The 57,671-nt window shown below is 59.2% G+C and carries 49 protein-coding genes and 1 pseudogene (2 of these 50 cut by a window edge); 30 read left to right on the top strand and 20 right to left on the bottom strand.

Annotated features, from left to right (window positions below):
• A protein-coding gene (gene flgM, locus PSH64_RS22850) for a flagellar biosynthesis anti-sigma factor FlgM (protein WP_105346318.1) crosses the window boundary here: on the bottom strand, positions 1–89 show its beginning. It extends 238 nt beyond the left edge of the window; the window shows 89 of its 327 coding nt (coding positions 1–89); it begins with the start codon at positions 87–89; the stop codon falls past the left edge of the window.
• 167 nt (positions 90–256) lie between these two features.
• Positions 257–1,018 carry a flagellar basal body P-ring formation chaperone FlgA gene (gene flgA / locus PSH64_RS22845; RefSeq protein ID WP_305478775.1) on the bottom strand — a complete coding sequence of 254 codons (762 nt, stop codon included), beginning with the start codon at positions 1,016–1,018 and terminating at the stop codon, positions 257–259.
• Positions 1,019–1,099: 81 nt separating this feature from the next.
• Between flgA and PSH64_RS22840 the strand changes: the two genes are divergently transcribed.
• From PSH64_RS22840 to PSH64_RS22800, 9 genes are all read left to right on the top strand, one after another.
• Positions 1,100–2,032: a chemotaxis protein CheV gene (locus PSH64_RS22840; protein ID WP_305478773.1), complete on the top strand. Its 933-nt coding sequence runs from the start codon at positions 1,100–1,102 to the stop codon at positions 2,030–2,032.
• Positions 2,033–2,078: 46 nt separating this feature from the next.
• Positions 2,079–2,906 carry a protein-glutamate O-methyltransferase CheR gene (gene cheR, locus PSH64_RS22835; RefSeq protein ID WP_030131810.1) on the top strand — a complete coding sequence of 276 codons (828 nt, stop codon included), beginning with the start codon at positions 2,079–2,081 and terminating at the stop codon, positions 2,904–2,906.
• A gap of 365 nt (positions 2,907–3,271) precedes the next feature.
• On the top strand, positions 3,272–3,679 hold the full coding sequence (gene flgB / locus PSH64_RS22830) for a flagellar basal body rod protein FlgB (protein ID WP_007937506.1): 408 nt from the start codon (positions 3,272–3,274) through the stop codon (positions 3,677–3,679).
• Between the two features lie 3 nt (positions 3,680–3,682).
• On the top strand, positions 3,683–4,126 hold the full coding sequence (flgC, locus tag PSH64_RS22825; RefSeq protein ID WP_007937507.1) for a flagellar basal body rod protein FlgC: 444 nt from the start codon (positions 3,683–3,685) through the stop codon (positions 4,124–4,126).
• A gap of 16 nt (positions 4,127–4,142) precedes the next feature.
• Positions 4,143–4,868 (top strand): flagellar hook assembly protein FlgD, encoded by a 726-nt coding sequence (flgD, locus tag PSH64_RS22820; protein ID WP_105346308.1) that lies wholly within the window; start codon positions 4,143–4,145, stop codon positions 4,866–4,868.
• A gap of 31 nt (positions 4,869–4,899) precedes the next feature.
• Positions 4,900–6,213, top strand: coding sequence for a flagellar hook protein FlgE (gene flgE, locus PSH64_RS22815; RefSeq protein WP_305478768.1), 1,314 nt, complete (start codon positions 4,900–4,902; stop codon positions 6,211–6,213).
• A 231-nt stretch (positions 6,214–6,444) separates the two neighbouring features.
• Positions 6,445–8,184 carry a type I secretion system permease/ATPase gene (locus PSH64_RS22810; RefSeq protein ID WP_305478766.1) on the top strand — a complete coding sequence of 580 codons (1,740 nt, stop codon included), beginning with the start codon at positions 6,445–6,447 and terminating at the stop codon, positions 8,182–8,184.
• Positions 8,184–9,494 (top strand): HlyD family type I secretion periplasmic adaptor subunit, encoded by a 1,311-nt coding sequence (locus PSH64_RS22805; RefSeq protein WP_305478764.1) that lies wholly within the window; start codon positions 8,184–8,186, stop codon positions 9,492–9,494. Before PSH64_RS22810 ends, PSH64_RS22805 begins: the two co-directional genes overlap by 1 nt.
• 57 nt (positions 9,495–9,551) lie before the next feature.
• Entirely contained in the window at positions 9,552–13,172 is a 3,621-nt protein-coding gene (locus PSH64_RS22800; protein ID WP_305478762.1) for a calcium-binding protein, read from the top strand.
• Between the two features lie 288 nt (positions 13,173–13,460).
• Here PSH64_RS22800 and PSH64_RS22795 read toward each other — a convergent pair whose 3' ends face one another.
• A complete protein-coding gene (locus PSH64_RS22795; RefSeq protein WP_105346294.1) occupies positions 13,461–16,355 on the bottom strand; it encodes a ribonucleoside-diphosphate reductase subunit alpha in 2,895 nt (964 codons plus the stop codon).
• A 738-nt stretch (positions 16,356–17,093) separates the two neighbouring features.
• Here PSH64_RS22795 and PSH64_RS22790 point away from each other — a divergent pair.
• Positions 17,094–17,807, top strand: a complete 714-nt coding sequence (locus PSH64_RS22790) for a response regulator (protein WP_105346291.1) — start codon at positions 17,094–17,096, stop codon at positions 17,805–17,807.
• Entirely contained in the window at positions 17,804–19,414 is a 1,611-nt protein-coding gene (locus tag PSH64_RS22785; protein WP_105346289.1) for an ATP-binding protein, read from the top strand. The genes PSH64_RS22790 and PSH64_RS22785 overlap by 4 nt, the downstream gene beginning before the upstream one ends.
• A 126-nt stretch (positions 19,415–19,540) precedes the next feature.
• On the opposite strand, the gene PSH64_RS22780 is transcribed toward PSH64_RS22785, so the two are convergent.
• Together PSH64_RS22780 and PSH64_RS22775 are read right to left on the bottom strand one after the other, a co-directional pair.
• On the bottom strand, positions 19,541–20,266 hold the full coding sequence (locus tag PSH64_RS22780; protein WP_219847845.1) for a 4'-phosphopantetheinyl transferase: 726 nt from the start codon (positions 20,264–20,266) through the stop codon (positions 19,541–19,543).
• 87 nt (positions 20,267–20,353) lie between these two features.
• Positions 20,354–21,145, bottom strand: coding sequence for a dienelactone hydrolase family protein (locus tag PSH64_RS22775; protein WP_305478758.1), 792 nt, complete (start codon positions 21,143–21,145; stop codon positions 20,354–20,356).
• A gap of 147 nt (positions 21,146–21,292) precedes the next feature.
• Between PSH64_RS22775 and PSH64_RS22770 the strand changes: the two genes are divergently transcribed.
• The 7 genes and pseudogenes from PSH64_RS22770 (at position 21,293) to PSH64_RS22740 (ending at position 29,771) form a co-directional block, all read left to right on the top strand.
• Entirely contained in the window at positions 21,293–21,895 is a 603-nt protein-coding gene (locus PSH64_RS22770) for a hypothetical protein (RefSeq protein WP_105346280.1), read from the top strand.
• Between the two features lie 238 nt (positions 21,896–22,133).
• Positions 22,134–22,811, top strand: coding sequence for a response regulator transcription factor (locus PSH64_RS22765; protein ID WP_018926312.1), 678 nt, complete (start codon positions 22,134–22,136; stop codon positions 22,809–22,811).
• Positions 22,808–24,154, top strand: a complete 1,347-nt coding sequence (locus tag PSH64_RS22760) for an ATP-binding protein (RefSeq protein WP_305478755.1) — start codon at positions 22,808–22,810, stop codon at positions 24,152–24,154. Before PSH64_RS22765 ends, PSH64_RS22760 begins: the two co-directional genes overlap by 4 nt.
• A 499-nt stretch (positions 24,155–24,653) precedes the next feature.
• The gene (locus PSH64_RS22755) at positions 24,654–25,013 is read left to right on the top strand and encodes a DUF6124 family protein (RefSeq protein WP_305478753.1); all 360 of its coding nucleotides are present in this window, start codon (positions 24,654–24,656) and stop codon (positions 25,011–25,013) included.
• A 257-nt stretch (positions 25,014–25,270) separates the two neighbouring features.
• Positions 25,271–26,866, top strand: coding sequence for a hypothetical protein (locus PSH64_RS22750; protein WP_305478751.1), 1,596 nt, complete (start codon positions 25,271–25,273; stop codon positions 26,864–26,866).
• Positions 26,867–27,054: 188 nt separating this feature from the next.
• The gene (locus PSH64_RS22745; protein ID WP_305478749.1) at positions 27,055–29,313 is read left to right on the top strand and encodes a hypothetical protein; all 2,259 of its coding nucleotides are present in this window, start codon (positions 27,055–27,057) and stop codon (positions 29,311–29,313) included.
• A 180-nt stretch (positions 29,314–29,493) separates the two neighbouring features.
• Positions 29,494–29,771: pseudogene (locus PSH64_RS22740) on the top strand (hypothetical protein).
• Positions 29,772–29,817: 46 nt separating this feature from the next.
• Here the strand turns inward: PSH64_RS22740 and PSH64_RS22735 are convergent.
• On the bottom strand, positions 29,818–30,816 hold the full coding sequence (locus PSH64_RS22735; RefSeq protein ID WP_305478747.1) for an AraC family transcriptional regulator: 999 nt from the start codon (positions 30,814–30,816) through the stop codon (positions 29,818–29,820).
• Between the two features lie 338 nt (positions 30,817–31,154).
• Between PSH64_RS22735 and PSH64_RS22730 the strand changes: the two genes are divergently transcribed.
• Positions 31,155–32,489 (top strand): dicarboxylate/amino acid:cation symporter, encoded by a 1,335-nt coding sequence (locus PSH64_RS22730; protein ID WP_007937531.1) that lies wholly within the window; start codon positions 31,155–31,157, stop codon positions 32,487–32,489.
• 143 nt (positions 32,490–32,632) lie between these two features.
• Positions 32,633–33,814, top strand: a complete 1,182-nt coding sequence (locus PSH64_RS22725; protein ID WP_305478744.1) for a CaiB/BaiF CoA-transferase family protein — start codon at positions 32,633–32,635, stop codon at positions 33,812–33,814.
• A gap of 120 nt (positions 33,815–33,934) precedes the next feature.
• Here PSH64_RS22725 and PSH64_RS22720 read toward each other — a convergent pair whose 3' ends face one another.
• Together PSH64_RS22720 and PSH64_RS22715 are read right to left on the bottom strand one after the other, a co-directional pair.
• Positions 33,935–34,429: a SprT family zinc-dependent metalloprotease gene (locus PSH64_RS22720; RefSeq protein WP_095051660.1), complete on the bottom strand. Its 495-nt coding sequence runs from the start codon at positions 34,427–34,429 to the stop codon at positions 33,935–33,937.
• Between the two features lie 148 nt (positions 34,430–34,577).
• Positions 34,578–35,180 carry a Yip1 family protein gene (locus PSH64_RS22715; RefSeq protein WP_105342793.1) on the bottom strand — a complete coding sequence of 201 codons (603 nt, stop codon included), beginning with the start codon at positions 35,178–35,180 and terminating at the stop codon, positions 34,578–34,580.
• A gap of 432 nt (positions 35,181–35,612) precedes the next feature.
• Between PSH64_RS22715 and ttcA the strand changes: the two genes are divergently transcribed.
• On the top strand, positions 35,613–36,437 hold the full coding sequence (gene ttcA, locus PSH64_RS22710) for a tRNA 2-thiocytidine(32) synthetase TtcA (protein WP_007937538.1): 825 nt from the start codon (positions 35,613–35,615) through the stop codon (positions 36,435–36,437).
• A 127-nt stretch (positions 36,438–36,564) separates the two neighbouring features.
• On the top strand, positions 36,565–37,239 hold the full coding sequence (locus PSH64_RS22705) for a DNA-3-methyladenine glycosylase I (RefSeq protein WP_105342795.1): 675 nt from the start codon (positions 36,565–36,567) through the stop codon (positions 37,237–37,239).
• 84 nt (positions 37,240–37,323) lie between these two features.
• Here PSH64_RS22705 and PSH64_RS22700 read toward each other — a convergent pair whose 3' ends face one another.
• From PSH64_RS22700 to arsC, 3 genes are read right to left on the bottom strand one after another with little or no spacing between them, the layout of a single operon-like run.
• Positions 37,324–37,749 (bottom strand): DUF2069 domain-containing protein, encoded by a 426-nt coding sequence (locus tag PSH64_RS22700; protein ID WP_105342797.1) that lies wholly within the window; start codon positions 37,747–37,749, stop codon positions 37,324–37,326.
• 1 nt (position 37,750) lies between these two features.
• On the bottom strand, positions 37,751–38,347 hold the full coding sequence (gene wrbA / locus PSH64_RS22695; RefSeq protein WP_105342800.1) for an NAD(P)H:quinone oxidoreductase: 597 nt from the start codon (positions 38,345–38,347) through the stop codon (positions 37,751–37,753).
• On the bottom strand, positions 38,344–38,697 hold the full coding sequence (gene arsC / locus PSH64_RS22690; RefSeq protein WP_305478739.1) for an arsenate reductase (glutaredoxin): 354 nt from the start codon (positions 38,695–38,697) through the stop codon (positions 38,344–38,346). The genes wrbA and arsC overlap by 4 nt, the downstream gene beginning before the upstream one ends.
• A gap of 114 nt (positions 38,698–38,811) precedes the next feature.
• Between arsC and PSH64_RS22685 the strand changes: the two genes are divergently transcribed.
• Positions 38,812–39,279 (top strand): TlpA disulfide reductase family protein, encoded by a 468-nt coding sequence (locus tag PSH64_RS22685; RefSeq protein WP_105342804.1) that lies wholly within the window; start codon positions 38,812–38,814, stop codon positions 39,277–39,279.
• A gap of 177 nt (positions 39,280–39,456) precedes the next feature.
• Here PSH64_RS22685 and PSH64_RS22680 read toward each other — a convergent pair whose 3' ends face one another.
• Positions 39,457–39,861 carry an META domain-containing protein gene (locus PSH64_RS22680; protein WP_105342806.1) on the bottom strand — a complete coding sequence of 135 codons (405 nt, stop codon included), beginning with the start codon at positions 39,859–39,861 and terminating at the stop codon, positions 39,457–39,459.
• Entirely contained in the window at positions 39,861–40,295 is a 435-nt protein-coding gene (locus tag PSH64_RS22675; RefSeq protein ID WP_105342809.1) for a hypothetical protein, read from the bottom strand. Before PSH64_RS22675 ends, PSH64_RS22680 begins: the two co-directional genes overlap by 1 nt.
• A 134-nt stretch (positions 40,296–40,429) precedes the next feature.
• Between PSH64_RS22675 and PSH64_RS22670 the strand changes: the two genes are divergently transcribed.
• Entirely contained in the window at positions 40,430–40,825 is a 396-nt protein-coding gene (locus PSH64_RS22670; RefSeq protein ID WP_105342811.1) for a hypothetical protein, read from the top strand.
• Positions 40,826–40,830: 5 nt separating this feature from the next.
• Here the strand turns inward: PSH64_RS22670 and PSH64_RS22665 are convergent, their stop codons facing one another.
• Together PSH64_RS22665 and PSH64_RS22660 are read right to left on the bottom strand one after the other, a co-directional pair.
• Positions 40,831–41,820 (bottom strand): 2-hydroxyacid dehydrogenase, encoded by a 990-nt coding sequence (locus PSH64_RS22665; RefSeq protein WP_105342813.1) that lies wholly within the window; start codon positions 41,818–41,820, stop codon positions 40,831–40,833.
• Between the two features lie 77 nt (positions 41,821–41,897).
• Positions 41,898–44,648 (bottom strand): response regulator, encoded by a 2,751-nt coding sequence (locus PSH64_RS22660; RefSeq protein ID WP_305478735.1) that lies wholly within the window; start codon positions 44,646–44,648, stop codon positions 41,898–41,900.
• A gap of 371 nt (positions 44,649–45,019) precedes the next feature.
• Here PSH64_RS22660 and PSH64_RS22655 point away from each other — a divergent pair, with 371 nt between their 5' ends.
• From PSH64_RS22655 to PSH64_RS22630, 6 genes are all read left to right on the top strand, one after another.
• Complete coding sequence (locus PSH64_RS22655) at positions 45,020–46,042, top strand: YhcG family protein (RefSeq protein ID WP_305478733.1); 1,023 nt, start codon at positions 45,020–45,022, stop codon at positions 46,040–46,042.
• Between the two features lie 104 nt (positions 46,043–46,146).
• Positions 46,147–47,049, top strand: a complete 903-nt coding sequence (gene cysM / locus PSH64_RS22650) for a cysteine synthase CysM (protein ID WP_018926292.1) — start codon at positions 46,147–46,149, stop codon at positions 47,047–47,049.
• Positions 47,049–48,401 (top strand): 23S rRNA (uracil(1939)-C(5))-methyltransferase RlmD, encoded by a 1,353-nt coding sequence (rlmD, locus tag PSH64_RS22645; protein ID WP_305478731.1) that lies wholly within the window; start codon positions 47,049–47,051, stop codon positions 48,399–48,401. Before cysM ends, rlmD begins: the two co-directional genes overlap by 1 nt.
• A gap of 127 nt (positions 48,402–48,528) precedes the next feature.
• Positions 48,529–50,772: a GTP diphosphokinase gene (gene relA / locus PSH64_RS22640; RefSeq protein ID WP_105342822.1), complete on the top strand. Its 2,244-nt coding sequence runs from the start codon at positions 48,529–48,531 to the stop codon at positions 50,770–50,772.
• Between the two features lie 144 nt (positions 50,773–50,916).
• A complete protein-coding gene (gene mazG, locus PSH64_RS22635) occupies positions 50,917–51,750 on the top strand; it encodes a nucleoside triphosphate pyrophosphohydrolase (protein ID WP_105342825.1) in 834 nt (277 codons plus the stop codon).
• Positions 51,751–51,775: 25 nt separating this feature from the next.
• Positions 51,776–52,318 (top strand): DUF2058 domain-containing protein, encoded by a 543-nt coding sequence (locus PSH64_RS22630; protein WP_018926288.1) that lies wholly within the window; start codon positions 51,776–51,778, stop codon positions 52,316–52,318.
• Between the two features lie 66 nt (positions 52,319–52,384).
• Here the strand turns inward: PSH64_RS22630 and PSH64_RS22625 are convergent, their stop codons facing one another.
• The 5 genes from PSH64_RS22625 to PSH64_RS22605 all read right to left on the bottom strand — a co-directional run.
• On the bottom strand, positions 52,385–52,573 hold the full coding sequence (locus PSH64_RS22625) for a hypothetical protein (protein ID WP_018926287.1): 189 nt from the start codon (positions 52,571–52,573) through the stop codon (positions 52,385–52,387).
• A 321-nt stretch (positions 52,574–52,894) separates the two neighbouring features.
• The gene (gene fabB, locus PSH64_RS22620) at positions 52,895–54,115 is read right to left on the bottom strand and encodes a beta-ketoacyl-ACP synthase I (protein ID WP_105342827.1); all 1,221 of its coding nucleotides are present in this window, start codon (positions 54,113–54,115) and stop codon (positions 52,895–52,897) included.
• Between the two features lie 11 nt (positions 54,116–54,126).
• Positions 54,127–54,642 (bottom strand): 3-hydroxyacyl-[acyl-carrier-protein] dehydratase FabA, encoded by a 516-nt coding sequence (gene fabA / locus PSH64_RS22615; protein ID WP_018926285.1) that lies wholly within the window; start codon positions 54,640–54,642, stop codon positions 54,127–54,129.
• Between the two features lie 248 nt (positions 54,643–54,890).
• On the bottom strand, positions 54,891–56,792 hold the full coding sequence (locus tag PSH64_RS22610; protein ID WP_305478729.1) for an ATP-binding protein: 1,902 nt from the start codon (positions 56,790–56,792) through the stop codon (positions 54,891–54,893).
• Positions 56,789–57,671, bottom strand: the 3' portion of a protein-coding gene (locus tag PSH64_RS22605) for an ABC transporter substrate-binding protein (RefSeq protein ID WP_305478727.1). Its footprint extends 50 nt past the window's final position; the window shows 883 of its 933 coding nt (coding positions 51–933); the start codon falls outside the window, past its right edge — the gene reads right to left on this strand; it ends in the stop codon at positions 56,789–56,791. Before PSH64_RS22605 ends, PSH64_RS22610 begins: the two co-directional genes overlap by 4 nt.

Below are 57,671 nucleotides of genomic sequence, written 5' to 3'. Positions count from 1 at the left end.
CCGGCTTCGGCGGTTTCCTTCGCAGCGCTGGTACGTGTACTGCCCGTAAGTGACGAGGAGCTGTTTAAACGACTGAAATCGATGACCATGACAAAAAACCTCTGGGTATTTGGACGCTTGCCATGTTTTCGGCTATTTCCCAAAAAACTTTAGGCCCATTTATCAATGAGCTTGCATGCGCCAGCGCATGTCCTGCATGCGGCACAGTTTAGGCAACCGCCAGACGGCGCGCCATCACTTCACAAACACAGAGCCCTTACATGGCTACTTCCACCTGGCCGGGCGCGGTGACTTGCGCCTTGATGACCCGCTGGGAGTTAAGGTTTTTGACGCGAATCTGTTCGCTCAGGCCACCGTTGGACAACGCTTCACCCGGCATGCGCACACTGAGCGTACCACTGCGGGCGGTAATCACCACCTGGTCGCCCTTGCGAACCACTTCCGCCTGTTCGAGATGCACCAGCGTAATGATCTGATCGGCGACCATTGGTCGGGTAAGTTTTTGCCCGATCGCCTGATCGACAGAAGTCAGAAAACCCTGGTTTATCAGGCTGACATCGCGCTCGCGCAGGGTTACGTCCTGAGGTTCGATAATCCCTGTGCGCTTGAGCGGACGAGTGGTCGTCACGATGTCGCGAAACAGCTTCACTTGAGCGGGCACGAAGACGGTCCAGGGTGCGGCGCCCTCGCAGCGAACCTTGACCGTGACCCGGCCCAGAGGCCTTGCCGGGCTCTCGAGGGTGGCAGTCAATTCCTTGTCGCACATAGGCATGCGCAGGCGCGGATCGAGCTGATTGACCTGGATTTCGTAGCGACCTTGCGTTTGACTGCTGGCCAGATAGTCCTCTACGGTGAATTCAAGAAAGCCCTGGGTGACGCCGATAAGCATGTCAGGCAAGGTAACCGTATCAGCAAGGGCAGGGCTGCCAGCGTTGAACAGGCAAACGGCCGACATCGCACAGAGCAATCTGCGGCAGGTTGATGTCAGGCGTCGGAAAAATGTCGGTTCTGTGTTCATAAGAGTTAAAAAGCAAGCGCCGTGCCGTTTCGTGATGAATGTGCGTCGCAACACACTTAGCGTTGGTGTAGGAGTCTTGGCATGGCTGGTGTAATGGATTCGGTGAACCAGCGCACGCAACTGGTAGGGCAGAATCGCCTTGAGCTGTTGTTGTTCCGTCTCGACGGCCAGCAGCTGTATGGGATCAACGTGTTCAAGGTTCGTGAGGTGCTGCAATGCCCCAAGCTGACTCTGATGCCCAAGTCCAGTCCTGTCGTGTGCGGCGTGGCGAATATTCGGGGGGCAACCATTCCGATTCTGGATCTGGCGATGGCGACCGGTTCCGGTCGGTTGCTGGACCAGAGCAATCCCTTCGTGATCATCACGGAGTACAACACCAAGACCCAGGGTTTCCTGGTTCGGTCGGTGGAGCGCATCGTCAACATGAACTGGGAGGAGATTCATCCGCCACCCAAGGGCACGGGGCGCGATCACTACCTGACGGCTGTGACTCGGGTCGACAACCAGTTAGTCGAAATCATCGACGTCGAGAAGGTGCTGGCGGAAGTGGCGCCGACGCCGGAAGCGATTTCGGTGGGCGTGGTGGATGTCGAGACTCAGCACAAGGCATTGTCCTTGCGGGTGCTGACGGTCGATGACTCGTCGGTGGCGCGCAAGCAGGTGACCCGTTGCCTGCAGACGGTCGGTGTCGAAGTGGTGGCGTTGAACGACGGTCGGCAAGCGCTGGATTACCTGCGCAAACTGGCCGACGAGGGCAAGAAGCCGGAGGAAGAGTTCCTGATGATGATCTCCGACATCGAGATGCCGGAGATGGACGGGTACACCCTGACGGCCGAGATCCGCGCCGATCCGCGCATGCAAAAGCTCCATATCATCCTGCATACTTCGTTGTCGGGAGTGTTCAATCAGGCGATGGTCAAGAAGGTCGGTGCCGATGACTTCCTGGCCAAGTTCCGTCCTGATGACCTGGCATCCCGGGTAGTCGACCGGATCAAAGCAGCAGATAACAGCTAGAGGCCTTCTGCCCCTGGCGGTCAACACGATTTAAGAGGCGGTATCTTTGTCTACGGGTAATTTGGATTTCGAACAGTTCCGGGTATTCCTGGAAAAAGCCTGTGGCATTTTGCTCGGTGAAAACAAGCAATATCTGGTCTCGAGCCGTCTCAACAAACTGATGGAACAGCAGGGCATCAAATCGCTGGGCGAGCTGGTTCAGCGCATCCAGACCCAGCCGCGCAGCGGTTTGCGCGAGATGGTGGTGGATGCCATGACCACCAACGAAACCCTGTGGTTTCGTGACACCTATCCGTTTGAAGTCTTGAAGAACAAGGTATTGCCGGAAGCGATCAAGGCCAGCCCCGGCCAGCGCCTGCGGATCTGGTCGGCGGCGTGTTCGTCGGGTCAGGAGCCGTATTCGCTGTCGATGTCCATCGATGAGTTCGAACGGGTCAACATGGGCCAGTTGAAGATGGGCGTGCAGATTGTTGCCACCGACCTGTCCGGCACCATGCTGACCAACTGCAAGACCGGCGAGTACGACAGCCTGGCCATCGGCCGCGGTCTGTCGCCCGAGCGCCTGCAGCGGTACTTCGACCCCAAGGGGCCGGGGCGCTGGGCGATCAAGGCACCGATCAAGAGTCGGGTGGAATTTCGCTCGTTCAACCTGCTGGACAGCTACGCGAGCCTGGGCAAGTTCGACATCGTGTTCTGCCGCAACGTGCTGATCTACTTCTCCGCCGAGGTGAAGAAAGACATCCTGTTGCGTATCCACAGCACGCTCAAGCCGGGCGGTTATCTGTTCCTTGGCGCGTCCGAAGCGCTGAACGGTTTGCCGGATCATTACCAGATGGTCCAGTGCAGCCCGGGGATCATTTACAAGGCGAAGTGATTCAAAAGCGGCAGGCATAAAAAAACGGGAGTCCTTAGGGGGCTCCCGTTTTTTTATGCCTGATGATTTCCCTGTACCTACAACAATCCAATGTGGGAGCGGGCTTGCTCGCGAATGCGGTATGCCAGTCAAAGCAAATGTCGACTGACACGACGCCTTCGCGAGCAAGCCCGCTCCCACATTGGATAGTCGTTGCCAGTTACAAGCGGCAGAAAAGCGGCAGGCGGCGGAAATCGGTTGCCGCTTTTCTGGCATTGCCGTCTTGCCATCGCCGGCAAAGCCCCGGTTTACGGGCTTTTTTGAATTGGCACGCCGCTTGCTATGTTCACGTTACGAAAAATCAGGTCACCCGAAGGTTTCCCGACATGAGCATCAGCTTCGATAAAGCGCTCGGTATCCACGAACAAGCCCTGGGCTTCCGCGCTCAGCGTGCCGAAGTCCTGGCCAACAACATCGCCAACGCCGACACCCCGAACTACAAGGCTCGGGATCTGGACTTCTCGAAAGTGCTCGCCGAGCAGAACGAGAAAACCAAAAACGGCAAGTTCGCCTTGAGCATGACCAACAGCCGTCACATCGAAGCTGAGGGTTTGGGCAATGGCGACGAGTCGCTGATGTATCGCACGCCGATGCAACCGTCGATCGACCAGAACACCGTGGACGCCCAACTGGAACAGTCGAACTACGCGGAAAACGCGGTCAACTTCCAGGCCAGCTTCACCCTGCTCAACAGTAAATTCAAAGGGCTGGTGTCAGCCCTGCGCGGAGAGTAATCCATGTCTCTATCCAGTGTTTTCAACATTGCCGGTAGCGGCATGAGTGCCCAGACCACTCGCTTGAACACCGTGGCCTCGAACATCGCCAACGCCGAAACCGTCTCGTCGAGCATCGACCAGACCTATCGCGCCCGTCATCCGGTGTTCGCCACCATGTTCCAGGGCGGCCAGAGCGGCGGCAGCGATTCGCTGTTCCAGAACCAGGACGCAGCCGGTCAAGGCGTGCAAGTGCTGGGCGTGGTCGAAGACCAGAGCAACCTTGAAGCGCGCTACGAGCCGAATCATCCGGCTGCCGATGCCAAGGGCTACGTCTACTACCCGAACGTCAACGTCGTCGAAGAGATGGCCGACATGATTTCCGCGAGCCGTTCGTTCCAGACCAACGCCGAAATGATGAACACCGCCAAAACCATGATGCAGAAGGTCCTGACCCTCGGTCAGTGATAAGGGGCGACTTTCGATGAGTGTTACCGATACCACCAGCGGCGTAAGCATCAAGGATGTCCTGGCCAACTCTTCGGTCAAGACCAGCACGACCTCCAGTGACGGTCTTGCCGCGGCCACCAGCAGCGCCACCGGCAGCAAGGCGCTGGGCAAGGATGCGTTTCTGCAACTGCTGGTCACCCAACTGAAAAACCAGAACCCGCTCGATCCTCAGGACAACAGCGCGTTCGTGGCTCAGTTGGCGCAGTTCAGTAGCCTGGAAGGCATCACCACGCTGAACCAGACTGTCAGCGGTATTGCCGGCAACTACAACTCGTCGCAAGCCTTGCAGGCTTCTTCGCTGGTGGGCCGTTCGGTCATCGCGCAGACCGACAAAGCGGTGGTCGACACCTCCAAGAGCCTCAACGGTACCGTGGTGGTGCCGACATCGGTTTCCGCAGCCACCGTCAAGATCACCAACTCGGCAGGCACGGTCATCCGCACCCTTGACCTGGGCAGCCAAAGCGCCGGCAACACCAGTTTCATCTGGGACGGCAAGGACAGTTCGGGCGCGGTGGCACCGGCGGGTACTTACACCTTCGGCGCAACGACCACCATCGATGGCACGAACACCTCACTGATTACTTACCTGCCGGCAACGGTCAACAGCGTGACCATCAGCCAGACCGGCGGTGAGTTGATGTTGAACCTGGCAGGCCTGGGCAGCGTTGCCCTGTCCAAAGTGCAAACCATTGGTATATAGAGCCGACTAACACGGCACAAAGGAGTGGAATATGTCTTTCAATATCGGCCTTAGCGGTCTCTATGCAGCCAACAAACAACTGGACGTGACCGGCAACAACATCGCCAACGTCGCGACCACCGGTTTCAAATCGTCCCGTGCAGAATTCGAAGACGTGTACTCGGCCACTCGCCTGGGTACCGGCAGCAAAACCATCGGCAACGGCGTACGCCTGGCCAACGTTTCCCAGCAGTTCAGCCAGGGCGACGTGAACAACACCGGCAACGTGCTGGACATGGGCATCCAGGGTAACGGCTTCTTCATCCTCAGCGACAACGGTTCCCTGAGCTACACCCGTGCCGGTGCGTTCAAGACCGACGCTCAAAACTTTGTGGTTGATAACAACGGCAACCGACTGCAGGGTTATGGCGTCGATGCCAACGGCAAGATCATCAACGGTGTGTTGACTGACTTGAAGATCGATACCTCGAGCTTGAAGCCGAATCCGACTACCAAGGTTGATCAGACGATGAACCTGAACTCGGCGGAAACCACGCCGACCGTGGCCCCGTTCAGCCCGACCGATACCAACAGCTATAACAAGACCATCTCCACCAAGGTCTACGACAGCCAGGGTAACGAGCACACCATGGACCAGTACTACGTGAAAACGGGTACCAACGCGTGGCGTGTCTATACCTACATGGACGGTCGCTCCCCGGCCAACCCTGCAACCACGCCTCCAGTGGCGATCACTGCTGACATCACTTTCAACTCCGACGGCAGCATCAACACGCTGACAGCCGGCGCTGGCTGGACCAAAACCGGCAACACGCTGACCATGACTGGTTGGGTGCCAGGAGCTGTGATCAATGCCGCCGCCATTCCGCCGACCTGGGGCCCGAACGGTTCCGTCGCTGCCACTGGCGGTATCGCGTTCAACATGGCGCTGACCACCTCTTACAACTCGCCAACCGCCCGTACTGCCCAATACCAGGACGGCTACGCCACCGGCCAGATCTCCAGCCTGACCATCGACGCCAGCGGCGTCATGACCGCCAACTTCAGCAACCAGCAAACCAAGGCCATCGGCCAGGTGGCGGTGGCGAGCTTCGCCAACGAGCAAGGCTTGCAGCCAATTGGCGGTACCCGCTGGAAAGAAACCTTCGCCTCCGGTGTAGCCGGTGTCGATGCACCGAAGACCGGTACCCTGGGTTCAGTCGTGTCCAACTCGCTCGAAGAGTCCAACGTCAACCTGACCAACGAACTGGTTGATTTGATCAAGGCGCAGAGCAACTACCAGGCGAACGCGAAGACCATCTCCACCCAGAGCACCATCATGCAGACCATCATTCAGATGACCTGATGTGATTCGATAGCTCTAAAAAACCGATGCCGCAAGGCGTCGGTTTTTTTATGCCCGATAGAAAAGCGGTCGAGCAGGTTTCTACCGTTCGTCGGGTCTGTCTGGTGCGGAACTTGCACTCTCGGCGAGCGCGGGTCGATACGCGTCAAGTTTCTTTCGGCCTGCGTCATAAAGCCAGAACACGCGTTCGGCGACATGGAAGCCATGCAAAACCCTAGGGATGGAACACCAGTGAAAAGTCATAAAGCCGTCAGTGCGCCTGTTGTGGCGCTGCAACTGAAATCGGTATTGCGTCAGGGTTTGATCGGCGCGGCAGTGTTTTCCGGCGTGATCAATATTCTGGCGCTGATCGGCCCGGTGTTCATGCTGGAAGTCTATGACCGGGTCATTCCCAGCCAAAGTATCCCGACGCTGGTCGCCCTGGGGCTGCTGGTGCTTGGTGTCTATGCGTTGTCCGGCCTGCTGGACATCGTGCGTTCACGGGTCATGGTCAGAATCGCTTCGTCCCTCGATCTGGCGTTGTCTTCCAGAGTCTTCAGCGTCATTTCCGGTGCCTCGTTGAAAACGCCGATTACCGGGGATGCCTTGAAACCCGCGCAGGAGCTGGATCAGATCCGTGGTTTCATCAGTGGGCCAGGACTGGTGGCCTTCTTCGATCTGCCATGGATGCCGGTCTATCTGGCCGTCTGCTTCTATATCCACCCGTCGTTCGGCTGGTTGACCACTGCGCTGGTGATTGTCCTGATCGCCTTGACGATCATGACCGACCGACAAACCCGAAAACTGACGCAAGCCTCGGCCGAGGCGTTGAACAAGCGCAATCATCACGGCCAACAGTCCCACCAGAACGCCGAAGCGCTGGCAGCCATGGGCATGGTCGACAATGCGTCGACCATTTGGCAAAACCACCACAGCACGTACACGACCTTGCAGAGACGCTCGGTGGACATTGGCAGTTTTTTTGGTGGTATCTCGAAAAACCTGCGTCTGGCCGTGCAGTCGGGATCGCTGGCCCTTGGTGCTTATCTGGTGATCAAAGGTGATCTGAGCGGCGGCACGATGGTCGCCGCTTCAATCATCGTCGCCCGTACGCTGGCGCCTGCCGAGCAAGTCATTGCCACCTGGCGCAGCTTGCTGGGCGCGCACATCGCCTGGAAGAAACTGCTGGAAGTCTTCAGTCTGTTTCCCGATCAGCAGAGCAAGACTGAACTGCCGGCGGCTCATCGTAATTTGCAGGTGGAAGGGATTTTCGCCGCGCCTCCTGGTGGCCAGCGGCTGACGCTGCAAAACGTCAATTTCACCGTGGCGGCTGGCACGGCTGTCGGCGTGGTGGGGCCGAGTGCCTCGGGCAAGTCTTCATTAGCCCGCGTTCTGGTGAATGCCTGGCGCCCCGCGCGCGGACATGTGCGGCTCGATGGCGCGCCCCTCGATCTGTTGACGGACCAGGCTCGAGGCAAGTTGATTGGTTACCTTCCACAAAGCGTGGGCCTGTTCACCGGCACTGTCGCCCAGAACATCGCACGGCTGGACCCATCGGCAGCGGACAGTGCGATTGTTGCCGCCGCCCAACTGGCGGGTGTTCACGAGTTGATTCTGCAATTACCCCAGGGCTACGAAACCCAGGTCGGTGAGGGTGGCGTCAATCTGTCCGCCGGCCAGCGGCAACGCGTTGCCCTGGCACGAGCGTTGTTCGGCGACCCATTTCTGGTGGTGCTCGACGAGCCCAATTCCAACCTCGATGCCGAAGGCGAGCATGCGCTGGCCAGGGCGATCCTGGCGGTCAAGGCACGAGGCGGCATTGTTGTGGTCATCGCCCATCGCACCAACATCCTGTCAGTGATCGATCAAGTGCTGATTCTGGAAAACGGCGCCCAGGTTGCCTTCGGGCCTAAAGAATCCGTGCTGAGAAAACCCGTGCCACCGGCCTCCCGGCCCACAACCAATGTCGTGGAAATGGGAGTGTCCAACTGATGCATAACGATCAAGAAAGTACCCTGAGCCATTCGTTGTCCCGCCACTTGCGCCTGGGTGTGATCTCGCTGGTGGTATTGCTCGGCGGCGGTCTGACCTGGGCGATCTGCACCAACCTGTCCGGTGCGGTGATTGCCACCGGCACCCTCGCAGTGGAAGGCAGCGTCAAAAAGATCCAGCACCCCACCGGCGGTGTAGTCGCCGAGTTACTGGTCAAGGAAGGCCAGCAGGTAGCGGCGGGAGATGTCTTGCTGCGCCTCGATGCCACCTTGCAAGCGGCCAGTCAGGCCATCGTGAGCAAGTCGTTGAATCAAGCGTGGACACGCCAGGCGCGCCTGGAAGCCGAACGCGACAATGTCAGTGAAGTGGCAGTGCCGAAAGAACTGCTCGCACGCATGAGTACCGATCAGGCGCGCGTGGTCATGGCCAGCGAACAGCAATTGTTCCTGGACCGGCGTGCGTCCCGCGAAGGCCAGAAGAAGCAATTGCGCGAACGGGTCCAGCAACTCAACGAAACCATCGTAGGCCACGACATCCAGCAGAAAACCAAGTCCGAAGAAATCGAGCTGATCGACAAGGAATATCAAGCGGTCAAAAAGCTCTTCGACAAAGGCCTGATGACTCTGGATCGGGTTAATGCCCTGGCCCGTGGCATCGCCCGGCTGCGCGGTGAACGCGGGCAGCTGATGGCCTCCATTGCAGAAGCGCGGGGCAAGATCGCCGAAACCGAGCTGCAGCGGCTTCAAGTCGATCAGACCTTTCGCAGCGAAGTCTCAGAGGAATTGCGCGACTTGCTCGCACGCCAGGGCGAGTTGATCGAGCGTGAAATCAGCGCCAATGATCAGCTCAAGCGAATCGACATCACCTCGCCCATTGCCGGGCGGGTACAGCAATTGGCCGTGCACACCGTGGGCGGGGTGATTTCCCCGGCTGAAGGCTTGATGCAGATCGTGCCGGCTGATGATGAGTTGTTGGTGGAGGCGAAGATCAGTGCGCAGGACATTGATCAGGTGTCTCTCGGTCAGGACGCCACGTTGCGCCTGAGTGCTTTCAATCGCAGCACCACTCCCGAGTTGAGCGGCACCGTGGTTCGCCTCTCGGCGGATCTAATACAGGACGAACGCACGGGTGTTGGCTTCTACCGCGCGGGCATCAGAATTCCTCAGAGCGAACTGACAAAGCTTCAAGGGCTGGCCCTGGTGCCGGGCATGCCGGTGGAGTCGATGATCAAGACAGGCTCCAGAAGCGTCATTTCTTATTTGCTCAAACCAATCAGTGATCATGCTCAGCGGGCATTCCGGGAAGGGTGATGCTCAGCTGAAGTGTTGTGTTGGCTACCGATTTATCAAAACGGCAAGGAAGAAAAAATGGCAGTGATCAATGGAACAGCGGGTACGGATACCCTGGTAGGTACTTCGGGGGCGGATGAGCTCTATGGGTTCGCAGGGAATGACTCGCTGAGCGGTGGGGATGGTAATGACCTGCTGGATGGGGGCGCGGGGGCGGATGTTTTGAATGGTGGCAATGGTGTTGATACCGTTTCGTACGCAAACGCGACATCTGGGGTCAATGTAAACCTACAGACAGGCAAGGGCACAGGTGGTGACGCAGAAGGCGATAGTTACTCCTTCGTTGAACGTGTGGTCGGTTCGGCCTTCAACGATAATCTGACATCCGGCGGCGCAACCCACGTACTGGAGGGCGGTGCGGGGAATGATGTGTACAACATCAACCTCTACGTTGGCGGCACGGTGGTGGAACAGGCCGGCGGCGGTGACGACGAAGTCCGTACCCAGCTCAACACGCAAGTGCTGGCCGATAACGTCGAGCGCCTGACCTTTGTCGGCACCGGCAACTTCACTGGTACCGGCAATGCTGGCGATAACATCATCACTGGCGGTGCGGGTAACGACATCCTGCGCGGTGGTGGCGGTGCCGACCAGTTCGTCGGTGGTGCCGGTACGGACACGGTGAGCTACAGCGACAGCAACAACCAGCCGGTGACCATCAACACCAAAACCGGGATCAATCTCGGTGCCGCAGCTGACGATACTTACGTGGGAATTGAAGTCCTGCAGGGCGGCTTTGGCAACGACACCTTTATCAGTGGTGCGGTGGCCAATACATTTGATGGCGGCAATGGCACCGACACGATCGATTATTCGACTTCCAGCACTGGCGTTAACGTCAACCTGCAGACAGGCAAGGGTACCGGCGGTGACGCAGAAGGGGATAGTTATTCCTTCATCGAGCGAGTGGTCGGTTCGGCCTTCAACGACAACCTGACCTCCGGCGGCGCAACCCACGTACTGGAGGGCGGTGCGGGGAATGATGTGTACAACATCAACCTCTACGTTGGCGGCACGGTGGTGGAACAGGCCGGCGGCGGTGACGACGAAGTCCGTACCCAGCTCAACACGCAAGTGCTGGCCGATAACGTCGAGCGCCTGACCTTTGTCGGCACCGGCAACTTCACTGGTACCGGCAATGCTGGCGATAACATCATCACTGGCGGTGCGGGTAACGACATCCTGCGCGGTGGTGGCGGTGCCGACCAGTTCGTCGGTGGTGCCGGTACGGACACGGTGAGCTACAGCGACAGCAACAACCAGCCGGTGACCATCAACACCAAAACCGGGATCAATCTCGGTGCCGCAGCTGACGATACTTACGTGGGAATTGAAGTCCTGCAGGGCGGCTTTGGCAACGACACCTTTATCAGTGGTGCGGTGGCCAATACATTTGATGGCGGCAATGGCACCGACACGATCGATTATTCGACTTCCAGCACTGGCGTTAACGTCAACCTGCAGACAGGCAAGGGTACCGGCGGTGACGCAGAAGGGGATAGTTACTCCTTCATCGAGCGAGTGGTCGGTTCGGCCTTCAACGACAACCTGACCTCCGGCGGCGCAACCCACGTACTGGAAGGCGGGGCGGGGAATGATGTGTACAACATCAACCTCTACGTTGGCGGCACGGTGGTGGAACAGGCCGGCGGCGGTGACGACGAAGTCCGTACCCAGCTCAACACGCAAGTGCTGGCCGATAACGTCGAGCGCCTGACCTTTGTCGGCACCGGCAACTTCACTGGTACCGGCAATGCTGGCGATAACATCATCACTGGCGGTGCGGGTAACGACATCCTGCGCGGTGGTGGCGGTGCCGACCAGTTCATCGGTGGTGCCGGTACGGACACGGTGAGCTACAGCGACAGCAACAACCAGCCGGTGACCATCAACACCAAAACCGGGATCAATCTCGGTGCCGCAGCTGACGATACTTACGTGGGAATTGAAGTCCTGCAGGGCGGCTTTGGCAACGACACCTTTATCAGTGGTGCGGTGGCCAATACATTTGATGGCGGCAATGGCACCGACACGATCGATTATTCGACTTCCAGCACTGGCGTTAACGTCAACCTGCAGACAGGCAAGGGTACCGGCGGTGACGCAGAAGGGGATAGTTATTCCTTCATCGAGCGAGTGGTCGGTTCGGCCTTCAACGACAACCTGACCTCCGGCGGCGCAACCCACGTACTGGAAGGCGGGGCGGGGAATGATGTGTACAACATCAACCTCTACGTTGGCGGCACGGTGGTGGAACAGGCCGGCGGCGGTGACGACGAAGTCCGTACCCAGCTCAACACGCAAGTGCTGGCCGATAACGTCGAGCGTCTGACCTTTGTCGGCACCGGCAACTTCACTGGGACCGGCAACGCCAGCGACAACATCATCACTGGCGGTGCGGGTAATGACACCCTGCGTGGTGGTGACGGTGCCGACCAGTTCATCGGTGGTGCCGGTACGGACACGGTGAGCTACAGCGACAGTGCTTCAGGTCTGACAATCAATCTCAAAACCGGTATTCATACCGGCATTGCTGCGGGTGATACCTACAATAGCATTGAGCAGATCAGCGGCTCGAACTTCTCTGACATCTTCATCGGCGGGGATGGTGCGGACCGAATCGATGGTGGTGCAGGCACCGACTTCTTGAGTTTTGCAAACGAAGGTTCCGGCGTCACCCTCGATTTGAGTGTGCCAGTGCTGACCGGAATTGCAGCAGGCGATGTTTACACCTCCATCGAAGCGTTCCTGGGCTCCAATTACGACGACACCTTTACCGGCAGCGCCGGCGCGGTCGAAAGTTTTGTGGGCGGCGGCGGTGCGGACGTCTTGACCGGCGTGGGTCGCGGTGATGCTGCCTGGTATGTGAACAGCTCCGATGCGGTCCAGGTCAACCTGCTGACCGGGACCGGAACTGGGGGCGACGCTCAGGGCGATGTGCTCAGCAACATCGATAACCTGGTCGGTTCTACCTTCAATGACACGCTGACCGGCAATGCCTACGCCAACATGCTGGAAGGTGGTGCCGGTAACGACACCCTTTATGGCGGTGATGGCAATGACATTCTGTACGGCGACAGCTTCACTGTAACGGGGGCGCTGGCGGTAACGTCCTCGAGTGCCGACCAGGCCGACACCATTTATGGCGGTAATGGCGATGATTACATCATCGGTCACAACCATGACGTCGGTTCGGTCTTCTACGGCGAAGCGGGGAATGACAACATCACCGTCCTGTCGGGCATTGCTGATGGGGGCGACGGGAACGACACGTTGATGGGGTTGAGCCGTGGTTATGAACTGCGTGGCGGTGCCGGTGCCGATAAGTTGTATCTGAGCGCTTCGGGTGACGGGTATGGCGGTGAGGGTAGCGATGCGTACTTCGTTTCCTCCAAAACCATGGTCGCAATTTTCGATGACGGTACCACCGGTGTGGACACCGTCACCCTGAAAAACATCCAGAGCCTCAGCGATGTCCGGGTGGTCAAGAACGACCTGGGTGCCTACATCTTCAATGCCGCCGACCTGTCCAGCGGCAATCTGGACTCCGGGGTGTTCCTGAAGGACTGGTATGCCGGGGCCAACACCATCGAGACGTTCATTACCAACAACGGAGACTCTTTCACCATACCGGTTTAACCCGGTGACAGCCTCCACCGGATGTCGATGGAGGCTGCGGTTGTAAAACACAAACGGCAAAACCTGCGCTTCAGGTTTTGCCGTTTTTTTTGCCGTGGATTTCTCCAGGCAGGGTAGATCAAAAGATCGCAGCCTTCGGCAGCTCCTACAGATGTATGCAATATCGGTATAGGAGCTGCCGAAGGCTGCGATCTTCTGACCTTAAAAGCAGGCAAAAGAAAACCCCCGACCAGCCAAAGGCTCATCGGGGGTTTCAGGTAAGCGCCTTTCAGCGCCTACCGGCTCAGCTTATTGGCAAGCTTCGCAATCCGGCTCGTCGATGGCGCAAGCCTTCGGCACTGGAGCTGGACCGGCTGGGGCTGCCAGGACCGAGTCGTCACCGTGGTTGCCGCCGCTGGAAACAGCGTTCAGCTTGCCGGTGTTGATGGTCGACTTCTCGGTGCTGGTCGCGGCCAGGGCACGGAGGTAGTAAGTGGTTTTCAGACCACGGTACCAGGCCATGCGGTAGGTCACGTCCAGCTTCTTGCCCGAAGCGCCGGCGATGTACAGGTTCAGCGACTGAGCCTGGTCGATCCACTTCTGACGACGGCTGGCGGCGTCGACGATCCACTTGGTGTCCACTTCGAAGGCAGTCGCGTAGAGCTCTTTGAGTTCTTGCGGGATGCGCTCGATCTGCTGCACCGAACCGTCGTAGTACTTCAGGTCGTTGATCATGACCGAGTCCCACAGACCGCGAGCCTTCAGGTCGCGAACCAGGTACGGGTTGATCACGGTGAATTCGCCCGACAGGTTCGATTTCACATAGAGGTTCTGGTAGGTTGGTTCGATCGACTGCGACACGCCGGTGATGTTGGCGATGGTTGCGGTCGGTGCGATGGCCATGATGTTGGAGTTACGAATGCCTTTCTGTACACGGGCGCGAACCGGTGCCCAGTCCAGGGATTCGTTCAGGTCAACGTCGATGTACTTCTGGCCACGCTGCTCGATCAGGATCTGTTGCGAATCCAGCGGCAGGATGCCTTTGGACCACAGCGAACCCTGGAACGTCTCGTACGCGCCGCGCTCGTCGGCCAGGTCGCAGGACGCCTGGATGGCGTAGTAGCTGACCGCTTCCATCGACTTGTCGGCGAACTCGACGGCCGCGTCGGAACCGTAAGGAATGTGCTGCAGGTACAGAGCGTCCTGGAAGCCCATGATGCCCAGGCCGACCGGACGGTGCTTGAAGTTGGAGTTCTTCGCTTGCGGCACCGAGTAGTAGTTGATGTCGATCACGTTATCGAGCATGCGCACGGCGGTGTTCACGGTGCGTTGCAGCTTGGCGGTGTCCAGCTTGCCGTCGACGATGTGGTTCGGCAGGTTGATCGAGCCCAGGTTGCAAACGGCGATCTCGTCCTTGTTGGTGTTCAAGGTAATCTCGGTGCACAGGTTCGAGCTGTGGACCACGCCCACGTGCTGCTGCGGGCTGCGCAGGTTGCACGGGTCTTTGAAGGTCAGCCATGGGTGGCCGGTTTCAAACAGCATGGACAGCATTTTGCGCCACAGGTCTTTGGCCTGGATGGTCTTGAACAGCTTGACCTTGCCCGGGTACTCGGTCAGGGCTTCGTAGTACTCGTAACGCTCTTCGAAGGCCTTGCCGGTCAGGTCGTGCAGGTCCGGTACTTCGGACGGCGAGAACAGGGTCCACTTGCCGTCATCGAAGACGCGCTTCATGAACAGGTCAGGGATCCAGTTGGCGGTGTTCATGTCGTGGGTACGACGACGGTCATCACCGGTGTTCTTGCGCAGTTCGATGAACTCTTCGATGTCCATGTGCCAGGTTTCCAGGTAGGCACACACAGCGCCTTTGCGCTTGCCACCCTGGTTGACGGCGACGGCGGTGTCGTTCACCACTTTCAGGAACGGCACGACGCCCTGGGATTTGCCGTTGGTGCCCTTGATGTACGAGCCCAGTGCACGAACCGGGGTCCAGTCGTTGCCCAGGCCGCCTGCGAATTTCGACAACATGGCGTTGTCGTGGATCGCGTGGTAGATGCCCGACAGGTCATCCGGCACGGTGGTCAGGTAGCAGCTCGACAGCTGTGGACGCAGGGTACCGGCGTTGAACAGGGTCGGGGTCGAGGACATGTAGTCGAAGGACGACAACAGGTTGTAGAACTCGATCGCACGGTCTTCTTTCTGCTTCTCTTCGATCGCCAGGCCCATGGCCACGCGCATGAAGAAAATCTGTGGCAGTTCGAAGCGGATACCGTCCTTGTGGATGAAGTAACGATCGTACAGGGTCTGCAGGCCCAGGTAGGTGAACTGCTGATCGCGCTCGTGGTTGATCGCCTTGCCGAGTTTTTCCAGGTCGAAGGACGCCAGAACCGGGTTCAGCAATTCGTATTCGATACCTTTGGCGATGTATGCCGGCAGTGCCTTGGCGTACAGGTCGACCATTTCGTGGTGGGTCGCGCTGTCGGCGACGCCCAGGAAGCCCAGGCCTTCGGCACGCAGGGTGTCCATCAGCAGGCGGGCGGTCACGAACGAGTAGTTCGGCTCACGCTCGACCAGCGTACGGGCGGTCATCACCAGGGCGGTGTTGACGTCGGTCAGGGCCACGCCGTCGTACAGGTTTTTCAGGGTTTCGCGCTGGATCAGGTCGCCATCGACTTCTTCCAGGCCTTCGCACGCTTCGGTGACGATGGTGTTCAGGCGACCCATGTCCAGAGGCGCGAGGCTGCCATCGGCGCGGGTGATGCGGATCGATGGGTGAGCGTTGACGGCTTCTTCGGCTGGAGCGCGTACGGCACGTTCCTTGGCGCGCGAGTCACGGTAGATCACGTAGTCGCGGGCTACTTTTTGCTCGCCGGCACGCATCAGGGCCAGTTCGACCTGGTCCTGGATTTCTTCGATGTGGATAGTGCCGCCCGAAGGCATGCGACGCTTGAAGGTCGCGGTGACTTGTTCGGTCAGGCGGGCAACGGTGTCGTGGATTCGCGACGAAGCGGCAGCGGTGCCGCCCTCAACTGCGAGAAACGCTTTGGTGATGGCGACGGTGATCTTGTCATCGGTGTAAGGGACGACAGTGCCGTTACGCTTGATCACGCGCAGTTGGCCAGGCGCGGTGGCGGACAGATCCGAATTCGAATCGGCGGCCTGCGGCAAGGTGCCTTGCGGGTTCTCGCGAGTTGTGTCGGTTTGCATGGGGGGTTGTCTCCACATTCTCTATGTTTGTTTGGGCACCATCACGGTGCCCACCGTTCTGTCCTGAAGCACTACAACCGGCGAGGGCCGGGCATACCAACTTCGGGACAGATCAGGAAGGGGGCTATTGGGCGCCGCTTCCATGCCGAAGTCTTTGGTGTCACGCCTTGGGCCTGAAACCGAATTCCGTTTTGAGTGGCAGTAAATGACTGCAACACCCGTACCGTTATCGCCGTTTCGGGCTTAAAAACAGTAGCCATCCGCACACGCGGTTTGGTCTTTCGAAAATACGTTTGGTTCAACCGGAAAGAGGCAATAAAAGCGCTTGAAATCGGTATCCGGTTTGTGTTTGGTTTTTGGCGTAAAACCCTACATGTAGGGTTTTTTTTGCGCCGAGGTACAAGATAATGCGTTTTGGAGGGTGTTGCAACGTACTACCTGTGGATAAACCTGTGCGTAAATTGTGTGTGAAAGAGGGAATAGGCGTGTAGGCCGCGACCTAGCTGGAGCCGACCATTTTTCACTGATTTTCAGCGACTGAAAACAGTCATCCGGATTTTTAAGGGCGCGAACCCTATCACAAAAAACCGTTGTGTCCGAACGCATTTACCGGCTTGTGTTCCAGACGTGTGGCGTTTATACAATCGGCCTATGCAGATGCATTCTTATCCTCCCCAATCATTACAAAAAGACGGGCGGATCCTTCCTTATTGATGGTGTTGGCAAGCAGAGGTCATCGTGGAGCAAGAAGCCTGGCAGGTATTGATTGTCGAAGACGACCAGCGTCTGGCCGAACTGACCCGCGATTACCTGGAAACCAATGGCCTGCGCGTATCGATCGAGGGCAATGGCGCCCTGGCCGCGGCACGCATCATCAAGGAGAAACCGGACCTGGTGATCCTCGACCTGATGCTCCCCGGCGAAGACGGCCTGAGCATCTGCCGCAAGGTCCGTGACAAATATGACGGGCCGATCCTGATGCTCACCGCGCGCAGCGACGATACCGATCAGATTCTTGGCCTGGACTTGGGCGCCGACGACTACGTCTGTAAACCGGTGCGTCCGCGTTTATTGCTGGCGCGCATCCAGGCTCTGCTGCGGCGCAGTGAAACCCCTGAAGTGCCCCCGGAAAAACAACGGCGGCTGCAGTTCGGCCCATTGGTGGTGGACAACGCGTTGCGCGAAGCCTGGCTGCATGACAAAGGCATCGAGTTGACCAGCGCCGAGTTCGATCTGCTCTGGCTGCTGGTGGCCAACGCCGGGCGAATCCTGTCCCGCGAAGAAATATTCACCGCGCTGCGCGGTATCGGTTACGACGGCCAGGACCGCTCCATCGACGTGCGCATCTCGCGCATCCGCCCCAAGATCGGCGATGACCCGGAGCATCCGCGGCTGATCAAGACCATCCGCAGCAAAGGCTATTTGTTCGTGCCGGAAGCCTGCACCCTGTGAACTCGATCTTCCTGCGTATTTATGGCGGCATGTGCGCGGCGCTGATTCTGGTGGCCGTGCTCGGCGTGCTGGCGTTGCACCTGCTTAACCAGGTGCGCAGCGAGCAGTACCGCGAGCGCCTGGCCCACGGCACGTTCTCGCTGATGGCCGATAACCTGCAACCGATGAACGAGACCGAGCGCCACCGGGCCTTGCTGGTGTGGGAGCGCTTGCTCGGGATTCCGCTGGCGCTGAAGACGTTCCCCCAGACCGACCTCGACCTGACCCAGCGCACCCGCGTGCTTCACGGCCAGGCCCTGGTGGAGCAGACCGGCCCGCATGCGGCGAAGGTTTATCGCCTGGTCAGCGACAAGGAGCAACTGGTGCTTACCGGTGAAGTCCAGCAAATCAGCGAGCAACTGGCCCGGGCGACCATTTACCTGTTGGCCGATGAACTGGTGCGCTACCCGGTGGCCGAGCAGCCCAAGCGCCTGGCGCAGTTAAAGGAAGAGAAGGGCTTCGGCTTCGATCTGCGGTTGGTCACGGTCGATGAGGCCGACATGGACGAAGATCAGAGCCGCCGCGTATCCGAAGGCGACACGGTGATGGCGCTGGGCAAGGGCGGCGATTCGATCCGGGTGTTTGCCGGCATGGTCGGTACGCCGTGGGTGCTGGAAATCGGCCCGCTGTATCAGATGAATCCTTACCCGCCGGAGTGGCTGGTGCTGATCGCGGCCCTTGGCTTGAGCCTGATCGGTTTGATTGTCTATCTGTTGGTGCGCCAACTCGAGCGCCGTTTGCGCGGGCTGGAAGCCGCCGCCACCCGCATCGCCAAGGGCAGCCTGGAAACCCGTGTGCCGGCCCGCGGCGCCGACTCGGTGGGACGCCTGGCCTTGGCGTTCAATGGCATGGCCGAGCATCTGCAGCAATTGTTGGCGATTCAGCGAGAACTGGTACGCGCCGTGTCCCATGAATTGCGCACACCGGTGGCGCGCCTGCGTTTTGGCCTGGAGATGATCGGCTCGGCCACCACGCCTGAGGCGCTGGAGAAATACCGTGAAGGGATGGACCACGACATCGAGGACCTCGATCGGCTGGTCGATGAGATGCTCACGTATGCGCGGCTGGAGCAGGGCTCGCCGGCGCTGAATTTCCAGCGCATCGATCTGGATGCGTTGGTCAATCAGGTGATCGAGGAACTGGCACCTCTGCGCGCCGAGGTCACGGTGCAGCGCGGCTTGTGCCTGTCCGCCGCCGATTGCGATGGTGCCTGGGTCGAGGCCGAGCCGCGTTACTTGCACCGGGCGTTGCAGAACCTGGTGAGCAACGCCATGCGCCACGCCCATTCACGGGTGACCGTCAGTTATCAGGTGGGGCAGCAGCGCTGTCGGGTGGATGTCGAGGATGACGGGCCGGGCGTGCCGGAAACGGCGTGGGAGAAAATCTTCACCCCGTTCCTGCGCCTCGACGACAGCCGCACCCGCGCTTCGGGCGGGCATGGGCTGGGATTGTCGATCGTGCGGCGGATCATCCATTGGCATGACGGCCGAGCGCTGATCAGCAAGAGCAAAAGCCTGGGCGGGGCGTGTTTCAGTTTGAGCTGGCCGAGGAATCAGGAGCGGCGTTGAGATCTGCGGTGAATGATCCACCGCTTTCGCGAGCAAGCCCGCTCCCACATTGGATTTGTGTACGACGCAATACCAATGTGGGAGCGGGCTTGCTCGCGAAGAGGCCCTGACAGCCACTGCAAACCCTCAGGCCTTGATACTGACCAGGCTCAACAACTGCCCATCCATCACTGCAAACTGCGCATCCAGCTCAGTGCCGCTGCGCCATTCGCTGGACAGGTCGGTCAGCAATCGCAACCGCACTTCACCGCCCTCGCTCCACTCCAGCACTTCGGCGTGTTCAAAATAGAAGCGCTGCTGGACGATCGGGTAGAGCGCCTTGAACAGGCTTTCCTTCACCGAAAACGTCAGCGTCACCAGCATTGCCAATTGATCGCGAGCCCCGGCGGCCATGCGCTGCAACTCAGGCCCGGTGAGAATTTCCCCGGCCAGGCGTTCGGCCCGTTCCGTTTCGAGCAGGTTTTCCAGGTCCATTCCCAGACCGCGCCAATGGGCCTTGTTCGCGACAATCGCCGCGGCCCGGCCAGTGCTGTGGGTGATCGAACCGGTGATATGCGCTGGCCACACCGGTGCGCGGTCTTCACCAATGGCTGGAATGAAGCTCAGCCCTTCCAGCTGTTGCAACGCGGCCCGAGCGCAAATCCGCCCGGCAAGAAACTCGGCCTGACGCTTGGCCACCGAACGCTGGATGCTTGCGGGCGGCTCGATGGCGCTGCGCTGGAAATCATCGCTGGCCAGTTGCCTGGTATCGAAGTGGGTGCCCAGCAGGACCGTATCGGGCAGCGCAAACGGCAGCGGCCAATGGGCGTCGAGCGGGGTACAGCAGGCGGGCAGGGCGGGGACGGGATTCATGACGGGCATTTTGCCGGGTTACCTTGAGGCTGGGTAGTGGCTGAGGGCTTGATCGTTCCCACGGGGACCGTGGGAACGATCACTGTGTCAGCCAAAGATCTTCTTGAAAAACGCCTGCATATCCGCCCACGACTTCTCGTCGGCAGCCTTGTTGTAACCAATGTCCGGCCCGCCATGGTCGCCATGGCTCAGACGGTCCGCATCAGGGTTGCTGAACCCATGCTTGGCGCCTTCGAGGCTGACGAATTTATAGTCGGCACCGGCCTTGTCCATTTCCGCCTTGAACGCCGTCACGTTTTCCGCCGTCACCATGCTGTCCAGCGCGCCATGCTCCACCAGAATCTTCGCCTTTACGCTGCCAGGCACCGCCGGGGTATCGGTCGCCAGCGCACCGTGGAAACTCACCACGCCTGCCAGTGGCAAGCCCTGACGTGCCGCATCCAGCACCACCTTGCCGCCGAAGCAATATCCGATGGCCGCCAGTTTGGCCGGATCGGTCTGCGGCTGTTTCTTCAGCAAATCGAGCCCGGCCTGAAACCGCGCGCTGGCCGCCGCACTGTTCTTCGACGCTGCTTGCATGAACGCCATGGCGTCCTTGGGGTGTTCGGTGTTTTTGCCGTCGCCATACATGTCGATGGCCAATGCGCTGTAGCCCAGACCGGCCAGATCGCGGGCGCGGCGCTTGGCGTAGTCGTTGAGCCCCCACCATTCATGCACCACCACCACACCCGGGCGTGGGCCTTTGATGGCGTCGTCGTAGGCGTAATAGCCGATCAGCTTGGTGCCGTCGGCACTCTGATAGGGAATTTCCTGGGTCTTGATGGCGGCCTGGCTGAGCCCGCTCAAGGCCAGCAATACAAGGGCGAGAAATACACGCATGGTTAATCTCCATATTAAAAAAACGTCAAAACAGCGTAGTCGATTTGATTCAGCTCAGGTTCAGCGTGCGTTCAGGGGCAGTACAGGGAGCGGTCAGTAACCTTGCCCCGTACCCAAAAAACACATAGCGCATGAGGAAACTCCCCAATGACTACTTTGAAAAAACTGCTGCTGGCTTTCACCGTGATGGGCGCCAGTGTTGCCGCCCATGCCGACACCACCAATTTCGCCGGCCTGACCTTTGGCCAGACCAGCGACAAAGTTAAAAAATCCAGTGCCCTGAACGACAACCTCAACCACCCGAACGCCGACGGTGTGATTGGCAAGGACAACACCTGGGGCGTGCGTCTGGGCCAGCAAGACAGCCAGGGTCGCTACTACGCCACTTACGACAACGTGTCGGGCTCGCATAATGGCATTAAACTGCGTCAGGAAAACCTGTTGGGCAGCTACGATTTGTTCTACCCGGTGGGTGGCAGCACCAAACTGTTCGGCGGCGCCACTGCGGGTTTGACCAAAATGACCCAGGAATCGCCAGGCTTCAGCCGCGACAGTGATATCGGTTACGCCATTGGCGGCCAGGTGGGTGTACTGCAGCAAGTTTCACAAAACACCTCGGTCGAGCTGGGTTACCGTTACCTGCGCAGCAACGCCAGTACCGAGATGAGCGAGCGCGGCGGCAGCAAACAGGGTTCGTTGGACTTGACCAGCAGCGCCCAGACGTACCTGTCTGCCAACTACGTTTTCTAAAAAAGCGTTTTGTGAGGGTATGTGCCAATGCCAGTCAGTTGAGCGAAATCCCTGTGGGAGCGGGCTTGCTCGCGAAGACGGCGTTACAGTCAATATTGATGTTGCCTGACACACCGCATTCGCGAGCAAGCCCGCTCCCACAGGTTCCGCTACCTGACTGATGACTGGTGTTCGCCCTGTTAGCCATTGAGGTGCAGTGTCGTGCCTTTAGAGATATTGATTTGCCCCGGAGAGCCTTATGAAATTGCTGGTCGTCGAAGATGAAGCGCTGTTGCGCCATCATCTGCAAACCCGTCTGACGGACAGTGGCCACGTGGTCGAGGCCGTGGCCAACGCCATCGATGCGTTGCATCAGGCCGAGCAGTTCAACCATGACCTGGCGGTGATCGACCTCGGTCTGCCGGGGATGGGCGGGCTCGACCTGATTCGTCAGCTGCGCTCCCAGGGCAAGACGTTTCCGATCCTGATCCTCACCGCGCGCGGCAACTGGCAAGACAAGGTCGAAGGCCTCGCCGCCGGTGCCGACGACTACGTGGTCAAGCCGTTCCAGTTCGAAGAGCTGGACGCCCGGCTCAATGCCTTGCTGCGTCGCTCCAGCGGTTTCACCCAGTCGACCATCGTCGCCGGTCCCTTGCTGCTGGACCTCAATCGCAAACAGGCGTCCCTCGATGACCAGCCACTGGCGCTGACCGCCTACGAATATCGGATCCTCGAATACCTGATGCGCCATCACCAGCAAGTGGTGGCCAAGGACCGCTTGATGGAGCAGCTCTACCCGGATGACGACGAGCGCGATCCAAATGTGATCGAAGTGCTGGTCGGCCGCTTGCGTCGCAAACTCGAAGGCCCGGCCGGGTTCAAGCCGATCGATACCGTGCGTGGCCTCGGCTACCTGTTCAATGAGCGCTGCACTTGATTCGTTCCCTTCGTGTCCGCTTGATGCTCGCCGCCACCACCCTGGCGGTGTTGTTCATGCTGGCGTTACTGCCGGCGATGCAGGGCGCGTTCAGCCTGGCGTTGCAGGACTCCATCGAGCAGCGCCTGGCGTCGGACGTCACCACGCTGATCTCCGCTGCCCGGGTGGATAACAACCGCTTGCAAATGCCGGCGCAGTTGCCCGATGAGCGTTTCAACCTCGCCGACAGCCGATTGCTCGGCTATATCTATGACCGCGAAGGTCACCTGGTATGGCGCTCGAAGGCCACCCAGGAAGAGAACATCAACTACAAGCCGCGTTACGACGGACGCGGCAACGAGTTCGCGAGGATTCGCGAGGCCAATGGTGAAGAGTTTTTCGTCTATGACGTCGAGGTCAAGCTGCTCGGCGGCAAAAGCGCGGCGTTCAGCATCGTCGCGCTGCAACCGGTGCGCGAATACGAAGCCACCCTCGAAGGCCTGCGGGAAAACCTCTACCTGGGCTTCGGTGCCGCATTGCTGGTGTTGCTCGTTTTGCTCTGGGTTGGCCTGACCTGGGGCTTGCAGGCGTTGAGCCGCCTGAGCCAGGAGCTGGACCAGATCGAAAGCGGCACCCGCGAAAGCCTCAGCGAACAACACCCGCGCGAACTGCTACGCCTGACCGGCTCGCTCAACCGTTTGCTGCACAGCGAACGCGAGCAGCGCAGCCGTTACCGCGACTCCCTCGACGACCTGGCCCACAGCCTGAAAACTCCGCTGGCGGTATTGCAAGGGGTCAGCGAAGACATGGCGCAAAAGCCGCAAGAACGCGATCAGGCCCGGGTGCTGCAAACCCAGATCGAACGCATGAGCCAGCAGATCAGCTATCAACTGCAACGGGCCAGCCTGCGCAAAAGTGGTCTGGTACGCCATCAGGTGCGCCTGCGGCCGGTGCTGCAAAGCCTCTGCGACACCCTGGACAAGGTCTACCGCGACAAGCGCGTGCGGGTCGCTTTCGATCTGCCGGATCAGTGTTACGTGCCAATCGAGCAGGGCGCCTTGCTGGAAATGATGGGCAACCTGCTGGAAAACGCCTATCGCCTGTGCCTCGGCGAAGTGCGCATCAGCGTGCGTGAAACTCTCAACGGGATTGAGTTGTGCGTGGAAGATGACGGGCCGGGTGTGCCACCGGATCAGCGGGCGCGGATTCTCGAACGCGGCGAGCGCCTGGATCGCCAGCATCCGGGGCAGGGGATTGGCCTGGCGGTGGTCAAGGACATCATCGAAAGCTACAGCGCCAAGCTGACGCTGGGGGATTCGCCGATGGGCGGGGCGGCGTTCCGGATTCATTTTCCGGTGGTTTGATCCTGGGTTTGAGGGTGACGATCGTTCCCACGCTCTGCGTGGGAATGCAGCCCGGGACGCTCCGCGTCCCACCCTCTAAAGCCGAACGCGGAGCGTCCGTTGAGGCATCCCCACGCAGAGCGTGGGAACGATCAAAGGCTTGGTGTCAGACCGCTAAACAAGCACTGTTTAAACGACATCTCCAGATACTCACTCAGGCTACACATCCTTGCGCCGCTGCCTACGACTACGCCAGAATCCGCCGGCTAGTGCGCCTTGAGGCCGGGCTATATCGTTTCCCTGTCGCTGAAAAACAGCGATCGGGTTTGGTAGCCCGGTTATTGGAGCATAGCTTCACCTGATGCGGCCTTTTGGGGCTCTGCATTTATGGTGGCCATGCGCAGGGCTTCTTCGGAAGCGCCGGTTCCAATGCCCGGTCTACCAACCTTCGTATGGCCACCACCCCTCGTTTGGTAGCGAGAGGGTGATGGTTCCACTAAATAGCATTGGAGTTCCATCTATGTTCAAACCAACACCCAATCCACCGGCACCCGACGACGTTTCCCCCTACGAATCCCTCGATTCCAAAAAATTCCACGAAGCCGCCGACCGCGCCCTCGACCACTACCTCAAACCGCCCACCCCCAAAGACACCCAGCGCAAACCCAGCACCATTTACCATGTCGGTGCGAAGGTCGATAACGAAACCCTGCTGGTCAACGCCTGCGAAACCCTGGCGTCAGCAAGCATGATGCTCAGTGAGTTCGCCGGGTTGATGGACATGCCGCATCGCAACATGATGTTGGGGATTCAATCGGTGGTCATGCTCGGTGAGCTGGCCGTCAACCGGGTGCTGGATAACCTCGATCCACCTGCCTGACACCGGACCTCAAGTTATTGAGCATCTGTGCATGAGCGAAATGAGAAACGGCCCGAGAGGGCCGTTTTTGTTTTCGGTGCGTCAGGCATGGCGCGTTGCGCGCAAGCGCGACCTCCTACTCGATCTGTGTGAAATCCGCCTTCGGCGTATAACCGCTCGTCTTAAAGTTGCCATCACCTATCAGATTTGACAGTAGCCGACTTCGTCGTAACAAGGTTTTGATGGCTCACCACCCAACTGCCAACGAGCCCTGTGCCATGAACAACCCTGCCTTCAACTCCGGCTCCATCGCCGTCCTGGCCCTGACGTTGCCCTACATTCCGCGACAGACCTACCCGATCAATCACCTGGACGCCCAGGTTGGATTATCCAGAGTCAATTACTACGCGGATCCACTGGGTTTGTTGGTGTTGCTGGGGCCATATCAGGGTCAGGCGAGCAATGAAACCGGGCGGCTCTACCTCAATCATCTTCCGCTGGCACTGTCCACCGATGTCACCAAGGATGCAGTGACACCGCTCGAGTTTCGCTTGCCGGCGGGGATGCTCTCGAACGGAATCAATACACTGAAGTGCACGGTCACGCGACAGTCGGGCAACGAGGATTCGGCAAAGTTGGTTGTGCTGCACTACCTCGCTGATCCCGCTGGCAATGATCCGGATCCCGACCCTGGCAATTCGTTGTTGAGTATTGATGTCAACCCGAAGAGTGTCGGCCCCGCCGAGGCGGCAGCGGGCGTGCGCGTGATACTGGATTATCCAGGCAAGCAGCTGTATGACTCGTTGTCCATTGACTGTGGCGGTAAAGTCATCACTCATCAGATCGCACCGACTCTGCAGGATCCGAATCCCGAAACGAAGCCGATCGTCCGCACCCTTTATGCTGCCGATTTCGCCCATGCCCCGAACGATCCGCAATTCGCGTTCAAATACAACGTGATCAGTCAGGTGGGTGATTTTTCAGGTACGTCATCGACGGGAGTGTTCAATCCGCAGAAATTTTGGTCGAAGTCATGCCTGATTGACGTTCATCTCGACCGAAACGAGCTGGAGATGCCGATCCTTCGCGAGATACTGACTGAGAACAATGACGACCCGGCCGTCGTAGACCTGGACAAGATGAAGGGAGGGCCGTTGTGGGCGTTGATCCATTTGATCCAGACAATCTGGCAGGCGGGGGATGAGATCCACTTGATGTTCACCGCTGTGGTGAATGGCAGTCTGGTGGCTGCCCATGAAGCAACGTTGCCGATCACGCAGGTACCGGGGCAATTCGCTTGGGACATTCCCAATGACAAGGTTATTGCCGACGGTATTGTGGGTGTTCGTTTTGAGCAGATCCGCGGGGGCAAGGTTATCGGTGTTTCCAAAGTGGCCGAGGCGCAGGTGATTGGCGAAGGCTTCGCTGGGGGTGACGAGGACTGGGAGGAAGTAGACAAACAGCTATTTTGGCTGGATAGGCCTGTGGAGTTAAAAAGTGGTCTGACAGTGACTGTTAAACGAATTTTCTATACGAATAGCTACTGCAGCATCGAAGATATAGATCCCCGCTTCTCGTTAGGCAGTAGGTCATTTTTAGCCTTCTTTAACTCTGCAATAAGGTTCAGTTGGAATAGCCAGGAAATAACGTCTGTAGAACTTACTCATCTGCACAATTCAGCACAGGGAAATAAAATAGAGTTTTATGACCAAAATGGTGATTTTATTGAAGAGCGACTTCTCCCTGTTTCCAATTCGGGACCGATGAGGATGGTCTATAAATCGCCATCTGGACGCTTTATTGGATCATTTGTCTGGAATGCTTTAAACGAGACCGACAGTGGTGCATTCATTGATTATATAAAGTGGAAGTAAAAAAAGTGGTGTTACAAAAAAACGGCCTTTTTAAGTATTTTGCAGGCCGTTTTTTTTGCTTGGATAAGCCAACGACGGTATTCATTCTGCCGACCGCTCGTCGCTACTGTCAGATCTGACAGTAGCGAGTTCCGCTACTACCGCGTTCTGATTGCGCAGACCCTCCATCACATAGCGAGCACTGCGCCATGAACAGTCCTGTCCCGGTTTCGATTGACGTTTTCACCGTCACACGTCCGCATATTCTGCTGAAGACTGACCTGATCTCTCATCCGGTGGCGCATATCGGGCTGTCCATCGTTAATCACTACAGGGATTCGAAGGGTGTACTGGTGCTGTTGGGGACTTGGCTTGAGCAGGCTAAGTATGAAACCGTAAATCTATACGTGAATGACAACTCCAACCCGGTTGCCAGCGAAATCGTCATGGATTCCAGCGCAGCGGTGGAGTTGCGCCTGCCGATGGGCCTATTGGTGGAGGGCGTCAACACCTTCTACTGCACGGTCGAGCGTCTTTCTGGCAACATCGAAAAGTCGCAGGAGTTGAAAGTGCTCTACTTCGTCTACGCGCCGGGCGGCGATGTCCCGGTCGTGGGCGGGGGAAACTCTGCGCTGGGCATCAGCGTCAACCCGACCAGCGTGGATGCCGCGCAGGCGGCGCAGGGTGTGATCCTGACCCTGGATTGGCCTCATAAACACCTTTATGACCTGGTGACCGTCGATTGTGGTGGCGTCCCGCTGACCCACCGGATCGAACCGACGCCGCTGGATCCCATCCCCGACCTGACAAAGCCGCTGGTTCTTACCCTGTACACCCAGCATTTCGCGAAGGACCCGAATAACTCGCAGTTTCCGATCAGGTACAACGTCATCAGCCAGACGAACAATTTCTCGGGCACGACGCATCTGGGGCAGTTCGATGCTCGGGATCATTGGTCGGTGCCTTGCCTGATCGATGTCCACCTCGATCGTAAAGAACTGGAGATGCCGATCCTTCGAGAAATCCCGACTGAGAACAATGACGACCCGGCCATCGTCGATCTGGACAAGTTGAAGGGTGGGCCGTTGTGGGCCTTGGTTCATTTGATCGATGCGATCTGGGACGTGGGTGATGAGATCCATCTGATGTTCACCGCGCTGGTGAATGGCAGTCCGGTTGCCAGCCATGAAGCAACGCTGCCGATCACGCAGGTGCCGGGGCAATTCGCTTGGGACATTCCCAATGACAAGGTTATTGCCGACAGTATTGTGAGTGTTCGTTTTGAGCAGATCCGCGGGGGTAAGGTTATCGGTGTTTCCAAAGTGGCCGAGGCGCAGGTCATTGGCGAAGGCACCATCAAGTTATTACCGCCGAAACTGGTTGCACCGGCCATCAGTCCCATCGACTTATGGCTTTATTCGAATGGCGTCACCGTGCGTATCGAGTATCTGGACGCCCGTGCCGGTGACAAGGCTCAGTTGATCGAAATCAACCCGCCGGCCGGTGCCACGCCATTTCCAGTGGTGGCTTTCAACACGAACAAGCGGACGAACACCGTCCTGACCCAGGCATTTCTTGCGGAGCGGCAAGGGAGCCAACTGAGGTTTCGCTGGGTGTTGATTCGGGGCGGCAAGGAGATTGCCCGGTCAGGGTCGTTGCTGGTGACTGTTGCACGGATTGAGGACGGCGATGTCCGTTTGCCGGTAGCGGAAATTCTGCAGGCGAAGGCGGGTGGACTAAATCTCGATGATTTTGATCTCGATGGTACCTTCCGACTTCTCCCGTGGGTATTTATAGCGATCGGGCAGAGTATTAATGTGACGGTCGTGGATAGAAATCATGCGCCGCTTCCGGTTTTGCAGAACTACCGTATAAAAGAACAGGACGTGACAAACGGTTTGACCCAGGCAATATCGCGTCCATGGCTCGATGCGTTATTCGATAATGCCGAAATAACACTCAAGGTCGAGGTAGCAGTCGGCGGTCATACCGTTGTCTTCAAGGACGTTAACTACATCGTCAGCCTTCGATCGTATGCCGGCTCTGAAGACTTCGAAAGTTCACCCCTGATTGGTTTTAATCCCGGCTCCGTACATAAGTTTGCAAGTGGAATAACGCTAAAGTCACTGGGCGGAATTGTTCATTTGACGAATGTTCATACCACCGACAGAAACTACACGTCGCTACTCGGACGCGTCACGCTGAACATGCTAGGAACGGTTGAAATCACCCTTCCGGGTTTAGCCAGTCATGTCAGCTTTTTGTTCGTTTCGCACCAGTTGCACGAAGAGAATGCAGTCGTTTATATGGATGAACGAGGCAATGTCATTGGCACGATGCCATTGCCTTATACGAGTCTCTACCAATACGCCTATGTCAGTTTTAATGCGCCGGGCAAGAGCAGAATAAAATCAATCATTATTCGTAATAGAGATGACATGTACGTCGACAAATTCGAGGCGAGGTAGATAAGTATTCATTCAAGAGAAAGCGTGCATTGATTGATCAGCACAAAATCGATCCCTCTCACAGAGGGATCGACTGTGTACCCGGTCTTTGCAAATGCCGCAGATCCAAATGTGAGCTGGCTTGCTTGAAGAGGCCGACCCATCCACCACAAACCCCACAGTAAGACCAATAAACGGGCGATGTTTAATAGACATCTCCCGATACTCACCCAGGTTACATATCTTTGCGCCAGTCCTGGTCTGCTAACCCGCGTACAGCCTCCACCTCTTTTTGATAACGAAACCCTGCTGGTCAACGCCTGCGAATCCTTGGCATCGGCGAGCGTAATGCTCAGTGAGTTCGCCGGGTTGATGGACATATGCCACATCGCAACATGATGCTGGGGATTCAATCGGTGGTCATGCTCGGTGAGCTGGCCGTCAACCGGGTGCTGGATAACCTCGATCCGCAAGGCTAACGGGTACACTGATCGTTCCCACGCAGAGCGTGGGAACGATCAGTTCTTAAAGCTCCTGAGCCCGATAGGCCCCTGGCGTCAACCCGGTCCACTTCTTGAACGCCCGGTGAAACGCCGAAGGCTCTGAGAATCCGAGCTGTTCGGCAATCTGTTGCAACGACAGATCCGCCCGCCCCAGGTGATAAATCGCGATGTCCCGGCGTAACTGGTCCTTTAACTCCTGAAAACTCGTGCCTTCCTCACGCAAATGCCGACGCAAGGTTTGCGGGCTGATGTGCAGGTGCGCGGCCACCGCTTCCAGGTCCGGCCAGCGTGCGCTGTCGCGACTGAGCAAACGCCGCAACTGACTGCTCAGGCTGTTGCCTTCGTCGGGGCGTGACAGCAGGTCGGCGGGGGAGCGTTCGAGAAAGTGCTTGAGGGTCCGTTCGTCCTGCAACAGTGGCATGTTCAGGTAGCGGCTATGGAACAGCAGGCTACTCTGATTAGTATCGAACGTTAGCGGGCAGGAAAACAGCAAGTCGTATTCGGCCCCGTGCTCGGGCCTCGGGTAGCTGAAGGTGGCGTGCTCCAGACGAATGCGTTGGCCGATCAGCCAGCTGCCGAACCGATGCCAGATCACCAGCAGGCTTTCACTGAGGAAGTGGTCCGGGTCCCACAGCGGCGAATCGTCGAGGCCCAGGCGAATCATCTCGCCTTCGTGGCTCAGGGTCAGACGTGGCGCCCCGGGAAACAGGCTGTAAAACAACAGGCCGCGATTGAGTGCTTTCTCCAGCGTGCGGCAGTGGATCACCGCGTGGCACATCATCGCAAAGCTGCCGGGTTTGCTCGGGGCCTGCCCGAAGCCCAGGTATTCGTCGTCCAGGGCCAGCCACAAACCCTGGATCAACCGGGTGAACTGCTCAGGCGCGATTCGCGCCCGCGGCTCTTCAAGCAGCTCGGGGCTGATCCCCAGTTGCTGCAGCAGGCTCGAATAGTCGTAGCCACGTCGGCGCGCGCCGCCGAGGGCGGCACGGGCGAAATGGCTGGCGATGGTGCGTTCACGCATGAGGGCAGGTCCGTCCACTGAGCAATGGATGGTAGCGGTGCCCGTCGACGATGAACAAGGCGGATATCCGCCAAATTACAGGATGAGGTCAGGCGGCTTGGCGGAAATCCGCCACATAATTGTAACTGGTTGGTGACCAAGAGAAACCTGTAACCCTTGATGTCAAAAGGCTCGCAGGCTTTTTGGCGAATCTGGCACGGGCCTTGCGATACAACCAGCAGATGCCTGCCGTTGCGCAGCTCGACAAAACAAATCCCTCCAGTGCAGGAGGGTTCGCAATTGAAGTGTCTTGGGCAACAGATGGATGTTGTCACCGGGCACTCTTGAGGAACTTTGCAATGACGACTCGTCAGCCACTGTACAAATCCCTGTATTTCCAGGTGATCGTTGCCATCGCCATCGGCATCCTGCTCGGTCACTTCTACCCGCAGACCGGTGTAGCCCTCAAGCCGTTGGGTGACGGGTTCATCAAACTGATCAAAATGATCATCGCTCCCATCATTTTCTGCACCGTCGTCAGCGGTATCGCGGGCATGCAGAACATGAAGTCGGTTGGCAAGACCGGCGGTTACGCGCTGCTGTATTTCGAAATCGTTTCGACCATTGCACTGCTGGTCGGTCTGGTGGTGGTCAACATCGTGCAGCCGGGTAATGGCATGCACATTGACGTCACTACGCTGGATGCCTCCAAAATCGCTACCTACGTGGCTGCCGGTGCGGATCAAAGCGTCGTTGGCTTCCTGCTTAACGTCATCCCGACCACCATCTTTGGTGCGTTCGCCACGGGCGATATCCTTCAAGTACTGATGTTCTCGGTGATCTTCGGTTTCGCCCTGCATCGCCTGGGTGCCTACGGCAAGCCGATCCTGGACTTCATCGATCGCTTCGCCCACGTGATGTTCAACATCATCAATATGATCATGAAGCTCGCGCCGCTCGGTGCCTTCGGTGCCATGGCGTTCACCATCGGTGCTTATGGCGTTGGCTCGCTGGTGCAACTCGGTCAGTTGATGGCCTGCTTCTACATCACCTGCCTGCTGTTCATTCTGGTCGTGCTGGGTGGTATTGCTCGCGCTCACGGCTTCAGCGTGCTGAAAGTGATTCGTTATATCCGCGAAGAGCTGCTGATCGTGCTGGGTACTTCCTCTTCGGAGTCGGTACTGCCACGCATGCTGATCAAAATGGAGCGTCTGGGCGCGCAGAAATCCGTGGTAGGTCTGGTGATCCCGACCGGCTACTCGTTCAACCTCGACGGTACGGCGATCTACCTGACCATGGCGGCAGTGTTCATTGCTCAGGCAACCGACACCCACATGGACATCACTCACCAGATCACTCTGCTGGTGGTGTTGCTGCTGTCCTCCAAAGGCGCTGCTGGCGTGACCGGTAGTGGCTTCATCGTACTGGCCGCTACCTTGTCCGCTGTAGGCCACCTGCCGGTTGCCGGCTTGGCGCTGATCCTGGGTATCGACCGTTTCATGTCCGAAGCCCGCGCGTTGACCAACCTGATCGGTAACGCGGTTGCCACCATTGTTGTGGCCAAGTGGGTCAAGGAACTGGACACCGACGTGCTGCAATCCGAGCTGGCCTCGGGCGGTCGCGGCATTGCCGACGAGCCTAAAGACGATGTTTTGGGCCACGTCGAAGGGGCAACCCCGACGAACGCCAAGTAAGCCTTGTTGTAATGAAAAACCCGCTTCGGCGGGTTTTTTGTTGCCTGCGATTTGAGCGTAACGGTCAGCGTCACTGGCACATAAGGTGATTGCTGCAATGTCCCGGGCTGCCTAGGCTTGGGGGACTGCACTGGAGAACGCTCATGCTCGGTCCACTGGCATCACTCAAGGTTCTGGATTTCTCGACATTGTTGCCGGGGCCGTTCGCCTCGTTGCTGTTGGCGGACATGGGCGCCGAGGTGCTGCGCGTCGAATCGCCGACCCGCATGGATTTGCTGCGGGTGTTGCCGCCCCACGATCACGGAGTGTCGGCCAGCCACGCGTACCTCAATCGCAACAAGCGCAGCCTGGCGCTGGACCTCAAGCAGCCCGAGGCGCTGGACGTGATCAAGCAGTTGTTGGCGGACTACGACATCGTGCTGGAGCAGTTCCGCCCTGGTGTGATGGAACGCTTGGGCCTTGGCTATGACGCCTTGAAGGCGATCAATCCGCGGCTGATCTATGTGTCGATTACCGGTTACGGCCAGACCGGCCCTTACAGGGACCGCGCCGGCCACGACATCAACTATTTGGCTTTGGCGGGGCTGGCGAGCTACACCGGCCGCGCCGACAGCGGCCCGTTGCCGTTGGGCATGCAGGTGGCGGATGTCGCCGGCGGTTCGTTGCATGGGGTGATCGGTTTGCTGGCGGCGGTGATTGCGCGCCAGCAGACAGGGCAGGGGCAGCATCTGGATGTGAGCATGACCGACTGCGCCTTCAGCCTGAACGCCATGGCTGGTGCCGGGTATCTGGCCTGTGGCGTGGAGCCGGGCAGGGAAGACCAGATGCTCAATGGCGGCGGTTTCTACGACTACTACCGCTCGCGCGATGGCCGCTGGTTGGCGGTGGGCAGCCTGGAACCAGGGTTCATGCAGCAACTGTGCACGGCGTTGGGCCGGCCAGAGCTGGCAGCCGAGGGATTGGCCCCCGAACCTGCCCGGCAACAGGCACTCAAGAACGCGCTGAACATTGAATTCGAAAAACACGACTTTGCCTGGTTGTGTGAGCTGTTTGCCGGGGTCGATGCGTGTGTTGAACCGGTGTTGAGCCTGGGCGAAGCGGTTCGGCACCCGCAGTTGAAGGCGCGGGAAGTGGTGACTGAGGTGCCGCGGGGCGATGGGACCACTCAGGCGCAGATGGCGTGTCCGTTGAAGTTTTCAGCGGGGTTGCCTGAACCACGGCATATCGGGGCGAGGCTGGGTGAGCATACCGATCAGGTGTTGGGGGAGTTGGGGTTTAGTGTTGAGCGGATTGAAGCGTTGCGGCGTGCCAGGGTGGTTGTGTAGTGGCTGTACGGACGCCTTCGCGAGCAAGCCCGCTCCCACATTGGAATTGTGTCAAGGCGAAGATCAAATGTGGGAGCGGGCTTGCTCGCGAAGGGGCCGGCCCAAACACCATAAATCTCACTACTCGACCCGCATCTCCCCACTGAACACCAACGTGCTGCGACAACGCCGACACAAATACCGCCGCCCCTGCCTCACCAAACCATGGCGCTGTGCCGAAAACGGGAAATCACTGTCGGGGCACGGGCATTTGTAGATGTAACGGGTCACGCTGCGGCGTTTGACGTCATAGGTGTGGCAGCGGTTGGGCGGCAGTTCGTAGACGCCGCGCATGATCAGTTGCCACTCTTCGCCATGGGGCTGGATGCGGTCGCCGAACAGTTGATGGGCGATCAGGTGCGCCACTTCATGCGCCACGGTCTGCTTGAGGAAGTCTTCGGTGTTTTCCCGGTACAGCTGCGGGTTGAAGCGCAGCAGGTTCTCGTGCAAATGCGCGACACCGGCTTTTTGCCCGCGCAGCTTGAGGCTCACCACGGGGCGTTTGAAAGGTCGTTTGAAAAAGGATTCGGCTTGCAGGAAACAGTCTTCGACGCGGGTATTGAGTTGCTCGGGCATGCTTGATGGATCTCCAAGGATGTCGAGTATGCCGCAACCCCGAAGGCTTGCGAATCGTTCAGGCGCCGAATGGTCGTTGCTCGCATTAGAAGGCCGCCTTGCGGCGGCCTGTAGTGGCGGAACGTGTTTTTATGTGGGCGATCGGTTGTCAGTTGGTATAGACGGGGCCCACGCCCAGGCCCCAGACAATCACGGTGAACGCCATGATGGCCACCAGCACCACCAATCCTACGGCGAGCACCGAGCTCGAAAACAGGAACCCCTCGTCCGATGGGATGTTCATGAACGTCGGTAGCCCCACATACAACAGGTACACCGTGTAGCAGACGGCCGCCGTGCCGACGATCATCCCCAGCCAAAGGTGCGGGTACAGCGCCGCCAGGCCGCCGATGAACAGTGGGGTGGCGGTGTACGTGGCGAACGCGACGCAGCGTGCCAGGCTCGGGTTGGCGTCATAGGTGCGGGCCATCCAGTGAATGAAGGCGCCCATCACCGCGACACCGCCGAGCATTGCCAGGTACGACATGATGGTCATCCATAGCGCGCTTTCTGTGGTCAACATGACCGGCGCTCGATTACCGATGACCCAGCCGACCTGCGTGGTGCCGATAAACGCCGAAATGGCGGGGATCGCCGCCAGAATCAGGGTGTGCGTCAGGTACATGTGGCTGATGCTTTCCTCCTGGTCGCCACGGATTTCTTTCCATTCCTGGTCAGGGTGGGTGAAGAGCCCCACTACGTGATGGATCATGCCAGTCACTCCTCTTGTTGTTGCCATCGCCCCCCAGCGGAGCGCTTACGGGCCAAAGTGGCCAGGTAAGAACAGGTCTGAATACGTGTGTGACCTTATGTCGCAGTATAGAAAGGAGTTACTTGCAATAGTGCGAGGGCTTTAGAGCAAATCGCGCTGTAAACAAACCTGTTAATCGCCGCAAGGTCTGTTGTTGTAGCAGCTGGCGCAGCCTGCGTTCGGCGGCGAAGCCGTCGCCAATCCGGTCTATGAGGTTTGCCTGACACACCGAGGTGGATGGTTTACGACGGCTTCGCCGCCGAACGCAGGCTTCGCCAGCTGCTACAAAGGGTGCGATGGCGCATAATTTCTTTGGTAAGTTCGGGCTCTTCGCCCTTGAAGGGTTTTTGCGTAAAATGCCGGCCTTTCGTCACACCTCACGGATTTCGCGTCATGGGCACTCTTACGGTCAACCAGAACAAACTGCAAAAGCGCCTTCGCCGCCAGGCCGGTGAGGCTGTCGCCGATTTCAACATGATTGAAGACGGCGACAAGGTCATGGTCTGCCTGTCCGGTGGCAAGGACAGCTACACCATGCTCGATGTGCTGATGCATTTGCAGAAGGTCGCGCCGATCAAGTTCGAGATCGTCGCCGTGAACATGGACCAGAAACAGCCAGGCTTCCCCGAGCACGTGCTGCCGGCTTACCTCAAGGAACTGGGCATCGAGTACCACATCGTCGAGAAAGACACCTATTCGGTGGTCAAGGAGCTGATTCCGGAAGGCAAGACCACCTGCTCGCTGTGCTCGCGCCTGCGTCGCGGCACGCTGTACACCTTTGCCGACGAAATCGGCGCGACCAAAATGGCCCTCGGTCACCACCGCGACGACATCGTCGAGACGTTCTTCCTGAACATGTTTTTCAACGGCTCGCTCAAGGCCATGCCGCCCAAGCTGCGCGCCGACGACGGGCGCAACGTGGTGATCCGCCCGCTGGCCTACTGCAACGAAAAAGACATCCAGGCCTACTCGGACCTCAAGCAATTCCCGATCATCCCGTGCAACCTCTGCGGCTCCCAGGAAAACCTGCAACGCCAGGTGGTCAAAGAGATGCTCCAGGAGTGGGAACGCAAGACTCCGGGTCGTACCGAAAGCATTTTCCGCAGCCTGCAGAATGTGATCCCGTCGCAACTGGCGGATCGCAACCTGTTCGACTTCACCAACCTGCGTATCGACGAAAGCGCCGCTTCGCGCTTCGTCAACGTAGTGAACCTCTGAACGCTTTTGTGGGAGCGGGCTTGCTCGCGAATGCTTAGTGTCAGCCGACATTCATGTTGAATGGCACACCGCATTCGCGAGCAAGCCCGCTCCCACAGGTTTTCCGTTTCAATCCTCAGGAGAGGGCATGCGCGATTACAAGTGGCTGCACGAATACTGTCTGAACCGCTTCGGTTCGGCGGCTGAACTGGAAGCCCATCTGCCGGTTCCCAAGACCCCGGCGCAATTGCGCAAGATCAGCGACGACCGCTACCTCTCGACCATGGCGTTGCGGGTGTTCCGCGCCGGGCTCAAGCACAGCCTGGTGGATGCCAAGTGGCCGGCGTTCGAGGAAGTGTTCTTCAAGTTCGACCCGGAAAAAGTCGTGCTGATGAGCGCCGAACATCTGGAGCGCTTGATGCAGGACGCGCGAATCATCCGCCACCTGGGCAAGCTCAAGAGCGTGCCGCGCAATGCGCAGTTCATTCTGGACGTGGCCCATGAGAAGGGCAGTTTTGGCGCCTTGCTCGCCGACTGGCCGGTGACCGACATCGTCGGGCTGTGGACCTACCTGAAAAAACACGGACATCAGTTGGGCGGGTTATCGGCACCGCGATTCTTGCGGATGGTCGGCAAGGACACCTTCGTGCCGAGCTATGACGTGGTGGCGGCGCTGAATGCACAGCAGATCGTCGACAAGGTGCCGACTAGCTTGCGGGATCTGGCCACGGTACAGAATGCGTTCAACCAGTGGCATGAAGAGAGCGGTGGGCGGCCGATGAGCCAGATATCGATGATGCTGGCCTACACCGTCAATCACTGACGAAGATGATCGTTCCCACGCTCCGCGTGGGAGCGTCACTTGATGCATTCCCACGCAGAGCGTGGGAACGATCGGAGGGGGCCGTCAGGCGGGGGAAGTCTCGCCTTCACCCGCCAACTTGCGGTTCAACTGATACCGCCACCGCACATACAGCAACGCCGAGCAGAACACCGCCAGGCTCGCGCCCATCTCCAGTAAACCGAACAACTGCCGGTTCGGGTCATAGGCGGCCAATGCGCCCTTGATGAAATACAGGTTCACCACAAAACACATCCATGAATGCCCCCGGGCGCTGCCGACGATCATCCCCGGCGCCAGCAACAGCAGCGGCACCAGTTCGATCAGCAGAATCACCCACGGCCGCGCGCCATGCAGGTCGGCGAATACCAGGTAGTAGGCGCAAAGCAGTCCAATCAGGCCGAAAAAGCACAGCAGGCTGATGCCGCGCATCGCCCGTACTCGCGGTTCGAGCCATTCAATGGAAGGCAGAATCTTTGGCTTTTTGGCCATATCAGCTCACCAACTTTTGCGCAGTCTTCGCCAACCGCAGGCCCAAGGCCCGACACAGCGCAACTTCATGTTCATTCAAGCCACTTTTGCCATCGGCCCCGGCGTGATGACTGGCGCCGTAAGGCGTGCCGCCGCCACGGGTTTCCAGCAGCGCCGATTCGCTGTAAGGCAGGCCGGTGATCAACATGCCGTGGTGCAGCAACGGCAGCATCATCGACAGCAGTGTGGTTTCCTGGCCTCCGTGCAGGCTGGCGGTCGAGGTGAAGACCCCAGCCGGTTTGCCCACCAGGGCGCCGGTCAGCCACAGGTTGCTGGTGCCGTCGAGGAAGTATTTCAACGGTGCGGCCATGTTGCCGAAGCGGGTCGGGCTGCCCAGGGCCAGGCCGGCGCAGTTCTTCAAATCGTCGAGGCTGGCGTACAGCGCGCCTTCATCGGGAATGTCCGGCGCCACGGCCTCACATTCGGTGGAGATCGCCGGCACCGTGCGCAATCGGGCTTCAAGGCCGGCCTGCTCGACACCGCGGGCAATCTGCCGGGCCATTTCATTGGTCGAGCCGCTGCGGCTGTAATACAGCACCAGGATGTACGGCGCACTCACGACAACAACTCCAGCACATTTTCCGGTGGACGGCCGATGATGGCTTTGTCGCCGACTTCGAGAATCGGCCGCTCCATGAGTTTCGGGTGTGCGGCGATGGCGGCGATCAATTGCGCTTCGCTCAAGCTGCTGTCGGCCAGGTTGAGGGTTTTGTACTCGTCCTCGCCGGTTCGCAGCAGTTGCCGGGCGCTGATGCCGAGTTTGTTCAGCAGGCTCTGGATTTGCGCGGCGTCCAGCGGTGTTTCCAGGTAGCGGACGACCGTTGGCGTCAGGCCACGGGCTTCGATGAGTTCGAGCGCACCACGGGATTTCGAGCAGCGCGGGTTGTGATAAAGCGTCAGATCGGTCATGGGCGGGTCGCTTCTTGCGTAAAGTGGCGGCTATTCTAACTGTGCGGCGCGTAATCCAGAACCTTGGGAGGCGATGGGTCGCAGGTGCATTCTATTTTTGACAAGGATTGAGACATGACAAGGCGACTGGCAGCGGCATTGGCGATCATGGGGGCGTTATTGCTGGGGGGCTGTGGTAACGACTATGGCAGCGACCAGAATGGTCACAAGGTCGCCGCCGAGCGTCTGGACAAACAATGGCTGGTGCTCAATTACTGGGCCGAATGGTGCGGCCCGTGCCGGACCGAAATCCCGCAGCTGAACGTGCTGGCCGAGCAGCTCAAGGGCAAGAAGATCGGTGTGTTCGGGGTCAACTTCGACAATATGCAGGGCGAAGAGCTGAAAAGCGCCAGCGAGAAATTGGGGATCAAGTTCACCGTGCTGGCCCAGGACCCGGCCGACCTTTTCGAGTTGCCGCGCAGTGAAGCGCTGCCGGTGACTTACATCATCGACAACAAGGGCAAGGTGCGGGAACAGTTGATGGGCGAGCAGACGGCGGCGGGGGTGATGGCGAAGCTTGAGGCGTTGCAGGCGGTCAACTGAACGAGCACCGCCTGTGGCGAGGGAGCTTTTGTGGCGAGGGGGCTTGCCCCCGTTCGGCTGCGCAGCAGTCGCAAAACCTGTGCACGCCTGTCTGATGAACCGAGGCTTCGGGGTTTAGGGCTGCTGCGCAGCCCAACGGGGGCAAGCCCCCTCGCCACAGTGGTCCTCGGCAAAGGATCAACCCTCTTCAAGCCACCAACGCAGCGGCTTGCCTTCGGCCGGCCAGAAGCGCATCTGGTCGATCGGCGAGACGTCCCAGCGCTGGACGTTTTCCAGTGCCTGCATGAAGCGTTTTTCCTGCTCCATCAGTGCTGGCGCACACATTTTGCGGGTGCTGCCGATCTTGCCGAAGCTCAGCTTGTCGCCTTCCAGGGTATAGGGCGCGAACCAGTGGTTGCAGCCGCCATTACCGTAGGCCCGACCATCTTCATCGAGGGTGATGGTCAGGTGGCTGTAGTCCATCAGCGGCCGCTCGCCGATCCATTCCAGAATGTAGCTGCGGTTCTGTTGCAACTTTGCCGGCTCGGCGGCGCAGCCCAGCAGGCTGGCACCGACCATCGTGGTCAGAGCAAGGCGTTTCATCACGCAGGCTCCCGGCATTTCGGGCACAGGTGTTTCTCGCCGGCAGCGGTCCAGCCCAATTCGGCAATCCGTGCGGTGGCAGCCGGTTTTTCGGCCTTGTTGCCCAGTTTGGCGTCGACCGCGAACTCGAAGTTGAGCTCTTTGGCGCAGCTGTCGCAGTTGACCTTCCAAGTGTGGATCGCCAATTCGCCGAACACCGGACCACTGGCCACCGCGACCCATTGGCCAGGCGGGTTGATCAGGTGGCGAACCGTTTCGACGGTCAGGCGCATGGACAAGTCCTTGCTGCCTTTGAGGGTCACTACCAGCACGTCGTTATTACGAATCGAGCCGCCGTTGCCGGTGACTTGATAACGCCCCGGCACCAGGGCGCGGCATTCGGTGAGGGTATGTTGCGGGTTCATCAGGCTGTAGCGGAAATCGTGTTCGACCATGGGTCCTCCAAATATGCGCGATATGCTAGCACGGGCATCAACGCAGCATGGCGCGGGCATGTGACCTTCGATCTGGTTCAACTTATCTGCCGAGTCATGGCAAACTGCCGCTTTTGCATCTCTAAGGAACAGAAATGGCGTTGATCGAATGTTTTGAGTGCAAGCAACGCATCAGCTCCACGGCGCCTGCTTGTATCCATTGCGGTGCACCTGCGGCAACGGTGCAAGCGGCCACTTCGACGGCAGCGCCTGTGGAGACACCACTTTCTTTCGGGCGTTTGCCAAGCAACGAGAGTATTCCTCGGGTGACCCCGGCTGCCTTCGGGCGCAAACGAAAAACCGAAGACCTGGCCGAGGTCCCGGCATCGATACTCAACGGGCCGCGTCCGGTGGAGCTCTGGCTGAAGCTGATGATTTTCTTTCTGCCGCCGTTTTTTGTCTGGTTCCTGCTGCGTCGCGGGCATTCACTGGGGCAGCGCTTGCTGGGCTTTGGCTGGCTAGCCCTGATGATCCTTTTGTCCAAGGCCTGAGCCGTTCAGCGCTCGACCTGATTCTGTGGCGCCCCGGCCGCCCAGGCCGCGATGTTCTGCAAAGTAGTCGCGGCAATCGCAGCCAGGGCTTCGCGGGTCAGGAAGGCCTGGTGCGCCGTGATGATGACATTCGGAAAGGTCAGCAGGCGCGCCAGCACATCGTCTTGCAGTGGCAGGTCGGAGCGGTCCTCGAAGAACAACTGCGCTTCTTCTTCATAGACATCCAGCCCCAGATACCCCAATTGGCCGTCTTTCAACGCATCGATCAGCGCCGGCGTATCGACCAGGCCACCGCGCCCGGTGTTGATCAACATCGCACCGGGCTGCATCTGCGCCAGTGACTCGCGGTTGATCAAATGTTTGCTCTGCTCGTTGAGCGGGCAATGCAGGCTGATGATCTGCGACTCGGCCAGCAGTTGCGGCAAGCTCAGGTAGCGTGCGCCGAGGGCTTCGACCTGCGGGTTCGGATAAGGGTCATGGGCCAGTAATTGGCAGCCGAAGCCGTGCATGATCTTCGCGAAGGTTGCGCCGATCTGCCCGGTGCCGACCACGCCGACGGTCTTGCCCACCAGGTCGAAACCGGTCAACCCGTGCAGGCTGAAATCCCCCTCGCGGGTACGGTTGTAGGCGCGGTGCAGACGGCGGTTGAGCGCCAGGATCAGGGCCACCGCGTGTTCGGCCACCGCGTGAGGCGAGTAGGCCGGAACCCGCACAATCACCAATCCCAGGCGCTTCGCTGCCGCGAGGTCGACATGGTTGTAACCGGCAGAGCGCAGGGCGATCAGGCGGGTGCCGCCTGCGGCCAGGCGTTCGAGCACCGGGGCGCTGAGATCATCATTGATGAAAGCGCAGACCACCTCGTGATGCTCGGCCAGCGCTGCCGTGTCGAGACTCAGCCGCGCCGGCTGGAAATGCAGCTCGATACCGGCGGGCAGGTCGGCGGCAAGAAAGCTGTCGCGGTCGTAGGTCTGGCTGCTGAAAAGAATCGTGCGCATGCTGTCCTCCTGGAAGTCTCAACCCTGCTACAAGATTTGAGTTTAGCGTTCAGGGCGCACGAGGTTATTGCGCTGCATCAGGCATTGATACGCGCATGGGCCGCCAGGCGATTGATGGCTCGTTCGAGTTCTTCCAGCGCGCCGGAGGCTTTCGGGTCTTGTTGCTTGAGCAGGGTTTCGCTGCGCTGGCAGGCGGCGCGCAGTTGCGGCACGCCGCAATAACGGGTTGCCCCATGCAGGCGGTGGACCCGCTCGATCAGGGCATTGTGGTCGTTGGCTTCAAGGGCGACGCGGATGGCTTCGCGGTCGGCTTCCAGGGAGGCCAGCAGCATTGCCAGCATGTCCGCTGCCAGATCGGCTTTACCCGCCGCCAGACGCAGGCCTTCCTCGTGATCGAGCACTTGCAATTCATGACCGCCGTTGCTGTCGCTGTTGCGCTCCGGGCCCTGATTGCGCAGCGCCAGGCCGGTCCATTTCAACACCACCTGCGCCAGTTGCCGTTCGCTGATGGGTTTGGTCAGGTAGTCGTCCATGCCGCTTTGCAGCAGCGCGCGTTTTTCGTTGGCCATCGCGTGGGCGGTGAGGGCCACGACCGGCAGTGGCGTGCAATGCCGTTCGCTTTCCCATTGGCGAATGGCTTCGGTGCTTTGGCGCCCATCCATACCTGGCATCTGCACGTCCATCAGCACCAGGTCGAAGGTCTCGTTCTGCACGGCCTTCACCGCGGCGTAACCGCTTTCCACCGCGAGCACCTTGGCGCCCATGTCTTCGAGCAGGGTTTGCACCAGCAGCAGGTTGGCCGGGTTGTCATCGACGCAAAGGACTTTCGGCGCGCGGCTGGAGACCGGCTCGCCGGGATCGCTGCGTTGCTGGCGCGGGTTGACCAGGTCGGACAGGGCCCGGCGCAATTTGCGGGTGCAGGCCGGTTTGGACTGCAGCTGGCTGTGGGGGTTGGGCACCGAGAGGTGGAACAGCGTCAGTTCGGTGGTCGGGCACAGCACCAGCACTCTGCAGCCCAGGTGCTCAAGGTCCCATATGTGCTGGTTGAGGCGCTCCGGCGGCATGTCGTTACTGGTGATGCCGAGCACTGCCAGGCCGATCGCCTGATCGGTCTGATGAGCGCCGGTCACGCCGTTGGCCAAGCTTTCCAGGGTATTGAAAGGCGTCACGGCCAGGCCGCAGTCTTCCAGTTGATGCTGCAGCGCCTGACGGGCCAGTTCATGGTTTTCCAGGACTGCCACCCGCTGCCCGAGCAGCGGTGGGCCGGGCAGGTCTTCGGCATCGTCGCGGGTTTTGGGCAGGCTCAGGCTGATCCAGAATTCCGAGCCTTCGCCCGGCGTGCTGTCGACACCGATCTCGCCGCCCATCTGTTCGATCAGGCGCTTGGAAATCACCAGCCCCAGGCCAGTGCCGCCAGGCTGTCGGGACAGCGAGTTATCGGCCTGACTGAAGGCCTGGAACAAGGCACGCACGTCCTGATTGGATAGACCTATGCCAGTGTCCTGAATGCTGATGCGCAGTTGCACGCTGTCTTCATGCTCTTCTTCGAGCATTGCCCGGGCAACGATGGTGCCTTCGCGGGTGAACTTGATCGCGTTGCTCACCAGGTTAGTGAGGATCTGCTTGAGTCGCAGCGGATCGCCCACCAGCGACAGAGGGGTATCGCGATACACCAGGCTCACCAGTTCAAGCTCTTTGGCGTGGGCGGCCGGGGCGAGGATGGTCAGGGTGTCTTGCAGCAGGTCGCGCAGGTTGAACGGAATATGGTCGAGCACCAGTTTGCCGGCCTCGATTTTCGAGAAGTCGAGAATCTCGTTGATGATCCCCAGCAGGCTGTCGGCGGATTTTTCGATGGTGCCCAGGTAATCGAGCTGGCGCGGTGTCAGTTCGCTTTTTTGCAGCAGATGCGTGAAGCCGAGAATGCCGTTGAGCGGTGTGCGGATTTCATGGCTCATGTTGGCCAGGAATTCGGATTTGATCCGGCTCGCCTCCAGGGCTTCCTTGCGCGCCAGGTCCAGTTCGATGTTCTGGATTTCGATGGTTTCCAGATTCTGACGCACGTCTTCGGTGGCCTGGTCGACGCTGTTTTGCAGTTCTTCCTGCGCGTTCTGCAGTGTCCCGGCCATACGGTTGATGCCGGACGCCAGTTCATCCAGCTCCTGGCTGCCGAGGGGCGGCAAACGGGTTTCCAGGTGACCGTCCTTGAGTTGCGCCACGGCTTGTTTGATCTGGCTCAACGGCCGATTGATGGTCCGACCCATGCGCAATGCCAGCAACGCCGCGCCGGCCAGGCCCCCGCCGATCAGCAGCAGGCTGGCGAACAGGCTGCGGTAACCGCGCAGCAACATGCCGTTATGGGACAGCTCCAGTTCGACCCAGCCCAGCAGGAGGTCGGCTTCATCGGGGATCAGGTCGCCGGCCAGGTTGCGGTGCTTGCCGAATACCGGCAGCAGGTAACGCGTGGCGTCATTGCCACTGCGGCGCAACAACTGTGAACCGTTGCCCAGAGGGGCCTGATTGAGCATGGTCGGGCCGGCATGGGCCAGCGGCGTGCGGTCGGGGGCGAGGAAGGTCACCGCGCGCACGTCGGTCTGTTCCAGGGACTGGGTGGCGATGCGCTCCAGCAGCTCGTTGTCTTTGCGGCCCATGGCCGGCGCCACCAGGGGGGCCAGCTGTTCGGCGATCATTTCGCCGCGTTGCATGAGTTGGGATTGCAGGTCCGATTGCTGCATCCAGGTGAAATAGCCGCCCAGGACCAACGCCATCAGGGTGGTCGGCAACAGGGTCAGCAACAGCACGCGGCCTTTAATTCCCAGTTTCTTGAGCACGCATCTCTCCTGCATCCAGCTGTTTATTGACCTGCACATGCGTCCGGCACGCGCCACCTGCGCAGTGTAGCGATTTGCATGCGGGCAATCTTCGTAAAATTGATGTCGTTATTCGTCGGTCAGCTCAATGCTTTAGTCCAGGGAGGCGAACCTTGGGTTGCCCCTTGGCGACAATGCTGACGCCCCCGCTCCCACAATTGATATGTGTCGACCACAAATTGCGTGATCAACCCCGGCCGCGAAGAGGCTTGCTGATTTTGCCGGAGCGTTCCCGTTATTTTGTACGACCTTTCTTAAAGGGTATCGCCGACACCTTAAGCCTGACTTGACGGAATAGACTCGCGTTTTTCCTCGTCCTCCAGGAGTTCGGTATGAATGCATCCAGCGTCCCCGGCAACGCACCCGACGACCGCTTCAATGAAGTGCTTGCGCTGATTCAAAATGCCAAACAGCAGGCCATGCAGGCGGTGAATACCCAGTTGATCGAGCTGTATTGGCAGATCGGTGCTTACATCAGCCGCAAGCTGGAACAGGCTGAGTGGGGCGATTCTGTGGTCAGCCAACTGGCTGAGCATCTGGCTCAGACTCAACCGGGGTTGCGCGGGTTTACCCGGTCGAACTTGTTTCGCATGCGCCAGTTCTATGAGACTTATCACGCTGAAGAGAAAGTCGCACCACTGGTGCGACAATTGTCCTGGTCGCACAACCTGATCATTTTCAGCCAGAGTAAACGGCCGGAAGAGCGGGAGTTCTACGTGCGTTTGGCAGTTCAGGAAAAATGGTCGAAGCGCGAACTAGAGCGTCAGTTCAAAACCGCACTGTTTGAACGAAGCGTGACCCAACCAGCAAAAATCTCAGCAGTGCTGAGACACGCCCACCCGGCGGCGCTTGAGATATTCCGCGACGCCTACATGCTCGAGTTTCTCGACCTGCCGGGTGGCCATGCCGAAACTGATCTGCATAAAGGGTTGATGGCGCGCCTCAAAGAATTCCTGAGCGAGCTTGGCCGCGATTTCTGCTTTGTCGGTTCCGAGTATCCGCTTCAAGTGGGTGGGTGTGATTTTTCCCTGGACCTGCTGTTCTTCCACCGTGGCCTTAATTGTCTTGTAGCCATTGAGCTTAAGGTCGGTCGTTTTAAGCCGGAGTATTTGGGCAAGCTGAACTTTTATTTGGAAGCGCTGGATCGCAAGGAGCGCAAACCCCACGAAAACCCGGCCATCGGTGTGTTGCTCTGCGCCAGTAAGGATGACGAAGTGGTCGAATACGCCCTTAACCGCAGCCTGTCGCCAGCGTTGATCGCTGAATACCAGGTCCAGCTTCCGGACAAGCAGCTGCTGCAGGCCAAATTGCATGAGTTTTATGCATTGAATATCGCACAAGGAGAAGAGGAGTGAACTGCTTATTCCCATAAGCCATAAGCCCCTTACTTTGCGTGATATGGCCTGCGCACGTTTGCCGGTATGATAGGCGCCCCCGCAGTCTGGATTGCGAATACGCCATGACCTTGCAGTACCCAACTATCGCCGATTGCGTCGGCAACACTCCGCTGGTCCGTTTGCAGCGCCTGCCCGGCGTCACCAGCAACACCCTTTTGCTCAAGCTCGAAGGGAACAACCCGGCGGGTTCGGTCAAGGATCGTCCGGCGCTGTCGATGATCACCCGCGCCGAATTGCGCGGGCAGATCCACGTCGGCGATACGCTGATCGAAGCGACCTCGGGCAACACCGGGATCGCCCTGGCCATGGCCGCCGCGATCAAGGGTTACAAGATGATCCTGATCATGCCGGACAACTCCAGCGCCGAGCGCAAAGCCGCGATGACGGCCTATGGCGCCGAGCTGATTCTGGTCAGCCAGGAAGAAGGCATGGAAGGCGCGCGCGACCTCGCCCAGCGAATGGAAGCCGAAGGCCGTGGCAAGGTGCTGGACCAGTTCGCCAACGGTGACAACCCCGAGGCGCACTACACCACCACCGGTCCGGAAATCTGGCGTCAGACCCAAGGCACCATCACGCATTTCGTCAGTTCGATGGGGACTACCGGCACCATCATGGGCGTCTCGCGCTACCTGAAAGAACAGAACGAGAACGTGCAGATCATCGGCCTGCAACCGATGGAAGGCTCGGCGATTCCGGGTATCCGTCGCTGGCCGCAGGAATACCTGCCGAAGATTTATCAGGCCGATCGCGTGGACCGGATCGTCGACATGGCGCAAAGCGAGGCCGAGGACGTGACCCGTCGTCTGGCCCGCGAAGAAGGCATTTTCTGCGGCGTGTCCTCGGGCGGTGCCGTGGCGGCGATGTTGCGCCTGTCCAAAGAAGTTGAAAACGCGGTGATCGTCGCGATCATCTGTGACCGTGGCGACCGTTACCTGTCGACCGGCATTTTCGACGCACCCAACTGATGGCCAAGCAAGAGAGAGGCCTGCGCTTCCAGCCCACGGGCGGCAGCAAGGCCCCGCAAGTCCCGACCGGCAAAAAGCAGCGCTTGACCATCGAGCGCCTGGCCAATGACGGTCGCGGTATCGCGTTTTTTGAAGGCCGCACCTGGTTCGTCATCGGCGCATTGGCCGGTGAAGAAGTCGAGGCGCGGGTCTTGGGTGCCCACGGCAAAGTGGTCGAGGCGCGTACCGAACGGGTGTTCCAGGCCAGTGAATTGCGCCGCCCGGCACCGTGCGCCCATGCTGGCCGCTGCGGTGGTTGCAGCGTGCAACATCTGTCGCACAACGAACAGCTCGCCCTGAAACAGCGCATGCTCGCCGAGCAATTGTCGCGGGTTGCCGGTGTCGAACCTGATGAGTGGGCAGCGCCGTTGAGCGGTCCGGAATTCGGCTACCGGCGTCGTGCCCGAGTGGCGGTGCGTTGGGACATGAAAGCGAAAAAACTCGAAGTCGGTTTCCGTGCTGCCGGCAGTCAGGACATCGTTGCCATCAACGAATGTCCGGTGCTGGTACAGCCCTTGCAACCGATCATGACCCGCTTGCCGGAGATGCTCCGGCGCTTGAGCAAACCTCAGGCGCTGGGCCATGTGGAGTTGTTCAGCGGCTCGTCAGTGGCGGTATTGCTGCGGCACATGGCGCCGTTGTCCGAGGCCGACATGACCCTCCTCAAGGAGTTCTGCGCGCTCCATGAAGCCCAGTTGTGGCTGCATGGCGAAGGCGAGCCGCAACCGGTCGAGGCCGATCAGTCCCTGGGCTATCGCCTGGAGCAGTGGGATCTGAACCTGGCGTATCGGCCGGGGGATTTCATCCAGGTCAACGCCGGGGTCAACGAAGCGATGGTCGCTCAGGCACTGGAATGGTTGGCGCCGAAATCCGATGAGCGGGTTCTGGACCTGTTCTGTGGCCTGGGCAACTTTGCCCTGCCGCTGGCCAGAACCGTTCGCGAAGTGGTGGCGGTCGAAGGCGTGCAGGCCATGGTCGAGCGGGCCGCCGCGAACGCGGCTAGCAACAATTTGCATAATGCGAAGTTTTTTCAGGCCGATTTATCCCAGCCTCTGGCTGATGCCGAATGGGCCAGCGAAGGCTTTTGTGCGGTACTCTTGGACCCACCTCGCGACGGTGCTTTCGAGGTGGTGCGCAAGCTTGCGTCCCTGGGTGCCGAACGATTGGTTTATGTGTCGTGCAACCCTGCAACCCTGGCGCGCGACACGGTCGAATTGATCAAGCAGGGCTACCGGTTAAAACGTGCCGGGATTCTCGATATGTTTCCTCAGACGGCACATGTCGAGGCCATGGCGTTATTTGAAGCGAGCTAGGATGGCTCGTCTGGTCCGACTGACCGCTTGTGCAAAACGCATTCGTCATAGCCCCGCGAGTGCACACAGGCAATGAAGGTCAGCGATTTGACGCATTGAATCTGCGTCGTAGGGAAGGTAAAGCAAGATGGTACAGGTGAGAGCACACCAGCCGATCAACACCGACGGCAGTATCAATCTCGAGGCTTGGCTCGATCATGCGGTCAGTGTCGATGCGGCACTGGATCGCGAAGCCTTGAAAGAAGCCTGCGAGTTCGCTCGCGAGGCCGAACAACAAGCCAATGCGGCGAAAAACCTGTGGTCCGAAGGGACCTCGAGTTTCCGCACCGGCCTTGAGATCGCCGAGATTCTCGCCGACCTCAAACTCGATCAGGATTCGTTGGTCGCCGCAGTCCTGTACCGCGGCGTGCGCGAGGGCCAGATCCAGTTGCCGGCGGTCAGCCAGCGCTTCGGCCCGGTGGTCGCCAAACTGATTGACGGCGTGCAACGCATGGCGGCGATCAGCGACAGCCTGAGTCCGCGTAAATCCATGGTGATGGGCACCCAGGGCCAGGTCGAAAACCTGCGCAAGATGCTCGTGGCCATGGTCGACGACGTGCGCGTCGCGCTGATCAAACTGGCCGAACGCACCTGCGCGATCCGCGCGGTGAAAACCGCCGACGACGAGAAACGCAACCGCGTCGCCCGTGAAGTCTTCGACATTTACGCGCCACTGGCGCACCGCCTCGGCATCGGTCACATCAAGTGGGAACTGGAGGACTTGTCCTTCCGTTACCTGGAGCCCGACCAGTACAAACAGATCGCCAAGTTGCTCCACGAGCGGCGGCTGGATCGCGAGCGCTTCATTGCCGACGTGATGACCCAACTCAAGAACGAGTTGCAGGCCACCGGCGTCGAGGCCGATATCAGCGGCCGGGCCAAACACATCTATTCGATCTGGCGCAAAATGCAGCGCAAGGGTCTGGAGTTCAGCCAGATCTACGACGTGCGCGCCGTTCGTGTGCTGGTGCCGGAAATGCGCGACTGCTACACCGCGCTCGGCATCGTCCACACCTTGTGGCGGCACATCCCGAAAGAGTTCGACGACTACATCGCCAACCCGAAAGAGAACGGCTACCGCTCGCTGCACACTGCGGTGATCGGCCCCGAGGGCAAGGTGCTGGAAGTGCAGATCCGCACCCACGCCATGCATGAAGAAGCCGAGCTGGGTGTTTGCGCGCACTGGCGCTACAAGGGCACCGACGTCAAGTCTGGCTCGAACCACTACGAAGAGAAGATCTCCTGGCTGCGTCAGGTCCTGGAGTGGCACGAAGAGCTGGGCGACATTGGCGGCCTTGCCGAACAGCTGCGGGTCGATATCGAACCGGACCGGGTCTACATCTTTACCCCGGACGGTCACGCGATCGACTTGCCGAAAGGCGCGACACCGCTGGACTTCGCCTACCGCGTGCACACCGAAATCGGTCACAACTGCCGTGGCGCCAAGATCAACGGGCGCATCGTGCCGCTCAACTACAGCCTGCAAACCGGTGAACAGGTCGAGATCATCACCAGCAAGCATGGCACCCCGAGCCGCGACTGGCTGAACCCGAACCTGGGTTATGTCACCACTTCGCGGGCACGGGCGAAGATCGTTCACTGGTTCAAATTGCAGGCCCGCGATCAGAACGTCGCGGCCGGTAAAACCTTGCTCGAGCGCGAACTCAATCGCCTCGGCCTGCCGCAGGTGGATTTCGACAAGCTGGCCGAAAAGGCCAACATGAAAACCGCCGAGGACATGTTCGCTGCCTTGGGTGCAGGCGATTTGCGTCTGGCCCAACTGGTGAACCTGGCGCAGCAACTGGTCGAGCCGGAACGCGGCAACGAACAGCTGGAGCTGATCCCGCGCAAAGCTACCGGCTACAAGCCTGGCAAGCGTGGCGATATCCAGATCCAGGGTGTCGGCAACCTGATGACCCAGATGGCCGGCTGCTGCCAGCCGTTGCCGGGGGACGCCATCGTCGGTTACATCACTCAGGGTCGTGGGGTGAGCATTCACCGTCAGGACTGCGCCTCGGTGCTGCAACTGGCCGGACGCGAGCCGGAGCGGATCATCCAGGTCAGCTGGGGGCCGGTGCCGGTGCTCACCTACCCGGTGGACATCATCATTCGCGCCTACGACCGTTCCGGTCTGCTGCGTGACGTGTCGCAGGTGCTGCTCAACGAGCGGATCAACGTGCTGGCGGTCAACACCCGCTCGAACAAAGAGGACAACACGGCGTTGATGTCCCTGACCATCGAGATTCCGGGGCTGGATGCATTGGGACGGTTGCTGGGGCGGATTTCCCAGTTGCCGAACATCATTGAAACCCGCCGTAACCGCACGCCGTGATAATGACGTTCATGTCTGGCACCGATCCACTGTGGGAGCGGGCCGGCTCGCGAAGAGGGAGTGTCAGTCGACATCAATGTTGTCTGACACACCGCTTTCGCGAGCGAGCCCACTCCCACAAGGGTTTTGCAGTGAGAGTGATTGATGTACAGCCTTGAAGACTTGCTCCACCTGATGAGCCGTCTGCGCGACCCGCAATACGGTTGCCCGTGGGACATCAAGCAAACCTACGCCACCATCGTCCCGCACACTCTGGAAGAAGCCTACGAAGTCGCCGATGCCATCGAACGCGGCGACTTCGATCATTTGCAGGGTGAATTGGGCGACTTGTTGTTCCAGGTGGTTTATTACAGCCAACTGGCCCGGGAAGAAGGGCGCTTCGAGTTCACGGGCGTGGTCGACAGCATCACGCGCAAGTTGATCCGCCGTCATCCCCATGTGTTCCCCACCGGTGATCTGTATGCGCCGCTGGATATCCCTCGTTTGAATGAAGAGCAGGTCAAGCAACGCTGGGAAGAGATCAAGGCTGAAGAACGCGCCGAGAAGTCTTCGGCGCCGGAGCAGTTGTCCTTGCTCGATGACGTACCCGCGGCGCTGCCGGCGTTATCCCGTTCGGCAAAATTGCAGAAGCGCGCAGGGCAGGTTGGTTTCGACTGGCCCGACGCCTTGCCGGTGCTGGACAAGGTTCGCGAAGAGCTCGATGAAGTGCTCGAAGCCATGGCCGACAATGACCCGGCAGCGATTGCCAGTGAAGTGGGGGATCTGCTGTTTTCCGTGGTCAATCTGGCGCGACACCTCAAGGTCGATCCGGAAACCGCACTGCGTGGCGCGAACACAAAGTTTGAAAGACGCTTCCGATTTATCGAACAGGCATTGCGCGACACCCGCCGTCCCATAGAAGATTGCACCCTCGAAGAGTTGGACGCCTTGTGGGGCGAAGCCAAACGTCAGGAAAAGAATTTGCCCAGCTGCGGCTGAGCTGTTGCCTAAGTGAGTAAGCACCATGAGCCTTTCCCTTCGCGACCAGTTGCTCAAAGCAGGGCTGGTCAACCAAAAGCAGGCCAAACAGGTCGGCAAAGAAAAACAGAAACAACAGCGCCTGGCCCACAAAGGCCAGATCGAGCTCGATGACTCCCAGCAGCGTGCGGCTCAGGAAGCCATGGCCGAGAAGGTCAAGCGCGACCAGGAGTTGAACCGTCAGCAACAGGAGAAGGCCGAGCAGAAGGCCCGCGCCGCCCAGGTCAAGCAATTGATCGAAGTCTCGCGCCTGCCCAAGCTGAACACCGAGGACTACTACAACTTCGTCGACGACAAGAAGGTCAAGCGCATCTCCGTCAACACGCTGATGCGCAACAAGCTCAGCAGCGGTTCCCTGGCGATCGTGCATCACGCCGGCGGTTACGAAGTGATCCCCCGTGAAGCGGCCCTGAAGATCCAGGAGCGCGATCCACAGCGCATCGTGCAGCTGAATGTGAAGACAGAAGAAGTCAGCACCGAAGACGATCCGTACGCGGCCTATCAGATCCCTGACGATCTGATGTGGTAAGCCGTTAGCGGCTGCCACAACGACAAACCCCGCTCATGGCGGGGTTTGTCGTTTTCAATGCGGTGGTTATGCAGAACGCGCTTCGCGTTGCTGCTCCAGTGATTCCAGTTCGGCCTTGTATTGGTGGGCTTCGGTCTCGGAATGGAACATCCCGACCAGCAGGTCTTGTTGATGTACATCCCAGATGCGGATACCGGCGGCGATGCCTTCGTGGGACATATGTGAATCGTCGCGTTCAGTTACTTTTACAGTCATCTGCTAGCTCCAATCTCTGTTATCTGCAGCAAGGCGTGTGCAGGCCTTTGTTATAAGTTTGGTTAGCTGGCTAAGTAAACGACTGAATTCGGTAATGGACTTTTGCGAATTCTGTAAAAGCGCTGCAGCCCGTGTAGCGCGCGACATTCGGTCGCAGGGCGTTGAGTTTCATGACAAAAGCTTCATGTTCGTGAGCCACGAAGTCAGATGGATTGAGCAGCTCCCACAGATTTTGTGTCTTGCCGAAGTACTTATTTCAAGCGCAAAAAAAACGCCCCGAACCAGTCGGGGCGTTTTCATGTGCAGCACAGTTGCGGGGTATTACTTACCCTGCCAGCGCTTCAGTACCAGCGTGGCGTTGGTGCCGCCGAAGCCGAAGCTGTTGCTCATCACGGTATTGATGGTGGCGTCTTCGCGAGTCTTGGTCAGGATTGGCATGTCTGCCACTTCCGGGTCCAGCTCGTCGATGTTGGCGGAACCCGCCATGAAGTTGCCTTCCATCATCAGCATGCAGTAGATCGCTTCGTGAACGCCGGCGGCGCCCAGGGAGTGACCCGACAGGCTCTTGGTGGAGCTGATGGCCGGTGCCTTGTCGCCGAACACTTCACGCACACCTTTCATTTCCATGACGTCGCCGACCGGAGTCGAGGTGCCGTGGGTGTTCAGGTAGTCGATCGGTGTATCGACGGTGGACATGGCCATCTGCATGCAGCGGATGGCGCCTTCGCCGCTAGGAGCGACCATGTCGTAGCCGTCGGAGGTCGCGCCGTAGCCAACGATTTCCGCGTAGATCTTCGCGCCGCGGGCCAGAGCGTGTTCCAGCTCTTCGACCACGACCATGCCGCCACCGCCGGCGATGACGAAACCGTCACGCTTGGCGTCGTAGGCACGGGAAGCTTTTTCCGGGGTTTCGTTGTACTGGCTGGACAGTGCGCCCATGGCGTCGAACAGGAACGACTGGCTCCAGTGTTCTTCTTCACCGCCACCGGCGAAGACGACGTCCTGCTTGCCCATCTGGATCTGTTCCATGGCGTTGCCGATGCAGTGAGCACTGGTGGCACAAGCGGAAGCGATGGAGTAGTTCAGGCCCTTGATCTTGAACGGCGTGGCCAGACAGGCGGAAACGGTGCTGCTCATGGTCCGCGTTACACGGTATGGGCCGACGCGCTTGACGCCTTTCTCGCGCAGGATGTCCAGCGCTTCCATCTGGTTCAGCGTGGAGGCGCCACCGGAACCGGCGATCAGGCCGGTACGCGGGTTGGAGACTTGCTCTTCGGTCAGACCGGAGTCTGCGATGGCATCTTTCATGGCCAGGTAGGCGTAAGCCGCCGCGTGGCCGACGAAGCGATAGATCTTGCGATCGATCAGCTCTTCGAGGGGGAGGTCAATGGAGCCGGAAACCTGGCTACGCAGACCCATTTCAGCATATTCCGGGTTGAACCGGATGCCAGGGCGGCTTGCACGCAGGTTAGCGGAGACGGTCTCTTTGTCATTGCCCAGGCACGAAACGATGCCCAGACCAGTGATAACGACGCGGCGCATGCGGATAACCCTTAGAAGTTGTCAGTGGAGGTGAAAACGCCGACCCGAAGGCCTTCGGCGGTATAGATTTCGCGGCCGTCGACAGTCACGGAACCATCGGCGATGGCCATGTTCAGCTTGCCTTTGAGGACGCGTTTGATATGGATGTTATAGGTGACTTTCTTGGCGGTCGGCAGTACCTGGCCAAAGAATTTTACTTCGCCCGAACCCAGGGCGCGACCACGGCCCGGCAGACCTTGCCAGCCGAGGAAGAAACCGACCAGTTGCCACATGGCATCGAGGCCCAGGCAGCCCGGCATCACCGGATCACCTTCGAAGTGGCAGGCGAAGAACCACAGGTCTGGAGTGATATCCAGCTCGGCGACCAATTCACCTTTGCCGTACTTGCCACCCTCTTCGGAGATCAGGGTGATGCGATCGACCATCAGCATGTTCGGGGCGGGCAGTTGCGCGTTACCCGGGCCGAACAGCTCACCACGACTGCAGCGCAGCAGGTCTTCCCGGGTAAAGGCGTTTTGTTTGGTCATGCGAGCTCCTCAATAGTCCATGCGGCAGGGTGGGGGCGAATCTTCCCGGCCGATCGAAGCGTTCATGCCTCGAGTCAGCAGCCTACTCATAGACTATTGCGTTGTAGTGAAAGTCACAGCACCAAGGACATGAATGTACACTTGTGCACTGAAATTATTATTCAAGCCCCTTTTCGGGCCTGTTCGGGTGCCTAAGACTGCCGCACTTTCGTCGTTCACGCCAGTCGCAGATAGCCGAAAGGCCTGCACTACTGCACCCATCGCTGCAGAATTTGCTGCAGATCAGTGCGTTTAAAGGGCTTGGCCAGGTAATCGTTCATTCCCGCGGACAAACAGGTTTCACGGTCGCCCTGCAAGGCATTGGCCGTCAGGGCAATGATCGGCACGTCAGCGCAGCCGGGCAGTTGGCGAATCTGACGGGTGGCCTCGTAGCCGTCGATCACCGGCAGTCGGCAGTCCATCAGAATCGCAGCGAAATTCAGGCTCTCGGCGCTGCGCACCGCTTGTGCACCATCTGTAACGACGCTGACAGTAAAGCCCAGACTGCGCAACATTGCTTCGACCACGGTGCGGTTGACCGGATTGTCTTCCACCAACAGCACATTACGACCTTCGCCATCGTCATTGCCGGTATGGACTCGTGGCATCAGCGTCGGCAATGGCTGCTTATAGAGGGCCAAAGGAATTTCCAGGGTGAACACCGAGCCTGTGCCTTCTTCGCTCTGAGCGCGCAAGGTGCCGCCCATCCGCTCAGCCAGGGTGCGGGCAATCGGCAGCCCTAATCCGGTGCCGCCGTAACGTCTTGAAATAGAACTGTCAGCCTGCTGGAACGCGTTGAACATCAACTCCAGGCTTTCGGCCGGGATACCGATCCCGCTGTCACGCACAGTGCAGGTGAACCACAGCAATTCATGGTCCAGCGACTGCCACTGCGCTTCGATGGTGACGCGGCCCCGTTCGGTGAACTTCAGTGCGTTGCCCACGAGGTTGACCAGAATCTGCCGGATCCGCGTCGGATCACCCTGCACCTGCAGCGCACGCATGTCCTCGGGGATGTGCAGTTGCAGATCGAGCCCGCGTTGCACCGCGCTGTGCTGGAATGATTGGGCGCAGCTGCCGATCAGGTCCGCAAGGTTGAACGCAATGTGCTCCAGCTCCAGTTCCGAACGCTCGATGCGCGAGAAATCGAGAATGTCATTGATCACTTTGAGCAGGTGTTCGGTGGATTCGGAGGCCAGCGCCGCGTACTCGATCTGCTCCTCGGTCATCTCGGTGGTTTCCAGCAATTGCAGCATGCCCAGCACGCCATTCATCGGGGTGCGCAGTTCATGGCTCATCATCGCCAGAAAGTCGGATTTGGCGTTGTTGGCCTTTTCCGCTTCCTCCCGGGTCTGGATCAATTGCGCCATGGCCTGATGCTGCTCGCGGCTGGCTTGTTCAAGGCCCTGGGCAAGGTTGTTGATGTGTTGCGACAGGGCGCCCAGTTCGGTGTCGTCGACAATCGGCAGGGGCGTTTTGTAGTCGCCTTTCTGGATCGCCTTCACCGCATTGCCGATGTCATGGATCGGTTGCGACAGGCTGCCGGCCAGGCGCCGGGCCAGCAGAAAGGTAAACAGCAGGGCGAAAAGGGCCAGGATCCCGGCCTTGAACAGGATTTCCTGTTGGCGCTGGTTGAAGGCGTCATTGGACAGGCCGACGATCACCCGGCCCAGATAATCCTCGCCCGGCTTCGTGGGGGCGGTGCGGCTGTTCTGGAAGAAGTCATTGTTGAGCGCGATGCGTTGCAGCCGCACCGGTGCCTGGAATACTTCGACCTGGTGCGAGCGGTGGTGGGATTCCGATGGTTGTTCGACGTACACCAGAATCCGGTTGGTGCTGTCCTGAACCTCCAGAAAACGCACATTGGGCGTGGCCAGGGTGGCCTTGAGCAAACTTTCGAGCACGTCGTTGTTGCCCGAGATCACCCCGTATTCGGTGGCCGGCGCCAGCTGGTTGGCGATCAGTTGACCGGTGTGGTTGAGTTCCTGGCGCAAGTCCTGAATTCGCACGAAGGTAAAGAAACTGATCAGCAGCAACGTCAGCAGCAGTGCCGGGCCGAGGCTGATGATCTGGGTGCGGGTATTGATGTCCCAACCGCGACGGAAGGTCATGGGCGGCGTTCTCCTTCGGCCAGCTGTGTTGCGACATAGGCTTCATTCATCGGTTCAATACTTAAAGAACGAGCCACCTGCGGGTTGCTCAAGACCTTGAAATGCTGCGGATAAAGTGTGCGCGGCCAGGTACTGGAAGGGCGGTCGAGCAGTTCGTCGAGAATCTTCAGCCAATCGCTCTGGTCGCTGTAGGTGCTGGCGAGGCTGCCGGCCCTGACGAAGGCGGCGTTGGGACCGATCAGTGGCAACTGCCGTGCATAGCTGCTGAGCAGCAGGTTTTTCACGGTTTTCGGGTTGTACAGATCAGGATCATCCAGGCCCAGCAATACATCAGTGTTTTTCAGCAGGGTCTGCAAGGGGCGGCTGTCGTTGGTGTTGTCCCAACGCTCGGTCACTACTTCAAGGCCCAGGGGCAGGGCGGCATGATGCAGTTCCTTCAGCAGGAATTCGCTGTGGCTGTCGAAAAGCACGCCGACCCGTCGGGCCTCGGGCAGGACGAGTCGGATCAGATGCAATTGTCGATCCAGCGGCGGATCGCTCCAGAGCAGGCTCAGGTGCGGGGGGAACACATCGCCAAAGCGGTGGTGGGCTTGCAGGCGGCTGATGCGCAGCACCAGCGTTGCCGGGCCCCGGGCGTCTTGCAGGCGCCAGTCGAGGCTTTGCGGGTCGAGCAGAATCAGGCGGGTGCCCGTAGGCAGTTGGCCTGGCGCCGGCAGGCTGGCGACTGGCTGGAAACGCACACTGTCGGTGGGGCGCAACTCGCTCAGGGCCTGAACGAAAGACTGCACGCCGGGGCTGTCCTCGGCGCCGGTCAACAGAATGTCGGCGGCCCGGGCCGGCAGACTGCACAGCAGCCCGATAAACACCAGGCACAGCCCG

The organism is Pseudomonas sp. FP1742 (assembly GCF_030687145.1).
GTDB classification, from domain to species: Bacteria; Pseudomonadota; Gammaproteobacteria; order Pseudomonadales; family Pseudomonadaceae; genus Aquipseudomonas; species Aquipseudomonas frederiksbergensis_D.
The sequence above is the reverse complement of the archived record's forward strand: the minus strand, read 5'-3'. Positions and strand labels throughout refer to the sequence as shown.

Coding starts and splice junctions, on each gene's coding strand:
- PSH64_RS22700 (WP_105342797.1), bottom strand. CDS start 37,749: ATGGCCAAAAAGCCAAAGATTCTGCCTTCCATTGAATGGCTCGAACCG.
- rlmD (WP_305478731.1), top strand. CDS start 47,049: ATGGCCAAGCAAGAGAGAGGCCTGCGCTTCCAGCCCACGGGCGGCAGC.
- PSH64_RS22670 (WP_105342811.1), top strand. CDS start 40,430: ATGGCGTTGATCGAATGTTTTGAGTGCAAGCAACGCATCAGCTCCACG.
- flgC (WP_007937507.1), top strand. CDS start 3,683: ATGTCTCTATCCAGTGTTTTCAACATTGCCGGTAGCGGCATGAGTGCC.
- mazG (WP_105342825.1), top strand. CDS start 50,917: ATGTACAGCCTTGAAGACTTGCTCCACCTGATGAGCCGTCTGCGCGAC.
- PSH64_RS22720 (WP_095051660.1), bottom strand. CDS start 34,429: ATGCCCGAGCAACTCAATACCCGCGTCGAAGACTGTTTCCTGCAAGCC.
- PSH64_RS22730 (WP_007937531.1), top strand. CDS start 31,155: ATGACGACTCGTCAGCCACTGTACAAATCCCTGTATTTCCAGGTGATC.
- PSH64_RS22770 (WP_105346280.1), top strand. CDS start 21,293: ATGACTACTTTGAAAAAACTGCTGCTGGCTTTCACCGTGATGGGCGCC.
- PSH64_RS22685 (WP_105342804.1), top strand. CDS start 38,812: ATGACAAGGCGACTGGCAGCGGCATTGGCGATCATGGGGGCGTTATTG.
- PSH64_RS22665 (WP_105342813.1), bottom strand. CDS start 41,820: ATGCGCACGATTCTTTTCAGCAGCCAGACCTACGACCGCGACAGCTTT.
- PSH64_RS22795 (WP_105346294.1), bottom strand. CDS start 16,355: ATGCAAACCGACACAACTCGCGAGAACCCGCAAGGCACCTTGCCGCAG.
- PSH64_RS22765 (WP_018926312.1), top strand. CDS start 22,134: ATGAAATTGCTGGTCGTCGAAGATGAAGCGCTGTTGCGCCATCATCTG.
- fabA (WP_018926285.1), bottom strand. CDS start 54,642: ATGACCAAACAAAACGCCTTTACCCGGGAAGACCTGCTGCGCTGCAGT.
- PSH64_RS22805 (WP_305478764.1), top strand. CDS start 8,184: ATGCATAACGATCAAGAAAGTACCCTGAGCCATTCGTTGTCCCGCCAC.
- PSH64_RS22625 (WP_018926287.1), bottom strand. CDS start 52,573: ATGACTGTAAAAGTAACTGAACGCGACGATTCACATATGTCCCACGAA.
- PSH64_RS22715 (WP_105342793.1), bottom strand. CDS start 35,180: ATGATCCATCACGTAGTGGGGCTCTTCACCCACCCTGACCAGGAATGG.
- PSH64_RS22610 (WP_305478729.1), bottom strand. CDS start 56,792: ATGACCTTCCGTCGCGGTTGGGACATCAATACCCGCACCCAGATCATC.
- ttcA (WP_007937538.1), top strand. CDS start 35,613: ATGGGCACTCTTACGGTCAACCAGAACAAACTGCAAAAGCGCCTTCGC.
- PSH64_RS22800 (WP_305478762.1), top strand. CDS start 9,552: ATGGCAGTGATCAATGGAACAGCGGGTACGGATACCCTGGTAGGTACT.
- PSH64_RS22705 (WP_105342795.1), top strand. CDS start 36,565: ATGCGCGATTACAAGTGGCTGCACGAATACTGTCTGAACCGCTTCGGT.
- flgE (WP_305478768.1), top strand. CDS start 4,900: ATGTCTTTCAATATCGGCCTTAGCGGTCTCTATGCAGCCAACAAACAA.
- PSH64_RS22735 (WP_305478747.1), bottom strand. CDS start 30,816: ATGCGTGAACGCACCATCGCCAGCCATTTCGCCCGTGCCGCCCTCGGC.
- relA (WP_105342822.1), top strand. CDS start 48,529: ATGGTACAGGTGAGAGCACACCAGCCGATCAACACCGACGGCAGTATC.
- PSH64_RS22840 (WP_305478773.1), top strand. CDS start 1,100: ATGGCTGGTGTAATGGATTCGGTGAACCAGCGCACGCAACTGGTAGGG.
- PSH64_RS22745 (WP_305478749.1), top strand. CDS start 27,055: ATGAACAGTCCTGTCCCGGTTTCGATTGACGTTTTCACCGTCACACGT.
- flgB (WP_007937506.1), top strand. CDS start 3,272: ATGAGCATCAGCTTCGATAAAGCGCTCGGTATCCACGAACAAGCCCTG.
- fabB (WP_105342827.1), bottom strand. CDS start 54,115: ATGCGCCGCGTCGTTATCACTGGTCTGGGCATCGTTTCGTGCCTGGGC.
- PSH64_RS22775 (WP_305478758.1), bottom strand. CDS start 21,145: ATGCGTGTATTTCTCGCCCTTGTATTGCTGGCCTTGAGCGGGCTCAGC.
- flgD (WP_105346308.1), top strand. CDS start 4,143: ATGAGTGTTACCGATACCACCAGCGGCGTAAGCATCAAGGATGTCCTG.
- PSH64_RS22725 (WP_305478744.1), top strand. CDS start 32,633: ATGCTCGGTCCACTGGCATCACTCAAGGTTCTGGATTTCTCGACATTG.
- PSH64_RS22655 (WP_305478733.1), top strand. CDS start 45,020: ATGAATGCATCCAGCGTCCCCGGCAACGCACCCGACGACCGCTTCAAT.
- PSH64_RS22750 (WP_305478751.1), top strand. CDS start 25,271: ATGAACAACCCTGCCTTCAACTCCGGCTCCATCGCCGTCCTGGCCCTG.
- PSH64_RS22630 (WP_018926288.1), top strand. CDS start 51,776: ATGAGCCTTTCCCTTCGCGACCAGTTGCTCAAAGCAGGGCTGGTCAAC.
- PSH64_RS22755 (WP_305478753.1), top strand. CDS start 24,654: ATGTTCAAACCAACACCCAATCCACCGGCACCCGACGACGTTTCCCCC.
- arsC (WP_305478739.1), bottom strand. CDS start 38,697: ATGACCGATCTGACGCTTTATCACAACCCGCGCTGCTCGAAATCCCGT.
- PSH64_RS22675 (WP_105342809.1), bottom strand. CDS start 40,295: ATGGTCGAACACGATTTCCGCTACAGCCTGATGAACCCGCAACATACC.
- PSH64_RS22680 (WP_105342806.1), bottom strand. CDS start 39,861: ATGAAACGCCTTGCTCTGACCACGATGGTCGGTGCCAGCCTGCTGGGC.
- PSH64_RS22780 (WP_219847845.1), bottom strand. CDS start 20,266: ATGAATCCCGTCCCCGCCCTGCCCGCCTGCTGTACCCCGCTCGACGCC.
- flgA (WP_305478775.1), bottom strand. CDS start 1,018: ATGAACACAGAACCGACATTTTTCCGACGCCTGACATCAACCTGCCGC.
- cysM (WP_018926292.1), top strand. CDS start 46,147: ATGACCTTGCAGTACCCAACTATCGCCGATTGCGTCGGCAACACTCCG.